This is a genomic window from Flavobacterium sp. 2755 (assembly GCF_031455715.1).
Taxonomy (GTDB): Bacteria; Bacteroidota; Bacteroidia; order Flavobacteriales; family Flavobacteriaceae; genus Flavobacterium.
This window is the reverse complement of sequence record NZ_JAVDTG010000012.1, coordinates 1-57,671: the sequence shown is the minus strand read 5'-3', so window position 1 is coordinate 57,671 and position 57,671 is coordinate 1. Positions and strand designations below refer to the sequence as shown.

Genomic DNA, 57,671 nt, shown 5'->3' with positions numbered 1-57,671 from the left:
GCCATGAACGAGGTTACAGTCAGCAGAAAAGACACCACTTCGATGATTACTGTTGAGACTTATTTAAACAATGAATATTTAAATTCTTACTGGGCAGATGGTTTGATCATTTCTACTCCAACAGGCTCTACAGGTTACTCCTTAAGCTGTGGTGGACCAATTTTAACTCCAGATGTAAAAAGTTTAGTAATCACGCCAATTGCACCCCATAATTTAACTGCCAGACCGCTTGTTATTCCAGACGATACTGAAATTACTTTACGCGTAACAGGAAGAGAAGATCAATATTTGGTTTCCTTAGATTCCAGAATTTCTTCGGTAAAAAACGAATCGATTCTTAAGATTAAAAAAACAGATTATAAAATAAAAATGGTTGAGATTCCAGGCGAAACGTTCTTAAAAACCTTAAGAAACAAACTGCTCTGGGGAGAAGACAAGAGAAATTAAACTCTTTTCTCCTTCATCACTATACGATAATACCACATTTTCTCGTTCTGCATATAGCGAATCATCATTAAATTGCTCAAAATCATAATGTAAATTGAAAAAAAAGCACATTTATCTAAAGGAACTTTGATTCGTATTGATAATTATTATATTTGCACGCAATTCTGAATTAAATGAAGAAAATTTTTAATTTATTGTTATGTTTTTTCCCTTTTATTACACTTAATGCTCAAATCAATGAGCTTGGTGTGTTTATTGGCGGAAGTAACTTTGTTGGTGATGTGGGAAGTACAACTTACATTAACCCAAATAAACCGGCTTTTGGTATTTTGTACAAATGGAACAAAAGTCCAAGACACTCTTATCGTTTCTCTTATACACAGTCTAATATTCTTGGAAATGATGCAGATTCAGACGAAACAAGCCGCAGCAACAGAGGATATCGTTTTGAAAACGAGGTAAAAGAATTTTCTGCTGGTTTAGAATTTAATTTTTTCGATTTTAATCTTCATGATTATCACACAAAAATTACTCCTTATATATATTCAGGTTTAAGCTTCTTTCTTTATGATGGCTTATATCGTAATATAAACAGCCTTAATACAACGCAAAAGATAAATTCAAATTCATTTGCTATACCTATAACACTCGGAATCAAATCAAATGTAACTCCTCATTTTGTTATAGGTGCCGAAGTTGGAGCACGATATACTTTTACCGACAATATTGACGGAAGTAATCCTGATACCAGCAATGAAAACATTTTAAAATTCGGAAATTTAAATAATAATGACTGGTATGTCTTTTCAGGTATTACTTTAACTTATACCTTTGGACAAAAACCTTGCTACTGCGCAGAATAATAAAAATGAATTTACTAGACTCTATAGATCAATCAAACTTACCAAAACATCTGGCCATTATTATGGACGGAAACGGGCGCTGGGCTAAACAGCAAGGCTTCTTAAGAGCTTTTGGACATGAAAACGGCACCAAATCTGTAAAAAAAACAATTACAACTTGTGCCAAACTTGGTATTGAGTACCTAACCTTGTATGCTTTTTCTACAGAAAACTGGAATCGCCCTAAACTTGAAGTTGAGGCATTAATGAAAATATTGATCAATTCCTTAAAAAAAGAGCTAGTTACACTTCAAGAAAACAATATCAGACTTAATGCAATTGGAAATCTTGATAAATTACCAAAATCGGCACAAAAGGAACTTTTAGACGTAATTGAGAAGACCAAAAACAATACCAGACTAACGTTAACCCTTGCTTTAAGCTATGGTTCCAGAGAGGAATTGGTAAATGCTGTTAGAGTGATTAGTGATAAAGTTAAAAATAATATAATTTCAATAGACACTATTGACGATTCAATTATAAATGAGCATCTTTACACGCAAAATTTACCTGACGTAGATTTATTAATACGAACAAGTGGAGAACATAGAATAAGTAATTTTCTGTTGTGGCAGATTGCCTATGCTGAATTATATTTTACTAATGTCTTGTGGCCAGACTTTAAAGATCAAGATTTATATGAGGCTATTATTAGTTATCAAAAAAGAGAACGTAGATTTGGAAAAACCAGTGAACAAATTAAATAATTTTTTAGTGTTACAAAAAAGAATACCACAAATAATCTGTACCCTTTTACTATTGGGTAGTTTTTCACAAGTTAAAGCTCAAGATAGAGTTCCTTTTGACCAAGGAAAAAAATATATTCTGGCTAAAGTTTCTGTTGTTGGTAAAATAAGCTTCAATGAGCAGACTGTTGTTACTTTCTCAGGCCTTCAAGTGGGGCATGAAATAACAGTTCCAGGTGAAGAAATCACTGGCGCTATCAAAAAATTAGGTAAACTAGGCCTTTTTGACGAAATCTCTTTTTATATCAATAAAGTCCAAAACGACAGTATTTATTTAGATTTAAATATTGTTGAACTTCCAAAATTAAATGAAGTTAAAATCACCGGCGTTAAGAAAAGTAAAGTCGAAGGATTAATTAAGGATAACAATTTAACCAAAAATAAAATTGTAAACGAAAACTTAATTACGACTACTAAAAATTACATCGAAAACAAGTATAAAAAGGACGGCTTTTACAATACAAAAGTTACCATTACTACTACTCCAGACAGTACCGCCGGAAATCAGGTAAATATGCTTGTTAGGGTAGACAAAGGAGATAAAGTTAAAATTAAAAGTATTGATTTCATAGGAAATCAACAGCTTAGCGATACAAAACTAAGAGCTGCTATGAAGGATACGAAACAGAAAAACCTGCTTCGTGTTTTTAAAGCCTCTAAATTCATTCCTGAAAAATACAAAACCGACTTAGAAAAAGTTATCGCTGCTTACAAAGAAAAAGGGTATCGTGATGCACGTATTATTTATGACTCTCTTAATTATATCAAAGACAAAAATATGCTTGCTATAAAAATTAATGTAGAAGAAGGAAATAAATACTACTTCGGAAACATTAAGTTTTTAGGTAATACCGTATATTCAGATCAGCAGTTAAACCGTTATTTAGGTATCAAAAAAGGAGAAACTTATAATGGTGTTTTACTAGAAAAAAGAATCGCTGATAACACAAAACCTGACGGAGAAGATATCACGAACTTATACCAAAATAATGGTTATTTATTCTCTAAAATTAATGCTGTAGAGGTAAAAACTGTAAATGACACAATTGATTTTGAGATTAGAATTACTGAAGGTCCTATCGCCTATTTCAATAAAATTTATGTTACTGGAAATGACAAAACAAATGACCACGTTATTTACCGTGAGTTAAGAACTAAGCCAGGAAACAAATACAGCAAAGAAGAATTAGTTAGAACAATTCGTGAAATTGGTCAATTAGGTTTCTTTGATCCTGAGGCTATTAAACCAGAATTTAGAAACGTTGATCCTGCTGCAGGAACAGTTGATATCGAATACCAATTAGTAGAAAAAGGATCCAGCCAGGTTGAACTTCAGGGAGGTTATGGCGGAGGAGGTTTCATTGGAACTTTAGGTTTGTCATTCAACAACTTCTCGGCTAGAAAATTATTTGATAAAGATGCTTACAAACCGCTTCCTATGGGAGACGGACAAAAAGTAGCACTTCGTTTGCAAGGAAGTACTTATTTCCAAACGTACAGTTTGTCATTCTCTGAGCCATGGTTTGGAGGTAAAAAACCAGTACAATTCAGTTCTTCTATTTCATACAGTAAACAGTTCAATAACAATTATGTAACCAGAACTGTAGATAAAAGCCAAAGTTTTAATATTTTTACTGTTCAAGTTGGTTTAGCGAAACGTTTAACGGTGCCGGATGATTATTTCGTTCTTTCACAATCTGTGAGTTATCAGCATTATGACTTAAACAATTACTATACAGGATTATTTACATTTGGTAACGGGGCATCAAGAAACCTTGCTTATACAATAGGACTTTCAAGAAGTAACAAAGGGGTTAACCCAATATTCCCAACTTATGGTTCTGAATTTAGCATCTCTGCAAAAGTTACACCTCCTTACTCATTATTTAATGGAATTAACTATGGAGATTTAGCAAATCAAAAAGAATATAAAGTACAATATACAGGAGAAGCAAAACAAGGACCAGACGGCCAGCCTATAAATCCAGGTGATTACATGAAGGCTCAAGTTATAAACGGATCATCTCAATATGTGAGTGTAGGATCTGATTATCAGAGCGCTGACACTGATGCTGCTAAAGTTGATCAAAAGAAATATAACTGGTTAGAATACTATAAAGTAAAATTTAAAGCAGACTGGTATACTAAAGTGTATGGAAAATTAGTTTTAAGAACATTAACAGAATTTGGTTTCTTAGGAGCTTATGATCAATCAAGAGGTGTTGTTCCGTTTGAGCGTTTCTATTTAGGAGGAGATGGAATGGCAAACTATTCTATGGATGGTAGAGAAACAATACAATTAAGAGGTTATCCGAACAACTCGCTGACACCTGTTAATGCATTAGGACAACAGATTGGAGCGACTGTGTATAACAAATTCTCAATGGAATTGCGTTATCCTATTACATTAAAATCGTCTGCATCGATTTATGCTTTGACGTTTTTAGAAGCAGGTTCGTCATATCCATCATTTAAAGATTATAACCCGTTTGATTTGAGTCGTTCTGCTGGTGCTGGTTTACGTGTATTCATGCCTGCATTTGGATTATTAGGAATTGATTTCGGTTACGGTTTTGATGCTCTTCCAGGGTCAGTTACAAACAAGGCAAATGGCTGGGAGACACATTTTATTATTGGTCAACAGTTTTAGTGCGGGTTTTAGTACAAATTTTAATACCTTTGGCTAAAAATTCAAAATAAAGTAATGTTATGAAACAACGGTTTTTATTTATATTTTTAGTTTTGATTGCGGTAAATACAAGTCAGGCTCAAGGTAAGACGACTAGAATCGGTTACATTGATATGGAATATATTTTGGAAAATGTTTCTGATTACAAAGAAGCAAAAGCACAATTAGAGCTAAAAGCTCAAAAGTGGAAACAAGAAATAGAAGCCAAAAAATTAAACATCAATACTCTTAAAGAAAATCTTAAGGCAGAAAAAGCTTTATTGACTAAAGAGTTAATTGATGAAAGAGAAACTGAAATTAAATTTCAGGAAAATGAAATGCTGGATTATCAGCAAAAACAATTTGGTGCTGATGGAAATTTAATGAGACAGAAATCAGCTTTAGCAAAGCCAATTCAGGATCAGGTTTTTACAGCTGTTCAAGATATTGCTGAAGCTAAAAATTATGATTTCATTTTTGATAAGTCATCAGATTTGACAATGCTTTTCAGCAATAAAAGATTCGATATCAGTGATCAGGTACTGCGTGTTTTAAACAGAACTGAGAAAAGAGAGCAATTGACTAAAAAACAATTGAAAGATCAGGAAGCCAAAGAGAGCAAGGAAAATGCAATTGATGAAAATCCGGCAATGGCAGATCGTCAAAAAGCATTAGATGAAAAGAGAACTGCGAGAGAAAAACTGATTGAAGACAGAAGACTGGAGCAGGAAGCTAAGAAAAAAGAATACGACGACAGAAGAAAAGCAATTCAGGCAGAGAGAGAAGCTAAAAAAAATGGCACGGTTTCTGAACCAGCAAAAACAACCGAGGCAGCAAAAACAACTGAAACGGCTAAACCTGGAGAAACGGCTAAACCTGCTACAACAACTACTGAGCCTGCGACAACAGAACCTGCAGTAGATAAAGCAGCAGAGAGACAAAAGCTTTACGAACAGCGTAAAAAAGAATTAGAAGAGAGAAGAAAAAAAATACTCGAGGAACGAGAAGCGGCTAAAAAAGCAAAAGAGGCCGAAACACAAAAAACAAATACGACCAATAATTAATTAATTTTTTAAAATGATGAAACAAATCAAAACTTTACTAATTGCTGCAATACTTATTTTAGGAGCAAGTAATACAACGAACGCACAGGCGAAGGTTGCCCATGTTGATGTTAGCGAGATTATGTCGAAAATGCCTGCTATGTTAGATGCTCAAAATCAACTGCAAAAATTAAGTGGGACATATGATGCTGAATACAAAAAAATGGTTGATGAATACCAAACTAAAATTAAAAAGTATGAAGCTGAAGCTGCAACTGTAACTGAAGCTGTAAACGGTGACCGTTCTAAAGAAGTTCAGGATATGCAAAAAAGAATTGTTGATTACAGAGACAATGCTCAAAAAGAACTTCAACAAAAAGAAACTGATATCGTAAAACCTTTAATGGAAAAAGTAAGAGCTTCTATCCAAAAAGTTGGTAAAGCTAAAGGTTTCCAATATGTTTTAGATGGTTCTACTCTTTTATTAGCTGATGGTCCAAACATTACTGCTGACGTTAAAAAAGACTTAGGATTCTAATAAACGAATTCCTTTAAATTAAACTGCTTAAATTTTTAAAATTTAAGCAGTTTTTTTTTACATTTATTTAAAATTAAAAACCATTAATATTTCCAGATTTCTACTAAATTGGAATATATTTTTATTTCAAAAAATACTAATTTTGTATTATGACAAACAATAATCCTATAGGCGTTTTCGACTCTGGTATTGGAGGAACTTCAATCTGGAAAGAAATTCACGATTTACTTCCAAACGAAAAAACAATTTATTTAGCCGATAGCAAAAATGCTCCCTACGGTCAAAAAACAAAGGAAGAGATTGTGGCCTTAAGTAAAAAAAATGTAGAGTTTTTACTGGAAAATAATTGCAAATTAATTGTAGTGGCATGCAACACCGCAACAACAAATGCAATTTGGGAACTTCGTAATGATTATGATGTACCGTTTATAGGTATTGAACCTGCAATTAAACCTGCTGCCAATAATTCTAAAACACAGGTTATAGGAATCCTGGCTACAAAAGGAACTTTAAACAGCGAACTGTTTAATAAAACAGCAGAGATGTTTCAGCATACTACAATTATTGAACAGGTTGGTTACAACCTGGTTAAATTAATTGAAGACGGCAATTTACATTCTCCGGAAATGACCCAATTATTAGAAGAGTATTTACAGCCTATGATCGATGCCAATATTGATTATCTTGTTTTAGGCTGCAGTCATTATCCTTATTTAATTCCGCAGATTAAAAAGATACTTCCTGATCACATTCAAATTATAGATTCTGGAGAGGCAGTAGCAAGACAAACACAAAATATATTGCGTGAAAAAGTCGGTTTTACTGACGCCCCAAAAAGCGAGCCTATATTTTATGTTAATTCAAATCCAGCGGTTTTAAAATCTATTTTAGAAGATAAATATCCGGTAATTGAAAAAGATTTTTAATTATTCAAACTTTCGTTTCACAAACCAAATTCCGTCTAAAGATAAATTAAGAGATATCTTATGATAATTTTCTTTTATAAGATTCTCTGATATCCTGCCTCTTTGTCCATAGGAGTATGAAATATTTAAGGCCGAATAAGTGTTTTCTATTGGCAGATTAACGCCCACAGAAATGGAGGCATTGTTAACTCTTTTGCCGTCAACTTCTAAATAGCCGGTATCAAAATTTGCTCCCGCCGAATACGTTATTCTATCCCAATATTTTCGCATATTCCTATTGACATTAAAATAAGAAAATCCAAGGGCAAATCTGTCCTGGTTTACAAAATCGCCATAAAGATCAGACTGTCTGGTATCATTCCACAAACTTTTTTCGTAATCTAAAGTCATGTTCAAAACATTCTTGAATCGTTTGCTAATTCCTATTCCTATTTCTAAAGGCATATAATAATTGTCAACTTTCGAACTTACTCCAGTCTCAATATCATTGGTAACCTCATCTGCAATGGTTTGAACCGATTGAACTTTTGATCCTTTAATTTGAGCCGGAAGCTTAAACGTTGTTCCAATTGTTAATGTCGAATCAATTTTATACTGCGTTCCTAAAGTAGCACGAAGTCCGTTATAATCCGTTTTTTTATGGACAGTAGTAAGAGAATTCAAAATAAGAAAACTTCGGTCATCAGTAATACTTCCAAATAATAAAGCTGCAGAAGCTCCAACAGTAAGTTTTTTACCAAAACGATATCCGTATGAAAAATCAAAGTTATTTAGTCCTCCAGAACCTGTAGCCGTCAAATTATACGATTCCTTACTATCTGCAATAGGCAGTAAAAGATTTGAAATTTTATACGTAGAACTTGAATATGGCTTAAGCGCTACACTAAAGCCTGAATTTTTCGTTACGGGAAAAGCAAAAGCCAAATGCGAGAACTGAAAATTATTTCGCTTCTCTGTTTTCGATTTACTTTGATATGTTGTTCCAATGGCTTTTCCTCCAATATCAAGCATAAAATGATTTAAAGGCATAAAACCCAAAGATGCCGGATTTAGATTATTGATAAAGCTATCTGACGGCAAAGCAATTCCGGAAGATCCAATGGATGAAATACCGCCAAAATCTGCATCATACACACTTCCTAAACCGTACAATGAATAGGGAGAACTCGAAATACTTTGAGAAAATGAAGTCAGCGCCATTAAAATGAAGCAACTTACAAAAATTATTTTCTTTTTCATTTAATAGGAGAGGTAATAAATTTTTATTAGAATTTTATTTTCGGGATGTTTTTGATCTCCTAAAACCAGCCTGTTAACTGATTTAGAAATTCCGGGTAATGTTAATATTAGGGATGATCTTGAGTCTGATGTTTTTAGCATTTCTTTCTGCAAAAAACTGCCAAGTGGAATGGTATAACCTATATTTTCATTAAACTCATCGCTTTTCTTACTCAAATTTCCATAAACTGCCGCTCCTGCAGAGTTAAGCAAACTGCCGCTGATTCTGTTTAAATTATCGGCCACATACACTTTTAAAGAATCTGCCAGAGGATATTTATTAGAATATGAATTGTTTACCGGCTTTATAAACATTTGGGCATCGACAATGGCTCCGTTATTTGAAATATATTTAAGCTGCTTTATATTGGGGAAATCAATGCGGCAGGCAACTCCGGTACCAGACTGAATAAATCCTTGTTTGTTTGTTAAGGAACTTGAAAGTTTACTACTGGAAACGGGTAAATTTTGAATTATGGTTCCTGTTTTATCGAGCGATATAGAGTTAAATTGTGTCGATGTGCCTGACATCGAAAAATCAATAAAAAAAGAATCGGCTTCTGTATCAGCCTGGTATTTTGAATAATACAATCGAACCTTACTGGTAGAAGCATGAAAACCTATTACACTTGATGAATTAGAAGTCGAAGGAACAATCACTAATCCTTTTAAGTATTCTGTAAAATTATCCAAATCTGTAATTTCTCTCTTTTTTATTTTTTGGAAAAGCGCTTCTCCAAAAACATCACTCATTCTGATATTTATAGAATCTTTTTCAATTGGGCGGGGTTTATACGAAATAGTGCCCAGACTTTCGTCGCTGTAACTTAACGTGGAGTTATTATAAAAACTATCGTCGTCTGTATTTGGTTTTACTTTTTGGGTCAATCTATGAATGTCAAATTTTTGAACCTGAGTAGTATCTCCGTAATAGTAATTATCATATTTTAAAATCATTGAGATAGAATCAAAAACGAATTTTACGGTCTCCGTATCTGAACCTGAATTATTCAAGGCGTAAGAATCTCCGGAAAGCTGGAAATAACTGTTTGATTTTACTTTTCCCAAAACAGGATCATCATAATTACCTACCAGAATACGGCTTTGGCCCGAAGTCACAAGCGAATCAAAATTTATGGTTGACATTTCGACTGTTAACGTGTCGATCATAACCACTTTATTATTTATAGCCAAATAATCAGAGCCAACAACAAATTCTCCTCCATCAGTATCTGTACCGCATGAAAATATAGTAAAAGCAAAAACTAACATTAATAAAAACTTGCTCATAATCAATTTTTTGAGCAAATATAAAATGCTGTCTTCTGCACCACACTATAACATATACAGTCTCGTGTTTTTAGACTATAAACGGCGAAAAAACATCTACAATGGAATATCGCAAATAAATATTTCATTCGGCCTTAAAAAAGGCTGTTTTGTCTATCAAAAAGAGCCATACATATATCTTCTTTTTTTTAAAACCTTCTCCAACCTACTTTTGAACCAATAAATAAGTAATGAAAATAAGGTTTATAATTTGTTCGGTTTTTTTAGTGTCGTTTCTAAATATGAAAGCGCAGGAAAATTTTTCAGTGCAACTGAATTTAAAAACAGAACCCACTGACAAAATTGATTTTACTGAAACAGGTATTGGTATCTCGTTCAGCAAAAAAATAAGTTCAAAAAGCCTGATAACAAATACGCTGGAATATTCGAATTTGAATGTAAACTATGATTTAGGCAGTTATGAATCATTTGAGAATTTAGACAAGCTGCAGCTGATTAAGAACAAATTTGAATTTTCGCAGGAAATATCAAATTCGACAAAACTGAATTTTGCGGTTACGCCAATGTTCAGTTTTCAGGAAAATTTAGGTTTTTCTGATTTTACACTTTTAGGAGGTTTTGAAATAAAACAGGAATTAAATTCAAAAACAACTTTAAGTATTGGAGCGGCCCGAACTAGTGTTTTTGGAAACCCAAAATTTCTGCCTTCAGCATCTTTAAATTATAAAGTGAATGACAACGCTAATGTGCTGATTGGTTTTCCGGATTCAAGGATTTCGTATTCGAATAACATTCGCAACAAGTTTAGCTTAAATAACAGCTTTAACGGAAGTTTTTACAATTTAAATATTCAAAATGAAATTGATAAAAATGCTGCAAAAGCAACTTTATCACAAATGACAGCCTCTTTTGAATATGAAAGAAATGTCGATAAAAACTGGTTTTTAAATTTTAAAGCCGGATATGATTTTGACAAAAAATACAAATTAACCAACAGTGAAAATCATACCGTTTATGATTTCAACATAAGTAACGGATACATTTTAGGAATTGGCATCAAATACAAACAATAAATAAATTTTAAACACTATGAATAATCTAAAAAAAGGAATATTATTCGCAACCCTGCTTTCAAGCCTCTTTTTTATAAGCTGCAGCAATGACGACGACGACGATGATTTAGTAGGTAACTGGATTAAAAAATCAGCGTTTGACGGTCCTGCAAGATCTAGTGCAACAAGTTTTGTAATTGGAGATTATGCTTATGTAGCAACGGGCTACACTGGTGATGAATATTTAAAAGATTTATGGGCTTACAACTCAACTGGAGATTACTGGGAACAAAAAGCTAATTTCACAGGTGTTGCAAGAAGTTCGGCATCTAGCTTTACGCTAAATGATAAAGGTTATGTTGGACTTGGTTATGATGGAACTAATAAATTAAAAGATTTCTATCAATATGATCCATCAAGCAACAGCTGGACTCAAAAAGCTGATTTTGCCGGAACTGGCCGTTATGGAGCCGTTGGGTTTCAGGCTGGTGGAAAAGCTTATTTTGGAACTGGTTATGATGGAAATTATTTAAAAGATTTTTATCAATATGATGACCAAGGAAATACATGGACGCTTGTAAACGGATTTAGCGGTAATAAAAGACGTAATGCAACTGTATTTGTAATTTCAGATAAAGCTTATTTGGTAACCGGAATTAATAACGGTGTTTATCAGGAAGATTTTTGGGAATTTAACCCTGCAACTGATGTCTGGACCAGAAAAAGAGACATTGATAAAGATACAGATGATGATTACACCTGGAATGATGATTATGCTATAACAAGATCTAATGCTTCTAGTTTTACAATGAGCGGACTAGGATATGTTGTGGGCGGTGAAAACATCAAAACGGTTTGGGAGTACAATCCTTCAACAGATCTTTGGGTAGAAAGAACATCAATGGAAGGCGCAACCAGAATTGATGCTGTTGCTTTTGCAATTAACAATCGTGGTTTTTATATGTTAGGAAGAATTGGTTCTTCTTACTTTGATGATGCATGGGAATTTAGACCTCAAGATGAACAAAGCGACGATGACAATTAATATTAAACAATTCTTCTGGGGTAAAATCCAGAAGAATTTATTGCTTTTGATCCTGGTTTTACAAATCGTTTCCTGTACAAAAAAGGAGTTTTTTAAAACCGAATCATTTAAAACAAATTCAGGCTGGGGATATTCGATTTCTTATAAAGATAAAATCATAATCAAACAATCGATTATTCCTGTAATAAATGATAATAAAAGTTTTTCGACAGAAAAAGATGCTTTAAAAACAGCTCATTTTGTGGTTGAAAAACTCAAACAAAACTTATCTCCAACGGTAACCAAAAATGAATTAATTTTATTAAAAATAAAATTATAAATGACACTAGATACCATTAAAAATACAAATTCAAATAAAATACTATTCCATTTTATGATTTGGATTTTCTTTATTCTAACATCGCTGATTCAATTTTATGAAAGTCCGTTTAGAATCAATAATGATTTCTATGTACAATGGGCAACAGGAATTTTGTTATTTTATCTGAATTATTTTTACTTGGTACCTGCCCTTCTTTTACAAAAAAAGTATTGGAAATATTGTCTGTTCATTTTTATTATTATCGCCGTTTTCATGATTATCAGGATACATTATTTTATTCCTGAGTTTAGACACATGAGAACAAGAATGATTCCGCCCGAAGCAATTAACCTGTATAAACAAAGAGGCAGAGTAATGATGGCGCCGGCGAGACAGCCGTTGTTTTTTAAAATTGGCCCATCTTTTTTCTATATTCTAATTATTACCATAAGCGCCGTTATTAGAACACTGACAGAGTTTTACAATAATCAGCAAAACAAATTAATCGCCGAAACACACAGAACGAATACCGAATTGATATATCTGCGTAAGCAAACCAATCCGCATTTTTTATTCAATTCATTAAACAGTATTTATTCTCTGGCACATAAGAAATCTGATTTGGTCCCTGATGCCATCGTAACCTTATCTGAATTAATGCGCTATATGCTCTACGAAACAGATAACAAAACGGTGGCTTTAGAAAAAGAAATCAATTACATCCAGAATTATATTGAACTGCAAAAACTCAGGTTAAATAATATTGAAGACATTGTAATAAATGTTCACGGCAATACTAAAAACAAGTTTATTGAACCTTTGCTTTTAATTTCTTTTGTCGAAAATGCTTTTAAGTACGGAACCGATTACAAAGGTGCTACGCATGTAAAAATTAAAATATTCATTTCTGAAAATGATCTGGATTTTTGGATCGAAAATACTATCGAAAATTATGAAAAAGATCCTGACAATTCTGGTATCGGGCTTATAAATATTCAAAGCCGATTAGATTTACTTTATCCAAACGCACACGAACTAACTATTAATCAGGATAATCATTTTTATCGCGTTCATTTAAGTTTAAAATTAGACGAAATTAAAATGATATAAACGTTAAAATGATACATGGATTAATTGCGTACTTTTATGATAATTTTAAAACTTAATTCATTGGTTTAAAACTACTTTTGACTGCCAAAACAAATTTAAAAACTTAATTTTCAACAGATGAAATGTGTAATTATAGATGATGAACCTTTAGCAGTTGAACTATTAGAAGATTTTGTCAAGAAGGTAGATTCGCTTGAACTGGTCAGCACTTTTAATAATGCGATCGACGCTGTTTCGTTTATCAATCAAAATAATATTGATTTGATTTTTCTTGATATTCAAATGCCGCATTTTTCAGGAATTGACTTTTTAAATACCATCGAAAAAAAACCTTTGGTTATTTTTACAACTGCTTATTCTGATTATGCCGTTGAAGGATTTAATCTTGGCGCAGTTGATTATTTAGTAAAACCTATTCCATTTCATCGTTTTTTAAAATCTGTAGTTCGTGCACAGCAAATCAATAATCCTTCAGCGGCTATTCAGCCCATTTCTGAAAGCATTGCCACTCCGGAAGTGGAACAGGATTTTATGTTTGTGAGAGCCGAATATGAAAATGTAAAAATGAATTTCTCGGATATTCTTTTTATCGAAGGTTTGAAAGATTATGTAAAAATTTACACGACAGACAATAAATTCACGCTGACTTTAATCAGTTTAATAAAATTAGAAAACCTGCTTTCCAGTAAAGGATTTTCGCGAATTCACCGCTCTTATATTATCAATATAAAACACGTAAAGTCAATACAAAAAAACAAAGTTTTGATTAGCGATAAACGAATTCCAATAAGCGAAAGTTATAAAAATGCTTTCTTTGAAAAAATTAATTTGTAAAGCATTAAATTCCAAAAATGAAAATTCCAAATTCCAATGAAGCGTCAATAGCTATTGGAATTTGGAATTTTTTATTATTGGAATTTTATTGAATTTATTCTTTAAACCAACCGGAATACATTACGTAGTTGTTTGAAATACGCTCAATTTCGCCTGCAAAGTCAGATTGATCTATATCTTTTACTTTTTTAGCAGGAACACCCGCAAAAATAGTTCCTGAAGGAACAACCGTATTTTGGGTTAAAACTGCTCCGGCCGCTACGATCGAATTACTTTCGACAACGCAGTTATCCATTACAATAGCGCCCATTCCTATTAAAACATTGTCGTGAATTGTACAACCGTGAACAATGGCATTATGTCCTATAGAAACATTGTTTCCTATAATTGTTGGGTGTTTTTGATACGTGCAGTGAATTATTGCTCCATCCTGAATATTTACTTTATTTCCTATTTTAATAAAGTGAACATCCCCGCGAACAACTGCATTAAACCAAACGCTGCAAGATTCACCAAAAGAAACATCGCCAACTATAGTTGCATTTTCGGCAACGTAACAATCTTCTGGAATTGCAGGTGATTTTCCGTTTACAGATTTAATAAGCATAATAAAATTTTAATTAATTGCCGGACAGTTACAATCGTAACGTTCCTTTCTACAAAATATATTAACTCCTAAAGTAATCTGGTGGTATCCGCCAGTATCAAATTTAACATCGCCCGTAACCTGAGAATAGGTATAAGCAAACATAAAGTTTTTAAAATTCACGCCCACAATTGGGGTAAAATATTGTAGTTTTTGATTTGAAACTCCGCTTCCAGTGCTAAATTGAGCTCCGTCAAAACTTCTTCTATACGATAAAGCCGCCCATAAACTTCCAAAATCTAAATTCTTATAAGCTTTTAAGTTCAGGTCGATAGATTTTTCTTTTGTCTGATCAAACAATTGGAATAAAATAGAAGGTTCCCAGGTAATTTTATCTCTTTTTCCAAATACATAACCTGCGCTGAAAAGGAACTTTCTTAAATTATCACTTTCATAATCTGTATACAATTCTCTTCTGGTTTCAAGAACGCCCTGAACTGTTGCGTGTGCATAAAAATCTAAATAGTTATAAGAAGCTCCAAAATCTACATTAAAATAAGAGTCTTTTTGAATTGAACCAAAAACAATTGGGTCAAATGTACCGCCAAATTTTGTTTCATCTAATTGATTCTGAATCAATCCGCCGCTAATACCAAAAGAAAGCTGATTTAAATCGACTTCATCTCTTGAAAACATAATATGATGCGCATAGGTAAGCTTTACTCCTTTTTCAGAATGATATCCGTTTTTATCATTAAAAACAATAATTCCGGCTCCGGAACGCTCTCCTAATCTTCCATTAATACTTAAAGTTTGAAGTGTTGGCGCATCTTCCTGACCAAACCATTGCTTTCTGGCTGTTAATCTAACTTTTGCACAATTAGCAGCTCCGGCCATCGAAGGGTGAATTAAGTAGTAGTTATCTGATAAATAATCAGAATAAACAGGAATTCCTTCTTGAGAATAAGTATAAAAAGTCGTTATTAAAAAAACAATTAATAACTTGATTTTTAATTTCATAATGGCTGGCTAGTTAGTCTAATTTTTACACTCTTAATAATTTCGTACGAATTATTTGAATAGAGTCTTAATTATTTTATTAAAAAATCAAATATAGGTAATAGTAGAAAATAACTTTAGTAAATTTGCAAAAAATTACTACCATGACAAAAATCACTATAAAACAGACTCAAAATCCTACTATCCTAAAGTTCGAGTTTGAAGATTTTATTACTCAAAATCAAAACTTTGAATTCAAAAATATAGATGAAGCCCAAGCTTCGCCTTTAGCACAGCAATTGTTCTATCTGCCGTTTGTAAAAACCGTTTATATTTCAGGAAATTTTATTGCAATTGAAAGATACAGCATTGTAGAATGGAGCGATGTTCAGGACGATGTTGCCGAGCAAATTGCAGCATTTGTAGACAAAGGCGGCGTTATCATTAAAGTTGATGAAAACAAAGCAAAAAAACAGCCTATTACGGTTTATGGAGAAACAACTCCAAATCCTTCTGCCCTTAAATTTGTGGTAAGCAGAATGCTGACAAGAAATGCGGTTGAATACAAAAATATTGATCAGACTGCTTCTTCTCCGCTTGCACAGGAATTATTCAAATTTCCTTATGTAAAAGAGGTTTTTATTGATGAGAATTATATTTCTGTTACTAAATACGAAATCAACGACTGGTCTGAAATTACTTTAGAAGTAAGAACATTCATTAAACAATTTATTGAAAACGGAGGAACTGTTTTAGATGAAAGTTTAATTCAGACTACTACTAAAAATGATGTTACAAAAGATGAAGCATTTGACAAATTAGATGTTACATCTCAGCAAATTATCAATATTTTAGAAGAATACGTAAAACCAGCGGTTGCGGCCGATGGTGGAAATATTGCTTTTGATTCATACAATGAAGAAGACAAGACTGTAAAAGTGATTTTACAAGGTGCATGCAGCGGTTGTCCATCGTCTACTTTTACTTTAAAAAGCGGTATCGAAAATATGCTGAAAAGTATGTTGAATGATGAAGCTATTAAAGTTGAAGCTTTAAATGCATAAAAAATTTCAATTATCTATAATTGTAAGCGTCTCATTTGAGGCGCTTTTTTTATTTCATAATTAATTAAACGAAAATTAAATTGTTTTTCTCCAAAAATAATTAATATTGTAACCTTAACTAATCATTTTAAAACCATGGGATTATCATCATTTTTCAGCAATTTGTTTGGCTCGGCAAAAGAAACAGCGGTAGATTTTGCAGATCAGGCCGAAAATACTTTTGAAGAAGTCAAAGAAGCCTCAGAACCAATAATCGATTCTGCAGCAGAATATTTGGAACATACTAAAGATGCCGTGAGTGAATATGTAGAAAAAGCATCTGACTCAATACATGACGTGATTGATTCTATCAAAGAAGTAATTACTGAAACTGCCAATGAGGATTATAAATTGGTTACAGAAACTGTAGTTGATGTGAGCGAAGATGCAGTAACAGATTCAGACTCTGAAGAAGAGAAGTAATGGAACTATTTTCATATAAAAACAAAATATAGCTATATTTGCAAAATCAATTTACCTTCTCTTTGAGAAGGTTTTTTTTATTCAAAATAATATGTACATCAATCCTGAACAGTTTAGCAATTACGCTACAAAATTCATCAATATTTTAATCGATTATTCTCCAAAACTAATCTCGGCATTGCTGATTTTATTCATTGGTTTATATGCCATTCGATTAATCAACAGAGTAATTAGAAAAGTAATGGTTAAGAGAAATCTTGACCCAACATTAACCAAATTCCTTGCTGACATTTTATTGTGGGCGCTTCGAGTTTTATTGTTTGTTACTTTTATTTCAAAACTCGGAATCGAAACTTCTTCATTTGTTGCTATTCTGGGCGCAATGGGTCTTGCAATTGGTTTATCACTACAGGGTTCGCTTTCGAATTTTGCGGGCGGAATGCTGATTATCGTTTTCAAACCTTTTAAAGTTGGAGATACAATCGAAGCTCAGGGAGTTATTGCAACGGTTTTAGAGATCCAGATTTTTGTTACCAAAATGCTTACCGGAAATAATCAAACGGTTTTTGTTCCGAATGGTGCTTTGTCAAACGGAACTATTATTAATTATTCGATGCAGGGAGAAAGAAGAGCCGATTTGACTTTCTCGGTTTCTTATGATTCTGATATTAAAAAGGCGAAAGAAGTTTTATTGGATGTTTTAAATAAAAACCCAAAGGTGCTTAAAAAGCCGGCACCTGAGGTTTTCGTAAAAAATTTATCAGCAAGTTCTGTTGATTTTGCAGTTCGTCCGTGGGCAAAAAATATTAATTATGGAGCCGTTTTTTCTGATACTTTAGAAAATTGCAAAACAGCTTTAGACGAAGCAGGAATTTCTGTTCAGCCGTTTACTCTTCAAAAATAAAATAGATTTATTGTTTTTTTGATGGCAGTGTCATCATAAAATCTTTTAAATAATAAGGTTCAAAATAAGCGACATCTACAGTGTCGCTTTTTTGATACTTATCAAAACTGATTTTACTCATTTCTCTTGCCGAAGGGTATTTGATTTCCTCTAAAAAGATAAAGTTTTCTTTATTTAAAACCGGTTTGCATTTCTCAGCACAATCTCCAACGAAATAAATTTTTTCTGTATAGGCTGCAAAAGATTCTTCTGTAATAATCTCTGCTTGGATTCCTCTTTCAACTTCTAAATCAGGAGTAAAAATCTCGCTGTACACTTCCATTCTTCTGGCGTCCAGCATCGGGATAATTTTTCCATCTAAAACATTCGCTTTTGATGCTAAAGTCTGCAAAGTATCAATAGCAATTAATGGAATATTTAATGCAAAACACAATCCTTTTGCCGCCGAAACCCCAATTCGTAAACCCGTATAAGAACCTGGTCCCTGACTTACTGCAATAGCTTTTAAATCCTGAACTGAAATACCGGATTCTGCAATAACTTCTTCAATAAAAACATGAAGTTTTTCAGCATGCGAGTATCCTTCTTCAGCAATTTCTTTACAGAGAACAGTTTCTCCATTTTTTGCAATTGAGACTGAACAGTTTTTGGTAGCGGTTTCGATATTGAGAATGAAAGACAATGTAGTAAGTGTTTTTTATTAAAAAATCATCTGAAAATTGTAGCTGCAAAAATAAGGGTTAATAACCAAAATAACAGAAATGCCACACCTAAATTTGCTAATAAAAAGCCTAAATATAGGATCGTCTTTTTTGTATTGCAAAATATTTAAATTCATCATTATAATATTTTGTTTTATAGACACTGTAATGCACCCATATCAAATATATAACGACAGAAATAAAAGCGCCCAATAAACTGAAAATCATTTCTGCCGGAACTCCATGCAATGCAATGATCATACTATTGATTTACTTTTTTGGAGCATCCTCTTTTTTAAGTTTTACTTTATCTCCAGAATTTAATTCTTTTGAAACTGTCGTGTAAGGCCCTGTAATTACTACATCACCTGGTTTCAAACCAGACATTACTTCAATGTTTGTATCGTCCTGAATTCCTGTTTTAATGATTCTGATTTTAGCTTTGTCCCCTACTTTAACAAAAACACATTCGAATTTTTTATCGCTTTTGGGAGCCGCTTTTTTCTCGTTTGGATCTTCTACTTTAAAGTCAGTAACGGCTGTTGTATCCGATTTCACTACAACAGAACTAATTGGCACGGCCAAAACATTATTTTTAGTTGTTGTAATAATATCAACAGTAGCTGTCATTCCGGGTCTAAAAGGCGAATACGCTGCTGGTTTTCCTTCTAATAAATCCTGATAGGATTCTTTTAAAATACGAACTTTAACTTTGAAATTGGTAACCTGATCAGAAGTTAATGTTGTACTTGCAGAATTTGAAATACTGGTTACAACACCTTTAAATTTCTTTTTTAAATAAGCATCGACTTCAACATTGGCTTCGTCCCCTATTTTAATTTTTACAATGTCATTTTCATTTACGTCAACTTCAACTTCCATGTTATTAAGGTTCGCAACTCTTAAAAGTTCCGTTCCCGCCATTTGCTGCGTTCCTAATACACGTTCTCCCAATTCCACATTTAGTACCGAAATTGTACCATCTGCAGGAGCATAAATCGTTGTACGTCCTAAGTTGTCCCTGGCTTCTGTAACAGAAGCCGAAGCACTTTGAACATTATAGTAAGAAGATTGTTTTGTTGCCTTTGCGACTTCATATGTCGATATGGCTTTATCCCAATCTGATTTTGAAATTACTCCTTTATCATAAAGCGTTTTATTACGCTCATAATTTGCTTTTGCCTCTTTAAAACTGGCTTCAGACTGCACTAAACCGGCTTTAGTTCCAGATAAATTTGCTACTGATCTTTCTAAACCTGAAGTATACAAATCAGGGTTTATTTTTACCAGTAAATCTCCTTTTTTTACAACTTGGCCTTCTTTTACATTTAATGCAATAATTTCACCGGAAACCATTGATGAAAGTTTTACTTCAATTTCCGGCTGGATTTTTCCTGTAGCCGAAACTGTTTCTACAATTGTTGAAGCAACTACTTTTGATGTTTCAACTTCTTTTCCTTCATCTTTCTTTCCTATTACTCCTTTGTATACTATTAAGCCTATAATAATAACTACGATTATACCAACGAAGAAGTAAACTGTTTTTTTTGACATAATAATTATTTTGTAATAATTGGAACAATTGGAATTCCGAAATAGAACTCAAGTATTTTTATTTTGAACATGTAATCGTATTTCGTTCTGATAACATCAGATTGTGCATTTGTAAGCAAAGTTTGGGCTTGTGTAAAATCAAATGAATTCATTAAACCAACATCGTACTTTTCTTTAGCATAATTATATGCCTGCTGTCTTGCTTCTAAAGTAATTGTTGAAGATTCATAAGTATTTAAAGCGCCTTTTGCATCTGTAAATGCTGTATAAACGTTACGTTGCAAATCTAAACTTTTTTGCTCTAAATCTATTTTAGATTTCTCTAAACTTACTTTGTTTCTTTCAACATTGTTTTTAGCAGAAAATCCATTAAATATTGGAACACTTAATTGAAAACCAAAATTGTGTCCTTTGTTATCACTAAACTGAGTAAAAACAGGATCTGGTCCTGCATAAATTGGTTGTTTAGTAACGGGATCAGTTCCAATTAATCGATCACTGTAACTGGCACTTGTACTAAATTGATAAAAACCTCTCAAAGTTGGCTGATAAGCACCTTTTGCAATCGAAACATTCTTTTCGGCAATTTCAAGATTCGTCTGAGCTAATTTTAATTCTGTTCTTGTTTCTTTTGCTTTATTGTAAATATCGATTGGGCTTTGCGCCATGATATTGTTTTCGTCTTTAGCATTTGTATCATCGATTACATCAAAATCTGCAAATTCTTTTAATTGTAAAAGCTGCGCCAAACTTAATTTTGAAATCAACAAATTGTTTTCAGAAACAGTAATATTTTGTTTATCTGTAGCTACAGTTGCTTTTAAATCAAATAAATCTCCACGCGGAATTGTTCCTGCGTTTACCATTTCTTCAGAACGGGAATAACGTTTTTCGTCGATCGCTAATTGTTCTTTCTTTATTTTTAAATCTTCTTTGTTAGATAAAATTTGAAGAAAAGCATTGGCAACATTCAACGAAATATCCTCCTGCATTTTCAGCAGTTGATATTTTGATGCTATTATAGAAAGAGAAGCTCTTCTATATGCATTTTGATTTTGCAGACCTTTGTAAATATCAACATTCGCATTTACACCTAATGAAGAATACTGCGTTGTTTGTGTAGTCGCAATATTGGTAACAGGGTTAACGTTCAAACCGATATTCCATGAATGTGAAGCGTTCCCGTTTACTGTTGGAAGATAACTTCCTAATGCTCCTCTTTTGTCAATAGTTGCCGTTTTGACATCCAGTTCAGATAATTTAATTGTAATGTTATTATCTAATGCGTATCTCACACATTCTTCCAGTGTCCATTGTTTTGTTTGTGCATGTCCGGCTAATCCAAACCCAAACAACATGGCAAAAACAAGACTATTATATTTATTTATTTTCATATATTTTGAATGAAAGCGCAGTAAACCAAACTACGCAAATTTAACATTTTTTAAAACCAAAAAACTCTTTACAGCTTCAAATTACTTTTTCTCTTCTTTCTCGTCAATTAAACCCTGATTCCAGATTTTAATTTTATCCGTGTTTTTGATTCCGCTTTTAACCTGAACATAGATTCCGTCGCTTACACCTAAAACTAAGTCTCTTCTTTCAAATTTTTGAGGTGCTGTTTCAACTTCTACATATGGTTTTTGAGTTTTTTTGTCAAATTGAACTAATGATTCTTTTATAGCCAGAACTTTATCTGCTTTTTCAAGAATAATAGATGCATTTGCGCTTAAACCAGCTCTAATAAATGTATCATCTCTATTTTCTAATCTTGCTTTTATTTCAAACTGAATTGCTCCGTTTTCTACAACTCCTTTTGGTGCAATATCAGTTAAAACTGCTTCGAATTTTTTATTTTCAATTGCTCCAACTGTAATTTCAATTGGCATTTTCTCTTTAATTTTTCCAACCTCAGATTCGTCAATTTTTCCAATAAAAATCATTCTTCCAACATCGGCAACACTTGCAATTGTAGTTCCTTCGTTGAAATTATTACTTTCAATAACCTGGTTTCCTACTTTTACCGGAACCTGTAAAACCATTCCGTTTACTGTTGAACGAATTAAGGTATTAGCATAATTTCCTAATGAAGTCGTTGTACCAGTTTTTACGATATCTAAGTTTTGTCTTGCAGCCAAATATGTTTGTTTTGCTTGTTTATAAGCTACTTGCGCTGCATCAAAATCATTGGCAGAAATTACATCTTTATCAAAAAGTGTTTTTTGTCTCTGAAAGATTTTCTCCTGATTGTCTAAAGCAATTTTAGCAGTCTGAACCTGATTTTGAGTACTGCTTACATTAGAAACGTTTGCAACTACTCGAATTTTAGCAATCATATCTCCCGCTTTGATTTTTTCTCCTGCTTTGATATAAACTTCTTCAATAATACCTGAAATATTTGGTTTGATTAATACCTCTTCATCAGGCTGAATATTACCAGTCGCAATTGTATTTTTTACGATCGTTTTAATCTCTGCTTTCTCCGTTTTAAAAACAATTGGCGATTCTTGATTCTTTGCATACAAATAGTAAAGCGCGCCAAAAAAGACTACTGCAATTAAAATTAAAATGGTTACGGTTACTCCTTTTTTCATTTTGTTTTTTAGTTTAATCGATTATTTTTTTGATTGATAATTTTATTCTGTTCGTAAAGCATCTACTGGCTTTACATTAATTGCGGTCTGCGCCGGAATAAATCCTGCCAGCAAACCAGATCCTACTAATATTATTAAGGCAACAAATACAACTCCTAAGTCAACACTCGGGTTTGCAAACATGGTATCATTGCCGGGCGGCATCGAATCTAAAGCCATATTTAAGAGGGCAATAATTCCCGTTGCGACGGCAATACCAAACATTCCTGAAATGATCGTTAAAAATATAGATTCAGATAAAATCTGACTGCGAATTGCTCCCGGAGTTGCGCCTAAAGCTCTTCTAATTCCTATTTCTTTTGTACGCTCTTTAACTACAATCAGCATAATGTTTGAGATTCCAATAACACCCGAAATCAAAACTAATGTTCCCACAAAATAGGCAATGATTTTTAGAATATTAAACAAACTCTGCACTTTGTTGAATTGTTCGTACAAATCAAAATTTCCTACTGCCCTGTCATCTGCAGGATTTATGGAATGAAGCCCTTTTATTATTTCTAAAATTTTAGGTTTCAAGTCGGTAATCGATGTTTCATCTTTTGCCGTAAGCGCCATCCATCCTACTTTATCTCCATAATTAAAAGCCTGCTGAAAAGTCGTAAACGGAATAAAAATATTTTTTTGTTCCTGTTCTGCATTTCCTCCTTGTTGCTTAGATTTATAAACGCCAACAACCATAAAGTTGATGCCGTTAACTTTGATATATGTTCCAACAGCTTCTTCTTCTTTTCCGTAAAGTTCGCTGATAACCCCTTTTCCAATTACGGCAATTTTTCTTTTATCCAGAATGTCCTGCTGGTTTATGAATCTGCCTTTTATGATATCCATCGGCTGTTGTTTAATCAACTCCGGATAATCTCCATAAATCGTAAAAGCAGAAGTTTTTGTACCTCTAACCACATTATTTGTCCCGTTAAAATCTCCTAATTGATTTCTTGGCGAAACATATAATAAATCCGGCAGCGCTGCTTTTAAAGCCGCAACATCGCTGTTTCTAAAATCATAACGACGTGTTTTTGGCAGTCCTTTATACGCTTTAGAGGTTGTCTGGCTCCACATAAACATCGTATTTGTGGCAATTCCGTCAAACCCTTTTTTAATTCCGTTTTCCAAACCATTACCGGCTGCAAGCAAAATCACCAAAATAAAAATTCCCCAAAATACACCAAAAGCAGTCAGAATAGTTCTGAAGGGATTTGCCGTTAAGGCCTGTAAAATTTCATCCCAATTATCTTTTTTAAACATGATTATTCGTCTCTAAGTGCTACAATAGGTCTAATTTTGGCTGCTCTGTATGCCGGAAAAAATCCTGCAACGGCTCCGGCAAATACAAGTAAAAATAGTGTTGTTAAAGCCACACTAAAATCTACTTCGGGATTTCTGAAATATTCACTCTGAACCATCGGCCCAACCAATTCTAACAACAGCAAACTTGCTAAAAGCCCAGTAAAACCTGCTATTGTTGTAATAAAAATGGATTCGTGAAGTATCATCGAAATAATAGAAAATGGTGATGCACCTAAGGCTTTTCTAATTCCAATTTCTTTGGTTCTTTCTTTTACAATAATAAGCATGATATTACTCACACCCACAACTCCGGCGATAATAGTACAAATACCAACCCACCAGAAAAACAACCTGATATATAAATTTAAATCATAAAACTGTTTGGCATCTTTAACCGAGTTATAGGCATTTATTCCGCCGTCATCATCCGGAGCTACAACATTTTTACTTTTCAATAATTCCTTTAATTCTTTAGTAAACTTTTCAGATTGTGCTAAAGCTTCATCATAATTATCAGTCTTTTTTAAAGTAAAAAATATGTTGCTGATTTTGTCTCCGGCACCAAAAGTTCTTTGTACTGTTGTCAAAGGCAAATAAGCTCTTGCTTCTTCTCTTTCTCCTCCCGGATCTGTAAATATTCCAATTACTTTAAAATTGATATTGTTGATTAGAATTTCTTTTCCAAGAGCGTCTTTGTCTTTAAACAAATCGGTTTTTATTTTCATCCCGATTGTAGCAACTTTTTCGTTATTTTCTAAATCCTTACTATTTATATATCGTCCCTGAACTATCGTAAGGTTTTCAATTCCGCCATAATCAGGATTAACACCTCTATATTGATAATTTCCATTTTCTTTACCGTAAGCAAATTGCGCTCCCCAATAATTTTGTGTTGAAGCTCTTAAATCCAGTTTATCCTCAAATTTTTGAACAGATTGATTGTAATCGCTATTTCTAAACTGAATTTGTCTTCCAGGATTCAGTCCTTTATACTCTTTCGTGGTCGTACCAGACCAAACCTCAATAATTCCAGCAGCATCGCGCTCGAATTGTTTTTCAATCCCGTTTTGAAGCCCTTTTCCGGCTCCAAGCAAAATCACCAAAATAAAAATCCCCGATGCCACCGATACTCCTGTCAAAAAAGTTCGGAGTCGGTTTTTGGAAATTGCATCAAATATTTCCTGCCAACGCTCAATATTAAACATAAGATGAAGCTCTAACTTGTTCTACTAATTTATCGTCGATAATTAATCCATCTTTCAGGACTACATTCCTTTTGCACATTGCGGCAATATCAGGTTCGTGTGTAACGATCAAAATTGTTTTTCCTTCATCGTTAATTCCTTGAATAAGCTCCATAACTTCATAAGAAGTTTTGGTATCTAAAGCTCCCGTTGGCTCATCGGCAAGTAAAACTTTTGGGTTCGAGGCCAATGCTCTTGCAATTGCAACACGTTGTTTTTGTCCTCCCGAAAGTTCGTTTGGTAAGTGATGAGAATGGGAACCCAAACCTACTTTTTCAAGATATTTCATTGCAATATCATAACGCTCTTTTCTTTTTACACCTTGATAATACAATGGCATAGCAACGTTATCTAATGCTGATTTATAATTGATCAAATTAAAAGATTGAAAAACAAAACCTAAAAACTTGTTTCTGTATTTTGAAGCCAGGGTTTCATTTAATTTTTTAATTGGCGTATTGTCTAAAGTATAACTACCAGAATCGGCTTCATCCAGAATTCCTAAAATATTAAGAAGCGTAGATTTTCCAGATCCTGATGATCCCATAATCGCTACTAATTCTCCTTCGGCAATATTAAAATTTATTCCTTTCAACACATGCAGTTCCGAACTTCCCATTTTATAGGATTTATGCAAATCTTTAATTTCGATCATGGTATTGTTAAATTTTTAAAACAATAATAATATATTTTATAAGTAAATTATGATAATAAAACGTTAATAATTGTGTTTCATTATCTAAATAAGACGGCAGTTGTTATCAAATGTTACACTTTATCAAGATAATTTAATAGTTTTCTTAATTTTGCTTCACTTAAAAAAATCATTAATTATGAAATTTTTTTCCATAATCTCAGTGTTTGCGGTAACTGCCACATTCTTTAGCTGTTCAACTTCTCAAAAATTAGAAACTTTAAAACCAGAACCAGATGACGCAAGTCCGTTAATTTATGATGCCAATCCTTCCTTCATAAATCTGCCTATTACGGTTAAACTGAATGATATAGAAAATCAAACCAATACACTCTTAAATGGATTAATTTATGAAGACAACAATATCGAAGATGACGATATTGAAATGAAAATCTGGAAACAGGCTCCAATAAAAATTCAAAATGATCCTGCAAATCCAGATAAAAAGATAAAAACGATTCTTCCGTTAAAAGCGACTATTAAATACCGAATTGGAACAAAAAAAATGGGTATTGAACTTTACGATACTAGAGAATTTAATTTAAATGGCGTTATTACATTATCCAGTGATGTTGCTTTAACGAATTGGAAACTGAACACTAAAACCGAATTCAGATCTTTAGACTGGAACGAAAGTCCAACGATGACGGTTTTTGGAAAAAATATGCCGATTACTTATTTGATTAATCCGGCAATCTCTATTTTTAAATCTAAACTTGAGCATAAGATTGATGAAGCAATCGAAAAATCTATGGATTTTAAACCGAATGTTTTATCGGCTTTAGAAAAAATCTGTACGCCTTTTCAAATGAGCGATACTTATGAAAGCTGGCTAAGAATTGTTCCTGTTGAAGTTTATTCTACCAATGCAAAACTGAAAAATGATTCTTTTTTACTCGAAATGGGAATGAAATGCAATATGGAAACTATTGTAGGCAAACAGCCGGAATCTAAGTTTAATGCAAGTAAAATTGTTTTGAAACCAGTTACTAAAATCCCAAATCAGATATCGGCAAATATTGCGGCAATTTCAAGTTATATGGATGCTTCAAAAATTATGACGAAGAATTTCGCTGGACAGGAATTTGGTTCCGGAAGCAAAAAAGTAACGGTTAAAAACGTTTCAATCTGGCATAAAAACGGAAAAATGATTATTGCTCTTGATGTTCTGGGTTCTATTGACGGAACACTTTATTTAAACGGAATTCCGCAATACAATGCGCAGACAAAAGAAATTTATTTCGACAAACTGGATTATGTTTTAGATACCAAAAGCAAATTAATGCGAACTGCAAACTGGCTTGCACAAGGTTTTGTATTAAGAAAAATGGAAGAAAGCTGCAGATATTCTATACAGCCTAATTTAGAAGAAGGTAAAAAGAGCATGGCGGCTTATCTTAAAAATTATTCGCCAATGCCAGGCGTTTTTGTAAACGGAAAAATGGACGATATTCAGTTTGACAAAATCCAATTAACAAATCAGGCGATTATCGCTTTTATCAAAATAAACGGAACTGTAAATGTTTCCGTTAATGGATTAAAATAAGCAGATTTAAAACGAATTGAAATAAAAAATGCAGTATATATTATACTGCATTTTTCTTTTTAGATCGGTACATCTTATAAATAAGAAAACCAATTATGACTACAAGTAAATACGGGATTATCATTAAAAAAACGATTCCGTCATTTACAGCTTCTGCTTTCTTTATGTTAGAATCTCCTGCAAGTGCGGCACGGCACATAGCACATTGGGCGTTCGCCGAAATTTCAATTAGGAAAATACAAATTCCAAAAATAAAGCTTTGGAATTTGGAATTTGAGTTTTGAGTTTTAGTTTGCATAGTAAGGAGAAATCATTAAATAAACTACAACACCAGTTACCGCAACATATAACCAAAGCGGGAATGTTATTTTAGCTATTTTTTTGTGTTTATCAAAACGCTTCGCAAGTGCTCGTACATAGGTTACCAATACAAACGGAATAATGATAATGGATAAAAGAATATGCGTGATTAAAATAAAAGCATATATATATCTAACAGCACCAATTTTAGCTTTTTCTACTGCATCTAAAATTCCGTCATGATTTACATCACCAAATTTAGTAGAATCAGCAGTCATATGGTATGCAACATACATGGCCAAAAAAGCCAATGATAAAGCAATTGCAAAAGTCATTAAACGTTCGTGCAGTTTAAGTTTTCCGTTTTTAACGGCAATTACTGCTGCAACTAAAACAATCGCCGTAAGACCATTTGTAGAAGCATAAATTGGAGGTAAAAAGGAAAGCGGTTCTACATTTATTCCGAAATCTTTTAATTTGATTGCAAAAAGAATTCCTACGAGTACCGGTATAACAATTGAAACCGCAATGATGTATTTATTGTATTTTTTTTCTAATGAATGATCTTCCATTTTTATTCTTCTAATAGTATTTTAATATCTTCCTGAATTTCTCTAACGCCTTTTTTATCTAAACCGTCGTAATAGATATTTGGGTTTCCAAATTCATCTTTTCGGCAGCGAATGTTTCCGTCTTTGTCAATTAAAGCAAACAATCCAGAATGTTCAAATCCACCGCTAACTTTTGAATTTTCTCCAGCATAAAGATTAAAACCTTTGTTCGACAAATCCATAATTGTAGCTCTGTCTCCGGTTAAAAAATTCCACGTTGAAGATCTTACTCCTAATAATTTTGCATGATCTTTTAAAACCTGCGGTGTATCATGAGTTGGATCAATGGTAATAGAAACGATTCCGAAATTAGGATTGCCAAAAAATGTTTTTTCAATTTCCAACATGCTCATATTCATCTTTGGACAGATTGACGGACAAGTTGTGAAGAAAAATTCTAAAACATATACTTTTCCTTTATAAGTCGCATTAGATATTTTAACGTTATTCTGATTGGTCAATTCAAATTTTGGAGCTGCACCAATCGTTATTAATTTTGCGTCTTTAGAACTTTTAGAACCAACATTATCTAAACGATTTCCTTTTACAACATCACCATTTTTAATTCTGTCAACAATTTTTGGCACTGCATAGATTCCGAAAATCAGAATAATAAACGAAATCCCTATGTAAGATTTATTTTTGAACATTATATGTGTATTTAAAGTTGTTTTGTGGCGTTATGGTTCTTTTTAAGAGCGGCACGATATTCATACAAAATGATTTTAAAGTCATCGAGCATTTCATTGCTTAATTCTGACGGATGAAAAGTATCGTATCCTTCTTTGTATTCGTCATCTTTTTCATTTTTATTTCCACCTTTGCGGCCTCTTAAATTTCTTTCTTTATCTACAATGAAAACATTTGATGTACCCAATTTATCATCCAGTTTTCCTTTTAAATGTAATTGATTATAAAATGCCTGAATATCATCTGGTGAAGCAAAAATAAACTCCCATCCAGAAACATCTGTAAAAGGTTTAAGGGCATCAACAAGCTTTTGAGCTTCAGTTTCTGTTCCAAGCGGACAGATTACTACAAACTGAAGATCTTCGAAACCGTGGTAGCGTTTGTAGATTTTTTCGTTAAGGTTAAAGTAGTTTCCTCTATTGCCTAAAATATCAGTACCGGAAAAACCTAAAACAGTAATTTTTTTATCTAAGGAAACTTTTTTGCCGTCGAGAGATTTCCAGTTTCCAAAGTCGGCAATTTTTGGGGTAATTATGGGAAGTTTTGTAAAACTATTTACACCTGAAGCGAAAAACAAATAGGCTACAATGGGTAAAACAAAAAGCACAAAAAGAACTATATTTTTTTTCATTGTTTTAACGGAAGTTATTGAGGTACAAAAATAAAAAAAGCTCCGTTAAACGGAGCTTCTTTTCGAATTAATATCATGTTAAAAATTCCATTTAATAGTAGAATCTTTAAAAACCCCATAAATATAGTGTCCTTCTGTCAACAAGATGAACAATAAATATAATACTAGGAAAATAACTGGTGATACAACAGACCATCTAAGGCTGCTTTTTTCACCTTCCATGTGCATGAATGCCCATACAATATAATAAGCTTTGAAAATTGTTAGGATGTAAAATATCCAGTTTAACAAATTCAAACCAACAAAATGATTAAACTCTAAAACTCCCGGTTTGTAAATACCAAGAATAACTTCTACTGTAGTTACTACTGATAATAATGCAAAAACAAACCAGATTCTTTTTGTATTTGATACGTGCTCGTGTGACATAATAATTAAAATCTAAAATTAAACTAAGTAGAAAACTGTAAATACAAATACCCAAACTAAATCTACAAAGTGCCAGTACAAACCAACTTTCTCTACCATTTCGTAGCTTCTTCTTTTCTCGTAAGTTCCTAATAACACATTAAAGAAAATAATGATATTAATGATAACTCCAGAAAATACGTGGAATCCGTGGAATCCTGTGATGAAGAAGAAGAAATCAGCGAATAGTTTACTACCGTATTCATTTCTTGTTAGGTTTGCTCCTTCTACTACATATCTTGCATCAGCTAGACGAGCTTCAGATTCTGCTCTAGTTAAAACCGTTTTTTTCTTTTCAGCAGTAAGTTTTTCAGTTCTGATTAATACATCAGGATGTGCTTTAAAACCTGCCTGAATTTCAGCAACAGTATAAGTTGGCTGTGTCTCTGCATCTTGAACAAACCAAGTTGCATGGCTTCTTGTTAATTCTTCTCTTTGTTCTGGCAATTTTACTGCAAAATCAGCAAGAGCAACTCTTGTTCCATCTGCTTTAACAAACTGCAATAAACTTCCACCTTTAGTTTCAACTGCACCGTACTCTCCTTTAATGAAGTTTTTCCACTCCCAAGCTTGAGAACCAACGAAAATTAAACCTCCAATAATAGTTAAGAACATGTACACCGCAACTTTTGTTTTCTTTAATTGGTGACCTGCATCAACAGCTAATACCATTGTTACAGATGAGAAAATCAAGATAAAAGTCATTAAGGCTACATAATACATAGGAGCCGAAACACCATGCATAAAAGGAAAGTGAGTAAACACTTCGTCAGCCAATGGCCATGTTTCAATAAATTTAAATCTAGAAAAACCGTAAGCACCTAAAAATCCAGAGAATGTCAAGGCATCCGATACGATAAAAAACCACATCATCATTTTACCATAACTTGCTCCTAGTGGCTGGCTATGCTCTCCGCCTCCCCAAGTTTTTTCGTCGTTATTTGCAGTAGTAACTGTCGCTTCCATAAAAGATATTCGTTAAAAAGTTCCCAAATTTACGTTTTTTTCTTATTTAAAGAAATATAAAAATAAAAATAATAATACCCATAATAAATCCAAAAAGTGCCAATACATCGCACCTAGTTCTATACCAAGAGTTTGAGTCGGATTGTATTTTTGTTTAAAATGATTATAAATTATAATTAAAAGCGAAATTAATCCGCCCGCCAAGTGCAATAGGTGTGTAAACGCAATTACATAAAGGAAAGTTGTAGTAATTGAGCTACCTTGTCCCGTCATATAATACCCGCTTTCTACAATTTGCCCAAAACCTCTGAATTGTAAAATTACAAACAGAATTCCTAAAGCAAATGTTCCTAAAAGAAACGCAGAAGTTGCACTTCTGTTTCCTTTTTCGATTGCTTTTTTTGCTAAATAAAAAGTAACACTGCAGGCAATAATAACTGCTGTACTAAAATAAAACGCAGTTGGTATTTGAAAATTCGTCAACCAGTCTGCTCTTGATTTACTTACCACAAACGCACTTGCAAGTCCTGCAAACATCATGGTCATACTTACCATTGCGAACAACAAAATCAGTTTGGCTGATTTTGATTTCTGCACCTGCTCTTCACTTACTTTAATTGTCATTTCCATAACTATCTTAAAAATTTATCTACTATAAATACAATCTGCAGTAACGAAATATACGATACGCTTACCAGCATTAATGTTCTTGCCGCTTTTGGTGTTCTTAATTGGTACAAACGCACCGCATAAAACAACATCCATAAACCTAATAAAAACACTAAAACTGCTGCAACTGGCGAAATAAACAACTGCCCTGTATATCCTAAAACCGGTAATAGAGAAGCTATAATTAACCAAATCGTATATAAAATAACCTGCAAAGCTGTTTTTCTATCTTTATTTCCGGTTGGAAGCATGTAAATGCCTGCTTTTGCATAATCATCATACAAAAACCATCCAATAGCCCAAAAATGAGGGAACTGCCAGAAAAACTGAATTAAAAATAATGTTCCGGCTTCGATACCAAATTCTCCGGTTGCCGCAACCCAGCCTAACATAAATGGAATTGCTCCGGGAAATGCACCAACAAAAACCGACAATGAAGTTACGGTTTTTAATGGTGTATATATGCTTGTATATAAAAATATTGATACTGCGGCAAACATTGCCGACTTTGCATTGATCGTGTACAACAATGCAATACCTATTATAGTAAGCAGACTTGCAACAATTAACGCTGTTACGGGAGACATTCTTCCAGAAGGAACCGGACGATTTTTTGTTCGATCCATCAAAGAATCGATATCTTTTTCAATTACCTGATTGAAAGCGTTTGAAGCTCCAACCATGCAATAGCCGCCAATTGACAAAATAATCAAAACACTCCATTTAAAAGGGTGTTCGTCATTAACTCCTAATAAATATCCGGCGATTGAAGAAAACAAAACACTAATAGCCAAGCCGGCCTTAGTTATCTCTTTGAAATCCAGAAATATTGATTTGATTGAAATTGTATTTTTAGCAGCGTTCAATACCGTAGTCTTTGTATATTTTTTTTGAGTGCTGCAAATGTACAAATTAGATTATAGAATTTGGAACTTTAAATTTAGATTTTTTCCAATAAAACCTCTACAAAATAAGAACTTTCCAATCTTTAACACTATTATTTCGAAAAATCTTATTAAAAATTCTAGTAATCAAAATACCAATTAAAAATATCTGAACGTAAACCGATAGTAAACCAGGTCGTACTTTGCTTAAATGTTGTCGCTGTTTCCTGTGTTGGATCAAAATTTCTATAAATAAAACTTCCAAACAGTTTTAAATTTGTGATTGGATTTATTAAATATCCTCCTTGGATATCAGCAATAAAAATACTCGTTTTATTTCCCTGCCCCACTTTTACACCTGTATCATACGGACGATTTTCGTCATAATCTTTATAGATATTTCCTCCATAATTAAAACTGTTTTCTGCGGTATCAAAATCCAAACCTCTTTTACCAACTGTAAATTTAGCATCGGCAAAAAGACGGCCTTTATGGTAACGGCCAATTGCGATAAATTCTTCAAAGTTTCCTCCCCATTGATGCCCGATACTTTGATTATTATGTCCGTAATTCGTAATTGGATCACTATGAGAATACACATAAGGACGAACGTGATTGTATTCTAATTGCAAAAGCAAATCTTTTACATGAAAAGCATTGTAGTATTTAGCTCCTAACTGGTAACCAAATTTATTTTTCCAGCTTTGATCTCCAGATTTCATGTCACCAATAGAGAATTCATCTAATAAAAACTGAGCGTATAAATTAACATTGTTATTCCATTTGTATTTAGATGTCATTCCTAAAAGTGCATTTCCGCTTCGTGATGATGAAGCAAACTCAACAGAACGGTAAAAAATAATAGGATTTACAAAGTTAACATCAAATCCTCTGTTGTTGGTATCTGTCCAAACTACAGATTCAAAGAAACCTAAATTCAGTTTATTCGAAACATTCCAGCTCAAATAATGATTCGCCATATATTTGCTTGCATACGTTCTGTCTACTGTTACGTCTGGACGAACATCTTTAAGCCACATATAAGTATTGGTATATTTAATTTTCCAGAAAGTCGTATTGATTTTAAAATAAGGATAAGGACTTGCTCCATCAGTTTCAAGCAAAGAACGGTATCCATCTCCAATAAAATTTCTTCCGTAACCTAATTGTAAGTCAAATATTTTACTTGGTGCAAAAGTAATATTGGCTTCCGCCAAAGGAAAATCATAAGCATCTGTTTTAAATCTCTTAGCAATTCCCATTCCCGGAATAATCGCCGGATTTCCTCCAGAAGGCTTTAATGTTTCTGCATAATCGTTGTAATAACCAGCAAATCTTCCCTGACTTTCAAAAATAGTTGTCGTAAAATTGATCTGTTTTCCTAAACCTCCTCTAAAATTAAGTGCGCGCGTATTTACATAAGAATAAGAAGCATCAAGATCTGACGCTTTTCCCATTTGTAAATCAAGAATTGGGTTTAATGCCAGCCAGTAATCTTCACCTTGAATCTGAACCAGGTTTTCATTCCAAAGCTTTCTGCCCCACCAGCCAGAAACTTTTTTCTGAAGCGATTCATTTACTGCTTTTAAATTATAATATTTTGAAACCTCAGCATAAGTATACGGTTTTGAAGCCGTATGATTATTGCTTCCTACCTGGTTCATTGCGCCATCAAACTGTGCATAATAACTATGCGAAAATGGAATATTTAAATGACTTTCAAATTCAGGCATATTGTATTTTTTGTATACAATACTGTCTAATTCCGTCATTGGTTTTTCAATTGGCTTTTCAATTTCAGATGCTGCCAAAGCTTCTGCCGCAATCTGGTCTGCGCTTTTTAAAGGAATATCAATTGAAATAGTGTATTTTGAATAAGTCGGTTTTCCGTTATAAGTCGAAGGTTTTATTTTTGGAAATTTCCCAAAAACACGTTTTGCTTCTTCAACTAATAAATCATCTGCTGCATTTACGTAAATTACTTTAAACTCACCGTTTGCATCCACTTCAAAAAGTACTTTTACTTCTCCTTTATAATTGTTTTGTTTTAAGTTTTCAGGAATTTGAAAATTATCATACACAAAGTTCTGCACTTCTCTGTAAAAACAATTTTCTAAATTTTTAGACTGAAGATTTTCGCAATGCGGAAAAACAGGAAACTGCTCTGAAGTAAAAGCAGGTGTAACATTAGTCTGCTGTGCAAAACTAAGCAAGGTAAAGAGGCTGATAATAAAAGATAAAAAAAACTTATTCACTAGATTGGGGCTTAATGATTTAATATTGATTTGTAGTATTTTTTCCGTCTGTGATCGCTTTTGCTGCCGAAGTCCCAATGCGCTTAACTCCTAAACGAATCATTTCTACTGCATCTTCATAAGAGCGAACACCGCCGGCAGCTTTTACCGGCAAAGGCGATGCGTTTTCGAGCATCATTATAATAGTTGGAATTGTGGCTCCGTTTGGCAGATTATTTTCGGTTTTATAAAAACCTGTTGATGATTTTACAAAAACAGAAGCATAATCTTCTTCTTTAAAATTCGATATAACAACATTTTTTATTAAAGCCGAAAGCTGAATAATTTCTTTATCCGTTAACGCTGCAACTTCAATAATCCATTTTACTATTTTATTGCTGGCTAATCCGATTTGGCTTCCTATTAGAATTTCTTCTTTTATTAATGAAACGTCTCCGTTTTTAAAAGCTTCATAATTGCAGACAAAATCTAAATCATCGGCACCATTTTCAATCGCTTCATTTGCTTCTTTGATCTTAGATTCCAAACTTGAATCCCCCTTCGGAAAATCTATTACGGTACCAACCAGTAAATTCGAGTTTTCTTTTAAGATCATTTCTTTCGCCAGACTCACATATTCAGGCCGAATCATGATGAGTTTAAACTTTTCCTGAATCGCTTCTGTAATTGCGTTTTTAACTACAATACTATTCCCCTCTTCCGAAATTCCGGCTTGAGCAGCAGTTTTTAAATAAGTAGAATCTAAGTATTGCTTAACATTCATAATATTGAAGTTAGATCGAATGGGGCAAAAATACATTTAAATTCAGAAAAAATACTGTTTTAAAAGCTTGATTTTATGCCAATAAAAAACCCACCGAAGTGGGTAATTATATTCTTATATTTTATCGATTTGTTTTTTAAAAGCTATCGCCGAAAAAACGCCTACGAATGCACCTAATGCATTTGCTAAAACATCTGTTACATCTGATGCTCTAGTTATTGTCATTACACCTTGTAGAATTTCGATTGTTATTCCGAAAAAAACAGAAAAGATAAACGAAATCAAATACGCTTTGTAATCGTTAGCATCTTTTCCTTTAAGCTCTTTCTTAAAGAATAGGATCCAGGAAATCGTAAAACCAAAATGAAAACAAAAATGCACAATCTTGTCAATACTCGGAAAATTAACCTGCGGAATATTGCTTGAATCTATTAAACAAAAATACGCAATGATTCCGGAGCAGATAATTGCCCAGATTAACAATAATTGTTTAGGCACCGATAAGTTCTTTATAAGCTTCGTCAGATAATAAACTATCTATTTCTGATGCATCAGCAATTTTAATTTTAATCATCCATCCAGCTCCGTAAGGATCAGAATTTACAGTTTCAGGAGCGCTTTCTAAATCTTCATTAAAAGCAATAATTTCTCCAGTTAAAGGCAAGAACAAATCAGAAACTGTTTTTACAGCTTCAACTGTTCCAAAAACCTCATCTTTATCAAGTGTCTGATCTAAAGTTTCTACTTCAACATACACGATATCCCCTAACTCTTTTTGTGCAAAATGAGTAATTCCTACAGTCGCAACATCTCCTTCGATGCTAACCCATTCGTGATCTTTTGTGTACTTTAAATTTGCTGGTATGCTCATAATAGTATGTTTGAAAATTGATATTTTAATAATTCAGCAACAAATGTAATAATCTTCTAATAAATTCTCGATTATAAACCTAAATTTAATTTCCGAAATTATATCGAAGCGTAAAACCAGATCGAATGTTCGTTAACGGGAATGATGTTGAAATCACTGCCTTAGAGAACGAATGATCATAATAGAATATTGCCGTAAGGTTTTTACTGAATGAATAATCTGCTGTTAATTTTAATGACCAGATATTTTGTCCGGCCGCTAATTGATTGTTATCATAATCTAAGTAACGAACTAAAGTTTGATTGTTTCTAAATGAAAAATCAGCTTTTATGTTGATGTCACTTTTAATAATTCCTGTTGGATTATCAGCAAGTCTTGATGAAAATATAACGTCTTTAAATCGATATCCTAAACCAACTACATATTCAATCCCTTTAACTTCTGTCAATAAATTATTGTCAAAACTCATTGATAATGCTCTGTCTTTTTTAATTTCAGAAAGAACTCTCAGCGAGCTTTTCAACTCAAAATCCATTCTGATTAACGGGCTGAACTGTTCTACCAAGTTGATATTCGACATAATAATTTTATTGAAGAAATTGGTATTAACGTCCTGCACTGTTGGCGTATCATTATAATCAAAATTTGATCTAAACTGATTGATTGTATACGATGCTCTATAATTATGCTGTAATGAAAAACGCTTGAATTTATCTTTGAAATATTTATAGCGCATTAGCCCATTGTACTTAATACTCCAGTTTGGAATTGGGAAACTTCTAAATATGTCTGTTGACGAATTAGAAGCATCATTTCCTGCGTACGCTGCAAGGAATGACGGCAATAATACAGCCTGGTTACTCTTCGTATATCCTATTGGATATCCTTCATTGGCAGTATAAATTGCATAATTTGGAGCGGTCGGTGCCGGAATTGGATTGTTCACATCTCCATATCTTGGAATCTCAACTCCTGAACCGTAATGCTGCTCTGCCAAACGGTTTGCAATTATTAAACGGTTATTTCTAAAATCATCAAATGCCGCAGACTCGTTTTCGTTGCTAGTTTGAAAAGCTGTTTTTATCAATACTGTCGAAATAGAAAACATTCCATAAGTATAAGGAGACAATGGCATATATTCACGAGTTGTTGGATCAACACTATATTGTTCTGAAGTATTTTCAGAATAAGAACGGTCCATCGATAAATCAACTTTTAAATCTGGCAGTAAATCAATATTAGCCGTAACCTTCAATAGTTTATTAGTAACCTGCGAATAGCTTTGGTTGAAATCCTGATAAGTTGTTAACCATCCGTTTTTAGCGGCTTCGTAACGTACATCATCCTGACTTCCGAAAATAAATCCTAAAGATGGTTTAGACGTTCCTAAGAAACCAATACTTGGCGTATAACCAGGTAAAACAGTTCCGCTGTTTTTGGTATAATTAATCTGTACATTTTTAAGACTTGTTAATACTCCTATTAAGCCATCGTAAAACGGACTGCTGCTTACTACTGGTTTAGCTGTATTTACAATTTTTTCTCCCGGTTTTGGCGGTGCCGTTGGTTTAGGTTTCGCTTGTTTTTTTGCACCAGGAACTAAACCTAAATACTTATACAACGTAGCCATGGTTAAGGTTGTTGTAAGCGTATTTGAGTTCGCATTTTGAATTGTATTTCCTAAATTATAAATAGTACCTGTATTAGGATCTTCGTATTCAGAAAACGCTGTTGATGAACGCTGCCAGTTATAATCTGCCGTATAAGAATAACTCGCTTTTACAAAACTAAAAATTGGAATTTTGTTAATTGGAATCTCATAATTCAAGACCAATTGTTGTGCGTGCTGGTTTGGCGTTCCAATATCGAAGTAATCATCCCAGATATTAAAATCTTCTTTTGGAGTATTATCATCATTTAAGAAGTTTCGAACAATGTTATTTGATGTTGCACTATAATTAAGCTTTAAAGATTTAGTTAAATTAAAACCAAAACCATATTGATAATTAAAGGCAAAATTTCTTCTGTAAAGCGGATCAAGTCCTATACTACCATCTGTTAATTCAACTTCTCTAAACTGCTGACGATTGCTTTGTCTTAAAATATTAGAGTTAAAAGATATATTTGAAGGAAGATAATTAAAGTTGAAATCACTTAGTAATTTCCAGTAATCACTTTTCTTCATGAATTTAGTACTCTTAAACGGAACAACTTCTTTTGGCTGGAAAGTATAAGCATAGTTTACAGCCGAATTTGATTGTTCGTCTTCATAGCTTTCAACTTCATAATCGTGACGTTCTACCTGATTGTACGATTGTGAGAATGTAAAGTTTTCGACATCATAAACATGAGGTTTTTGCTCGGCTGCCCTGTCTTTTCTTACTCCGATAAAGTTGATACTTTTACGTTTTGTATAATCTACAGCACGAGTTCTAATATTGTCTTTTTCTGCCTGATCTGTCGTTTCTCTAATTAATTGATCTAACTTAATATCTTGGTTAAACGGATCATATTCCGGAGTAATTACTTCTTCGCCAATGGCATAATTAAATGGCAGGTTAATTCCCCATTTTTTAGGCAGTAACTTTCCTATGTTTAAATTAGTAACAATGTTATACTGCTGAATATCTTCACGACTGCGTTCGTTTGCTCCCTGCTCTAAAGATCCGAAACCAATTGTACTTTTTCTACCCGTTGCAGAAAGTGTAGCAAGATCGGCCATATTGGTGTCGACATTTAATATCGCTGCCATACCGCCTTTGTTTTCTAAATCAGACATACGAAGTTCGTTAAACCAAACCTCTCCTTTAATATCTTTATGATCTGCCCTACTTTTTACTCCGACCATTAAATTTCGAACTAAACCGAAGTTAGGATTTCCTTTAATACCTAAAGTTAATCTGTCGCTTCCGTCACCACCTTCAGCATCAGGGTCATTATCCGGATAATAAATACCATTGACATCTCTTTTAGTAGAATTGATGTCAATGCTCATCCCTTTGATTTTCATTTTGGTCAGCAATTCGAGCGCCAAATCAATATCATTTTCTTCCATCCAAACCTGATCTGGACTTATGTTACAAGATGCTCCTGTTGGAGTTACTTTTAACGGAATTTCTACTTGATAAAAGTTTTGTGTAAAGTCATTTCCAAAACGAATGAAACCTACCATTTCATCATTTTCAAGTGTGTTTTCACGTGGTAAAGATTCTGCGTGTAAAAACATTTTCAGTTTTTTATACTGACGCATATCGACACTTACGTTTTTGAAAACTGCTCTCGAATCCTGATATTGTAAACCAGAACCCGCAACTCTAACTGCTAATGCCTGTTCGTTTTGATTAATAACCGTGTTGTTATTGTACAACTGTTCTCTTTGTACTCCCGGCGGAATTACATAGTTAACTGGACATTTATTGCTGTTCTCCTGAATGTTTACCGCTGCAACATCAAATTCTACAGTAGAATCTTCTGGTTTTGGGTGATTAACATCTAGTGTTCCTGTGTATCTTCTCCATTCCCCTCTTACTAAATCTAAAGCACCAAAACGTACTGTTGCCTGGCTGCTAAATCCAGTCATGAACATACGCATGAAACGAATAGATCTAAAGTCTGTAATGTTTCCAATAGTGTTTTGCGGCTGAGAAACCGGAATTTTAAACTGAATCCATCTCGCAGTCGTAGTTCCTCCATTTGGTAATTCTATAGGTCCTAAATCACCTGGCTCACGAATGTCTGTAATGTAATTTTGACCAATCTGCATTCCTGGTTTAATATCAATACTATATTCATAATAGGCATTGATTGTACTCATCGTGTTGTCACGGTTAATATCTTCAACATCCGGCAAAGTTGTAGAACCACGATTAGGATCATCGATGCTTACCGCAGAGTTTCCTTCTGTACCGTTATAATTTTTATAGCGCTCTAAAACACCTCCGTCTGTATTTAAATAATAAGTATAATCATCTGCAGCGGGATCTGCCTCGCCTGCATAATTGGTATAAATTTGCCCTTCTTGAGAACTTGGTAAACCATCTAAACCAATATCCTGATTCTTTCTATTATCAGGATTGGTATCAAAAGCATATATTAAAGATTGCGAAGCCGGAACATCACCCCAAAGAGGCCTCGGATTAACCTTAATCTGGTCTGGTCCTAGTCCGTTTTCGTATTGTTTTCTTCCGTCTTTTAAAACATCTTCAGAGATTTCTCCTAAGTTGAAATAAATTTTACCTGTATTATTTGCCGGAGCTTCTGAGTTTCCAACATATGGATCAAGAACCCAAAACTGAATATATTCGACATTTCCCTGCTCAAAATTGGTTGAATTTAAAGCACGCATAATTCCACCAAAATTTGTTGTTGGACTGGTTGTCGCAAAATCAGGATTATTATTATACGGACCTCTTTCAGATGGATAATACGTTAAATCGAGTGTGTTAACAACCTGTATCTGTCCTTGCGCAATATCGGTATTTGGATACAACTCTCGGCTGTAAATTCTTCTTGTTGTATTTAATGATAAATCATCATTTGAGATTCCGGATGGTTTTGAGGTATAAAATACAGGGTCAATTGTATACCAAGATAATTTTGCTCTTTTATAACCGTAACTTAAAGTATTTGAAATTGCATTAAAAGTATTATCTCCATCATTATTAATAAATGGAACAGAAGATAAACTCCATGCATAAGCAGAACGCATATCTATGGTTGACTGCGAACCTTCAAAATCGTCAACATAAATTGTTGCTTCTCCTTCAAAATCACTGGCTTTTGGCGCATCTGGTTTTAAAAATGCAATTTCACCACGAATAGATAAATTCGAAGGAACATCTGTATCAACATTTGGAAGCTTGTTTGCTAATCTGGTTAAGAATGGAACTTCTGTTGAATAGTTTCCGTTGAATCCAAAAATAGTATTGTTTACAGATTCCTGACCATAACTTGATTTTTGAGTAAATGGTCTTTCTGTCATTTTTAAGAAAGTTCCACCTACTACAAATTTATCCGAAATTTTATGCTCTACGTTTAATCCCATAAATCTTCGAGTCTGCTGTCCGAAGATGGAGTTATTTTCTAACGAAACTTCAATTGGTGTATTTGATGCTTGTAATGAAGGATCAAGAATTTGAACCCTTCCTAATTGATAATCGACACTATAGTCGATTCCTTCAACCAGAACTCTTCCGGCTGCTGTAACGACAACAGAACCTTGCGGTACATTGAATGCTCCAATAGGAATTCCGTTACTTCCAGATGATTTGTATTTTCCTCTTAATAAGAATTTGTTTTTATCACTATCCTGCAATGCACCCGCTTGTGTATTTCGGTACATATTTCTAAACACGTACTTCTGCTGGTTTGCATTATAAGTTGATGGATCGTTATAATTCTGACCTCCATCTTTTAATTTGTCAAATATAAGTTCCCCAAAAGGCTCTTTTGTGGTAAATATGATTCGTCCGTTTTGAACATCGACCGTAACACCCGGAATATAATCGAAGAAACCATCTCCTCCAGCTTGCGGATCGTTATTATAATTTAAACGATCTAAGTTGAAAACATTTAATAATGGGGTATTTTCTACCTTCATATCCGATGTTGGGTTTGAAGGAAAACTTGATCCCTGAACCGGCGTAATATAATTTATTGGCGAAGGGTCTGTGTAAAGAATATTTAACCTGAAATCGTCTTGTTTAATTTGATATGCTTGTGGAATTTGATAAACGTTTTTCATCATCAGGTTCCAAACCGGATTTTGAACGTTTGTCAAATTACTTTTCAGCATTTTTAAAACTAAACTCTGCGTAATAATTGCCTGATTTGCGTTGTTATTTCCTGTTACAACTGTTCCATCAACACCATCACTACCAAATTCTCCAACCTGATACACTTTTCCTCCAATTGTATATTCGAAGGCAACGGCAAGAATTTCATCATTTGCCAAACGCTGCTGCAAAGAAAGATATCCTAACTGTGGATTAAATGTATATTCTGCCGTGGTTAATTTTCTGGCATTTTCTAAAACAGAATAATCTGTTGCTTCACTTACGTTTGTATTGTTGAACCCTGCTTTTGCGGTTACAATTTCTCTAATTTTAGAATTCAGGAAAGAACTTGCCTGACCTATTGTTGCCGGATCGTACTTATTGTTATTGTTATCCGTTGGCGAATCTATAGGATTATTGAAAAATCCTGTAGTTGAACCAATAACTACAACTTGATTATCTGGAATTCCTGTAATTTGAGCTTCACCTAAATCCTGAAGCGCAATAATGTTCCTCAGGTTATTATTATTTGTGCTTACACGATTTTGTTTATTGGTTACCCAAACTTCTAATCTTGTAATCTGCACACGGCTGTCAATAAATGGATATTTTTTTAATGATGCATCGTACTTATTTCTAAAGTACTGAGATAAGAAAAAGTGACGATCGCTATCGTAGTCTAAAGCATATAAATCAAAGTTTTGAACCGTTCCTCCGTTTTCTGCAACTACACTTTTTGTTTGTGATTTTTGTTCGGAGAAAACCCCTGTAATGGTTGTTTTTCCAAATTGCAATTGTGCTTTTACCCCAAATAAACTTTGTGCTCCACGTATTAGCGTACTATTCAGCGGCATGCTCACGTTACCTACTTCTACTTTTTGAATAATATCATCTTCTGAAGGAGTATACGCTAACTTAAATAAGTTTTGAAATGCAAATGTTGATTGGGTATCATAATTGGCATTTACTTCTAATCTGGTTCCTACTTTCCCCATTAAACTCATACTGATACGCTGATCAAAATCGAATGTAAGACTTGATCTGTTTCGAGGTGAGAATGAAGGGTTGTCTTGTTTGGTGTAACGAACACCTAAATCCATTTCGACAGAACCTGTAGGTTTTACATCAATAGTATTACTTCCAAAAACGCTTTCGAAAAGACTTGAATTGATATAGTATCTTGGCAATAAGTCTTTTTTAGCAGCTTCGGCCCCGGTTTTTTTACCGTCGATTGCATCCGCCTTTTTTCTAAAATAATCTCTTCGTGATTCTTTTAGAACTAAATCTTCATATTCTTTAGGAGTTAAAACAATAGGATAATCGATTGAAAAACCATCAACCGAACTGGTGTAAATATATCGATCTGTAATGGGATCGTATTTATAAGCCGAAAGTATGCTTGGAGGATTATCGATCTCGAGCTTCCCTACAGAAAACTGAGTTTTAGTTGTATCTTGAACCGCCGGATTTACTTGTGATCGTATAACATTACCACAAAATAAAACCAGTAAAAAAATACAAATTTTACGCATACAATTGGTTATAAAAAATTGGTTTTATAAGCTTTTTAAAGCCTTTTTGATGATCGTTTCTACAGTAGCTTCCGGATCTTCTTTGACGATCTTTTCTACTACTTTTTCTGAAGTTTTTCGAACGAAACCTAAAACTTCCAAAGCAGATAACGCTTCATCTCGATTTGTATTGTTTTGAACTACTGAAACTTCATCCAAATCGTACAACTTTAACACTTTTTCCTTCAAATCCAGTATTACTCGCTGTGCAGTTTTATTTCCTATTCCTTTTATGGATTGAATTAAACCAACATCTCCTGAGGCAATTGCATTAATAATTTGTCTTGGTTCTATTGAAGAAAGCATTGTTCGTGCAATGTTTGCCCCAATTCCCGATACAGACAAAAGCATTCTAAATATTTCTCGCTCAGATTTTTCTACAAATCCGAATAAAGTATGCGCATCTTCTTTGATTTGAAGATGCGTATACAATTTTATAAAATCAGCATTAGGGATTAATGAAAAAGTATGTAACGAAATATTTACGTGGTATCCTACTCCACCGCAATCAATTACAACTTCTGTGGGATTTTTTTCAACTAATTTCCCCTGCAAATGTGCTATCATAGTATTATTAATAAGTATCAAATATAATAAAAATGCAATAAAAATAAGACAATATTATTTGATCCTTATTTAATGCTGCTATTGAGCCAATTTATTTTTTTTATTTTCTTTTTCCTGAGCGTCGATAACAGCGATTGCTGCCATGTTTACCATTTCTTCAACGCTTGCTCCTAATTGAAAAATGTGAACTGGTTTATTCAATCCCATCATAATTGGTCCAATAGAAGCTGATTTATTCAACTCTTTCATCAACTTATAAGTGATATTTGCTGACTCTAAGTTAGGGAATATCAGTGTATTTACTTTCTTTCCTGCTAATTTAGAAAAAGGGAATTTCTCCTGAAGCATTTCTGAATTTAAAGCAAAGTCTGCCTGAATTTCACCATCTACGACCATCTCAGGGTGATTTTTATGCAAATACGCCACAGCATCTCTTACTTTTGAAGCATTTTGATGTGATGATGAACCAAAGTTTGAATACGAAACCATTGCAATAACAGGTTCAATTCCGAACATTTTTGCTGTTTTAGCAGTCATCAAGGCAATGTTCACTAAATCTTCAGAAGATGGGTTAATGTTTATTGCCGTATCTGATAAAAACATTGGCCCGCGAGACGTTAACATCATGTTTGCTGTTGCCACAAGTGAAGCTCCGTGTGCTTTTTCAATTAATTGAAGCATTGGTTTTACTACGCTTGGGTAACTTCTTGAGTACCCAGTAACAAGAGCATCTGCTTCGCCTTCGTTTACCATCATGGCTGCGAAATAGTTTCTTTCGCGCATGAATTTTTGAGCATCAAGCAATGAAACCCCTCTGCGTTCTCTTGTTTCCCAGTATGAAGCTGCAAATCTGTTACGTCTTTCTTCTTCTTCGTTTGTTTTAGGATCAATGATTTCTAATTCAGCATCAAAACCTAATTCTTCTTTTAATTCTAAAATAGTCTCTCTACTTCCTAATAAAACTGGGATACCAATTCCGTCTTCGTGTACAATTTGTGCTGCTTTTAATACATTTAACTGATCTGCCTCAGCAAAAACAATACGTTTAGGATCTAATTTAGCACGGTTTGTAATTAAACGTACCATTTTATTATCATTACCCATACGTTCGCGAAGCTTATCTTCATAAGCAGCCCAGTCTGTAATAGGATTTTTTGCTACTCCAGATTCCATTGCTGCTTTTGCAACAGCAGGTGCTACAACGGTAATTAATCTTGGGTCGAATGGTTTTGGGATGATATATTCTTGTCCGAAACCTAATTTTGTTGCTCCGTAAGCTACGTTAACCTGTTCTGGAACTGGTTCTTTTGCTAAAATAGCTAATGCTTTTACAGCGGCCATTTTCATAGCTTCGTTAATTTTTGTAGCACGTACATCTAACGCTCCTCTAAAAATGTAAGGAAATCCTAAAACGTTATTTACCTGATTAGGAAAATCAGAACGGCCTGTAGCCATAATAACATCTTTACGAGTTTCTACAGCTAAATTATAATCGATTTCCGGATTTGGATTTGCCATTGCAAAAACAATCGGGTTATCTTTCATTGTCAATAACATTTCTGGCGAAAGAATATCTCCAGATGATAATCCGATGAAAACGTCAGCTCCTTTTACAGCTTCTGCTAATTCAATTTTTGGACCGTCGATTGCATATTTTAATTGTAAGTCTGATAATGAAGGATTGTCTTTTGTTAAAAGTCCTTTACTATTATACATTAAAACATTCTCCACTTTCACACCTAATAATACGTATAAATCTGTACAAGCAATTGCTGCAGATCCTGCTCCGGAAACTACTACTTTTACATCTTCGGCTTTTTTTCCTGCTAATTCAAGCGCGTTGATTAAAGCTGCAGAAGAAATAATTGCAGTTCCGTGCTGGTCATCGTGCATTACCGGAATATCTAATTCTTCTATTAATCTTCTTTCGATTTCAAAGGATTCCGGTGCTTTGATATCTTCAAGATTAATACCTCCAAAAGTTGGAGCAATATTTTTTACAGTCTGAATAAATTCTTCAACGTCTTTTGTACCAACTTCGATATCAAAAACGTCAATATCAGAGAATATTTTAAACAACAAACCTTTTCCTTCCATTACAGGTTTTCCTGCTTCCGGGCCTATGTCTCCAAGACCTAAAACAGCTGTACCGTTTGAGATTACGGCTACTAAATTTCCTTTTGCTGTGTATTTGTAAACATCATCAATGTTTTCTGCAATTGCTAAACAAGGCTCAGCAACTCCTGGCGAATAAGCCAGCGATAAATCTCTTTGGGTTGCATATTTTTTTGTTGGAACTACCTGAATTTTTCCTGGAGTTGGCTCTGAGTGATACAGTAACGCCTCTCTTTTTTTACTCTCTTTGTTCATTATTTTAGCTTTTATTCTAGCTTACAAAGATATAAGTCTTAGTTTTAAAATGGGGCGTTTTGGTTCTTTCTTTTGTTAAAATATCAAAATCGAGAAGTCAAAAAAAATAGTCCGAGCTGTATCGGACTATTGAAAAAAGTATTTTAATAAGCGTATTTACTGTGATATGTAAGAGTTTAAGTGATTAATAGTGTCTTTTTGAATTTCGATAATTGCCTTAACAACATCGCTAATTGAAATAATTCCCACTACTGTTCCATCTTCTAAAACAGGAAGATGTCTGATTCTTTTTGAACTCATGAGTTCCATGCAGTCTTCGATATTATTTGAAAGCAGTACCGAGAAAACATTGCTTTCCATAATTTCATGTACAAAAGTTTCTTTTGAAGATTTGTCTTTTAAAACAATTTTTCGAGCATAATCCCTCTCAGACAAAATTCCTTTTAAATCGTTTCCGTCAATAACAAGAATGGCGCCTATATTTTTATCGCCCATTACTTTTAAGGCTTCAAAAACGGTTGTTGTTGAACGTACGGAATATACATTCCTTCCTTTTGCATTAAGTATTTGATGTACAGTCATATCTGAAAAATTTTAGATTTATAAAGTTAAAATAAAAACAAATACGATGCGCAACGAAATCGATTTTTTAAAATCCCAACTTGTTCATTTTAAACAAAATACACAAAAATTGGAATTTTCAAAATTATACGCTAAAGAAAGAAAAGATTTACAAAGTTTTTTTGTAGAAAAATAGTTTTTTTAACGTTTTTAAGTATTGGTTATAAAATATGAATTTCATTATATATTCCTGTTTTTGTCGACGAACAAATGTCCCCATGGGACAAAATGCATGTTGGATATTTTTTTTTGCTACCGACCAGTCACTCCTAACGGAGTGTTTCGTAGAAATTAAATATTAGATGAAATTCATTAGAAGTTAAATATCTGTAAAATCAGATGTTACAATTTGTATGGAATACTCCGTTAGGAGTAACTGGTTGGTAGAAAAAATGAAATCATTCATCCAATAATTTCCCGTAGGGAGATATGAAACAATATTATAAGTATAGTCTCTACGAGACAAAATGTACGACGATATTTTACAATAGCTACCGATATATAATTTCTACGAAATATTAAATGATGACAAAACCGAATATAAATCTTTAGGAAATACTCCATTAGGAGTTAAATATCGGTAGAAAAAGAAAATACACCCATCCAAATATATCCCGTAGGGATTATATAAAAAACAATATGAAATGTTATAGTCTCTACGAGACAAAATACATGGCGATATTTTACAATAGCTACCGATATGTAATTTCTACGAAATATTAAATGATAGCAAAACCGAATATAAAATTTTTAGGGATACTCCGTTAGGAGTTATATATCGGTAGAAAAAAAGAAATCCCAATCCAAAAATATCCCGTAGGGATTACATAAAATCTCAAAAACTTATGAACCCGACATATATGTCGTCGTTTCTTTTTTTACATTTTAATAAATTTGGTTTTGAAAAAAAATAGGAAAAATTTTACATTACATATTATCGTATGTTAAAAATAATAATTAGAAAACGCACCTTGCAGAAAATAAAACAACGTCATCAGAAGAATTAAAAAAGTTTAAATATGTAACTATTTACAATTAAAAATATCCTATCATGGAAACGAATGAAATTAAAAATTTAGAACGATTAGAAAAATTAACTGCCTTATATTTTCGTACCCTAAAACCAGCTAATGATAAAACAGAAAATAATGTCGCTCAAATTAAATTTTCAAATTATTTTGAACTTGGCTGTGTTATAACCAATATGTTAAAAATGTGCATTTTGACATTAGACCAACAAGCAGATAAAATTTCGGAAATAAATAAAAATCCAGTTAATGTATCTCTAATTTTAGAAACCGTTTTAGAAATGTTTCCTTTAGATGAATTTGAGTTTTTAAGTGAAATTAGCGACATGTTTATTCCGAAAAATAACAATATCAATTCATAAATAAAAAGCCCTTTTCTGGATTTGAAAAGGGCTTTTTTTATATTATAAAATTACATACTTGTAATTATAAATTCGCTTCGTCTGTTTTGCTGATGTTCTTTCTCAGTACATTTTACACCATCGGCACAATTATTTACCAGCTGAGTTTCTCCGTATCCTTTTGCTGTTAAACGGCTTGGATCAATTCCTCTTTGTTCCAGCCAGTTTTTTGAAGATTGTGCTCTTTTATCTGATAAAATTTGATTGCTTTCTGATGATGAACGGCTGTCTGTATGCGAACGAATATCAATTTTTATGTTTGGATATTGTTTTAGTATATCAACGATTTTTTGCAGTTTAGGTTCAGATTCTTTTTTAATTGTTGCTTTACCTAAATCGAAAAAGTTCATTGGTATGTTTAAAAGTTTTACCAAATCGGTTCCTATTGTAATGTTAACTTTAACTGGTTTGATAGAGTTTCCTTTTATTACAACCGGCATTGCTTTTACAATTGGTTTTGGTTTTTGTTCTAAAGCTATTGGCAGCGTAGTTGAACCTGTTGCTTTTTTTAGTGCAATAGAAACTTCTTTAAACAAATAATCTTCTTTTGATGTTTTGATGAAATATTTTTTCCCGCATCTTACATCGGCGAAAGCATAATTTCCGTTTGCATCTGATTTTGTTTCAACAGCAGTTTTACCAGCTTCATCAAATAAAATCAAATTAACATTTGAAAGCGGTTCGTTTGTTTCCTGATCTGTAACGATTCCTGATAATTGCTGCTCACAGATTAGTCTGCGGTTTTCTGTGAAACGATAAATATCATCAAGTCCGTGGCCGTTTACTCTGTTTGAAGAGAAAAAACCGTTTCTGTTTTTACTATTAATTATAAAAGCAAAATCGTCTTGTTTACTATTTACTGGTTCTCCAACATTTAGTACTTCATCAAATACACCTTCTTTCGTTATTCTTGAAACATAAATATCAAGTCCGCCTAAACCTGGTCTTCCGTCGCTGGCAAAATAAAGTTCGTTTTCATCTGAAATAAAAGGAAACGTTTCTCTTCCTTCTGTATTAATTTCAGGTCCTAAATTTTCTGGTGTTCCAAAAGTTCCATCAGCAGCTATACTTACTTTGAATATATCCGAAAGGCCGAATGTTCCCGGCATATCTGATGCAAAATATAATGTTTTTTCATCAGGACTTAAGGCTGGATGCGCCACGCTGTATTCGTCACTATTAAAAGGAAGTTCCTGAACTTCTTTCCATTCGTTATCAATTAAAACTGCTTTATAAAGTTTTAAAAGTGTAATGTTCTTTTCGTTTTGTCTTCTTTTACCGTTTACAGAATTGTTTCTGGTAAAATACATGGTTCGTCCGTCTTTTGTAAAAACCGGAGTCGATTGATTGAAGTTTACTTTTAAATTCTTTTTGTGAAATAATACTGGTTTTTCGATACTTCCGTCAGCATTTAACTCTACTGTATATAATGTAGAAATGGCTTTGTTTGTCCATTTAAAATTCTTTTTGATGATCGCACCCGTATCTCTTGCAGATGTAAATACTAATTTATTGTCTAAAATTGTACTTCCGTAATCTGAATCTTTTGAGTTAACTCCGGCATCAGCAATATCAAATCGGCCTGAATTTGCTTTGATATCTTCCAGGTAACTTTTGTTCTTTAAAAACAAAATGGCTCTTTTATCTGAAGGTGCTTTTTGGCTGAATTTTTCTAAAACTTCATCGGCTTTACGATAACTCCCAATTGATTTTAAGCATTGAGAATATTTGTACATATACTCCGCTTCCTGATTTTCATTTAAATTGAATAGTTCCTGATAGTAGTTTAGGGCTTCTTCTAATTCTCCTATGAAATAGTAGGAATTACCAAGTCTTTGAAATATTCTTTCTTCTTTAACTCCTTTTTTTACTAAACTTTCGTACGCTTTTATAGCATCCGCGTAAGCGTAATTATCATATTTTTGATCTGCATTTTTTATACTGGCAGTTTGTGCATTTGCATTGATGAAAAGGCAAAAGAACAAAAAGGAATAAATTAAATTTTTCATCTTCATATTTAAATATTAAAAGAATCTTGGTGAAGTTAGTTTGCTGTAGTTATTGAAGAAATCAAAACGAAGGAAAATTTCATGTGATCCTGAATTGTATTTTTGTAAACGTGTGGTTTCATGATCGTAACCGTATCCTATATACATTCCTCTTGTAACCTGAAAACCTGCCATTGCACTTACAGATGCACTCCAACGGTAAGCAAGACCTACAACAAATTTATTTTTAAACATAAAATTTCCTGAAACGTCTACCTGCAAAGGTGCGCCTTCTACCATTTTTGTTAACAATGCCGGTTTGAATTTTATGTATTCTAAACGATCTAAATTGAAAACATAACCTGCCATGAAATAGTAGTTAATTTTTTCTTTGAATATGGCAACATCGTTATCATCGTATCTGTTTGTTTCGATAAAATTTGGAACTGATAATCCTAAATAAGCACGATCTGAATGCCAGTAAATTCCGGCTCCAATATTTGGTGTAAACTTGTTTCTTAAATCCTGAAACATTTCATCATTTTGATCTTCGTAGCTTAATTTACTTGCATCAAGATTAAAAAGATTGGCTGTTGCTTTAATACCAAATGAAAGTTGAAATGATTCTGAAGTTGGAACGCTATAAGACAAATCTGCCGATAAAGTGTTTTCAGTCGTTGGTCCAATTTTATCATTTACCAGCGAAACCCCTAATCCTAATTTACTATTGTCCAGAGGTGTATTTACAGAAAAAGTACTTGTTACCGGTGCTCCCTCAAGACCAACCCATTGTGTACGGTATAAACCGAAAGCACTTAATACGCCGCGCGAACCTGCATATGCCGGATTGATTTCGATTGTATTATACATATATTGTGTGAATTGAGAATCTTGCTGAGCAGAACACACAATTGTAAAAAACATGAAAATTAAGCCTAATTTTTTCATTTATAAGAGTTTTAAAAACGGCTTAGCTTGTACTAAGCCGTTTGTAATTTTTATTTATTGATATATAAATAACCTGATTTTTCGTGAGGGTTTGAACCGCTGTCTTTATATTTTAGAATATAGAAATAGGTTCCTACTGGCAATCCTTCTGATTGTTTCATAGTTGTACGCCCTTCTGAATATCCTTTAAATACTCTGTCTTCATTGTTGTATCCAGATTTTTCGAAAACCAATACTCCCCAACGGTTGTAGATTTCTACTGTATTATCTGGGTAGCATTCTATTCCCTGAATGTAGAATCGCTCATTTTTACCATCTCCATTTGGAGAGAAACCTTTCTTAACATCAATTTCACAACCATTTAATGTTATCACTGTAGGTTTGTCTCCATTTATTCCATCATTATCTGAAAGATCTTCAACTACTACTCCTTTTCCACTGCTTCCTTTAACACTTGCCTGATTTGTAACTTTTCCGTTATTAATATCGGTTTGTGTTATTTTATAAACTGCTGTAAAGTTTGTATCGTTTGATTCGCCAACTGCTAAGCTGATAGCTTGTCCTGAAACGATTACTCCCGGCAGTGGATCTGAAATTGTAATTCCTGTTAACGGTACATTTCCTGTGTTTGTTACTTCAAATTTGTATGTAATTGTTTCGCCTGCATTTGCAATGTCGTTATGATTATCATCATTGAAGACTGCTGTTTTAACAATTGCAATTCCCGGAACTTCTACAAAAACTGTCAATGTTGCTGTAGCACAATTTGTAGTCGTTGCTGCTTTTTCACAAATTTGATATGTAATTTGATACGTTCTGCCTGGTGTATTTGGTTTTACATTTACGGTTCCGTCTGCATTAAATTCAAAATTGTTATCACCAGATGTGTTTGTAATAGTAACATCTGCAGGATTAATTGCTAATCCGTCTAATAAATCATTATCCAGAACATTTATGAATTCAAGAGAACCATTAATTCCATCAACCGATATTACTCCGTCATTGTTTGCAACAATTGGTTTTGTTGGTGTAACTGGAATAACTGTATTCAAGACTTCAATAGTTACAACTGCCTGACTGCAATTAGATGAACTTAAAGCATCGCATATTTGATACGTCAAATGATACGTTCCTGTTGGTGTTCCAGCTTTAATACCAATTGTACCATCTGCATTTAAAGTTAAATTAGCATCTGGAGTAACTGTACTTAAAATTACGTTTGCTGGAATAACTGCTGCTCCGTTATGTGTATCATTGTTAAATACATTTATACTAGGAGTTTCTCCTTTGCTTACATCGATTGGTCCTGCTGTATCATTATTTGCCTGGATAGCAAAAGTTGGTCTTGCATTACAATCTCCTGTAGCTGCCGGGTAATTTACCGGCACGCTAACTGTTGGATTTAATGAGAATACCATTGTAACACCTGGTCTTGTTTTCTCAAATCCATCAGCACCTTCTGTCCATTGACCGTTTGTATTTATCCATCCCGGCCAGTCTACTCCGTTTCCGCTGCCATCGATTACTGCACCCGGCCATAAAATATTTCCGCTTAATGGTAAGTTAGTTTGAGTCGCCACTACATTATTTGCACTATCAACCCATTGAATTGTTAACAAATTAGTAGGTGTGAAATTATCTGCTACAACATTATATGTCACATAAGGAACGTTATTCAAGCAATAACTGCTTGCTGTTACTGTCATTGTTGGTTCATCAACTGTTACTTTAATCGAAGCCGAACTACAATTTGTTGGATTCAGTTTTTCACAAATTTGATAAGTCAATTCATATGTTCCTCTTGGTGCATTTGCTACCAATGTTACTGTTCCGTCAGGGTTCAATGTTAAGAATCCTGTTGGATCTGGAGTTACAATTGAAAGGTTCATATCATTTGCAACAACTGGTAATCCGTTGTTAGTATCATTATCAAAAACATTAATAATGGTTTGCGGATGATTTACTCCAACTACTGATCCTACTACATCATCAATCGCTTGTAATAGTGCTCCACTAATTACCACAACTTTTGAGATTACAGTATCACAGTTTGTTGGGTTGCTCACCTCACAGATGCTGTATGTAACATCGTAAGTTCCTGCTGGTGTATTTGGTGCAACCGTTACTGTTCCGTCTGCGTTTAATGTTAATCCTGTCGGAAGCGTTCCTACTGCTGTCAATGTTACCTGACCTGCTGAAGTGCCGATCACAGCCGGGTTTCCGTTTAACGTATCGTTATTTATTAATGATACTGTTGTGCCTCCAAGGTTTCCGTTAATCGCTGCTGTAGTTTCAGTTACGGCATCAATTACCGGTGTTGGTGCCGGTGCCCCTACTGTTACACTTACGGTGTTTGAACTGCAGTTTGATGGGTTTAGCTTCTCACAGATGGTGTAAGTCAACTGATAAGTACCTGCCGGAGCATTTGCACCTAATGTTAAACTTCCGTCTGGATTTAGAACTAAATATCCTGTCGGGTCTGCAGTAGTTGTTGTCAGATTTACATCTGATGGAACTAATGCTGTTCCATTTTTAGTATCATTATCAAATACATTTAATGGTAATGTCTGAGGTGCGTTTGTTGATGTAACTGATCCGATAACATCGGTATTAGCTACTAATACTCCACCCGTTACCACAACTTTTGAGATTACGGTATCACAATTTGTTGGATTTGTAATTTCACAAATGCTGTATGTTACATCGTAAGTTCCTGCCGGTGTATTTGGCGCAACTGTTACGGTTCCGTCTGCGTTTAATGTTAATCCTGTCGGAAGCGTTCCTACTGCAGTCAATGTTACCTGACCTGCTGAAGTACCAATTACAGCCGGGTTTCCGTTTAACGTATCGTTATTTATTAATGATACTGTTGTGCCTCCAATGTTTCCGTTAATAGCCGCTGTAGTTTCTGTTACTGCATCAATTACCGGTGTTGGTGTTGGTGCCCCTACTGTTACACTTACTGTGTTTGAACTGCAGTTTGATGGGTTTAGTTTCTCACAGATTGTATAAGTCAACTGATAAGTACCTGCCGGAGCATTTGCACCTAATGTTAAACTTCCGTCCGGATTTAGAACTAAATATCCTGTCGGGTCTGCAGTAGTTGTTGTCAGATTTACATCTGATGGAACTAATGCTGTTCCATTTTTAGTATCATTATCAAATACATTTAATGGTAATGTCTGAGGTGCGTTTGTTGATGTAACTGATCCGATAACATCGGTATTAGCTACTAATACTCCACCCGTTACCACAACTTTTGAGATTACGGTATCACAATTTGTTGGATTTGTAATTTCACAAATGCTGTATGTTACATCGTAAGTTCCTGCCGGTGTATTTGGTGCAACGGTTACTGTTCCGTCTGCATTTAGTGTTAATCCTGTTGGAAGCGTTCCTACTGCAGTCAATGTTACCTGACCTGCTGAAGTGCCGATCACAGCCGGGTTTCCGTTTAACGTATCGTTATTTATTAATGATACTGTTGTGCCTCCAAGGTTTCCGTTAATGGCTGCCGTAGTTTCTGTAACTGCATCAATTACCGGTGTTGGTGTTGGTGATCCTACAGTTACACTTACTGTGTTTGAACTGCAGTTTGATGGGTTTAGCTTCTCACAGATGGTGTAAGTCAACTGATAAGTACCTGCCGGAGCATTTGCACCTAATGTTAAACTTCCGTCTGGATTTAGAACTAAATATCCTGTCGGGTCTGCAGTAGTCGTAGTCAGATTTACATCTGATGGAACTAATGCTGTTCCATTTTTAGTATCGTTATCAAATACATTTAATGGTAATGTCTGAGGTGCGTTTGTTGATGTAACTGATCCGATAACATCGGTATTAGCTACTAATACTCCACCCGTTACCACAACTTTTGAGATTACGGTATCACAATTTGTTGGATTTGTAATTTCACAAATGCTGTATGTTACATCGTAAGTTCCTGCCGGTGTATTTGGTGCAACGGTTACTGTTCCGTCTGCATTTAGTGTTAATCCTGTTGGAAGCGTTCCTACTGCAGTCAATGTTACCTGACCTGCTGAAGTGCCGATCACAGCCGGGTTTCCGTTTAACGTATCGTTAGTTATTAATGATACTGTTGTGCCTCCAAGGTTTCCGTTAATGGCTGCCGTAGTTTCTGTAACTGCATCAATTACCGGTGTTGGTGTTGGTGATCCTACAGTTACACTTACTGTGTTTGAACTGCAGTTTGATGGGTTTAGCTTCTCACAGATGGTGTAAGTCAACTGATAAGTACCTGCCGGAGCATTTGCACCTAATGTTAAACTTCCGTCTGGATTTAGAACTAAATATCCTGTCGGGTCTGCAGTAGTCGTAGTCAGATTTACATCTGATGGAACTAATGCTGTTCCATTTTTAGTATCGTTATCAAATACATTTAATGGTAATGTCTGAGGTGTGTTTGAAGCTGTAACTGATCCGATAACATCGGTATTAGCTACTAATACTCCGCCTGTCACCACAACTTTTGAGATTACGGTATCACAGTTTGTCGGGTTAGTAACCTCACAGATGCTGTATGTAACATCGTAAGTTCCTGCCGGTGTATTTGGTGCAACGGTTACTGTTCCGTCTGCATTTAGTGTTAATCCTGTTGGAAGAGCACCTACTGCGGTCAATGTTACCTGACCTGCTGAACTGCCGATTACAACCGGGTTTCCGTTTAACGTATCATTTGCTGTTAAGGCTGCTGTTATACCGCCTGTGTTTCCGTTGATAGATGCCGTGGTTTCTGTTACCGCATCGATTACCGCTGCCCCAACCACAACTTTTGAAGTTACAGTATCACAATTTGTCGGGTTGCTGATCTCACAGATAGTGTATGTAACATCATAAATATCTGCTTTTGTATTTGGTGCAACAGTTACTGTTCCGTCTGCATTTAAGGTTAATCCTGCTGGAAGTGTTCCTACTGCAGTAAGGGTTACCTGACCTGCTGAACTGCCGATTACAACCGGGTTTCCGTTTAACGTATCATTTGCTGTTAAGGCTGCTGTTATACCGCCTGTGTTTCCGTTGATAGATGCCGTGGTTTCTGTTACCGCATCGATTACCGCTGCCCCAACCACAACTTTTGAAGTTACAGTATCACAATTTGTCGGGTTGCTGATCTCACAGATAGTGTATGTAACATCATAAATATCTGCTTTTGTATTTGGTGCAACAGTTACTGTTCCGTCTGCGTTTAATGTTAATCCTGCCGGAAGTGTTCCTACTGCAGTCAATGTTACCTGACCTGCTGAACTGCCGATTACAACCGGGTTTCCGTTTAAAGTATCATTTGCTGTTAAGGCTGCTGTTATACCGCCTGTGTTTCCGTTGATAGATGCCGTGGTTTCTGTTACCGCATCGATTACCGCTGCCCCAACCACAACTTTTGAAGTTACAGTATCACA

Annotated in this window: 47 protein-coding genes (1 of these 47 running past the window's edge); 17 read left to right on the top strand and 30 right to left on the bottom strand. The window is 33.9% G+C overall.

Annotation, left to right across the window (positions count from 1 at the left end; genetic code table 11):
* The 7 genes from J2Y38_RS21930 to murI form a co-directional block, all read left to right on the top strand.
* Positions 1-447, top strand: partial view of an NAD kinase gene (locus J2Y38_RS21930; protein WP_309846861.1) — the 3' portion only. The gene continues 438 nt to the left of window position 1, outside the view; 447 of the gene's 885 nt are visible here — the last part of the coding sequence; its start codon lies off the left edge, out of view; it ends in the stop codon at positions 445-447.
* 173 nt (positions 448-620) lie between these two features.
* Positions 621-1,310: a DUF6089 family protein gene (locus tag J2Y38_RS21925; RefSeq protein ID WP_309846860.1), complete on the top strand. Its 690-nt coding sequence runs from the start codon at positions 621-623 to the stop codon at positions 1,308-1,310.
* A 5-nt stretch (positions 1,311-1,315) separates the two neighbouring features.
* On the top strand, positions 1,316-2,056 hold the full coding sequence (locus J2Y38_RS21920) for an isoprenyl transferase (protein ID WP_053471628.1): 741 nt from the start codon (positions 1,316-1,318) through the stop codon (positions 2,054-2,056).
* Positions 1,989-4,745 (top strand): POTRA domain-containing protein, encoded by a 2,757-nt coding sequence (locus tag J2Y38_RS21915; RefSeq protein WP_309846858.1) that lies wholly within the window; start codon positions 1,989-1,991, stop codon positions 4,743-4,745. The genes J2Y38_RS21920 and J2Y38_RS21915 overlap by 68 nt, the downstream gene beginning before the upstream one ends.
* 59 nt (positions 4,746-4,804) lie before the next feature.
* Positions 4,805-5,827, top strand: a complete 1,023-nt coding sequence (locus J2Y38_RS21910; RefSeq protein WP_309846855.1) for an OmpH family outer membrane protein — start codon at positions 4,805-4,807, stop codon at positions 5,825-5,827.
* A gap of 13 nt (positions 5,828-5,840) precedes the next feature.
* A complete protein-coding gene (locus J2Y38_RS21905; RefSeq protein ID WP_309846853.1) occupies positions 5,841-6,344 on the top strand; it encodes an OmpH family outer membrane protein in 504 nt (167 codons plus the stop codon).
* Positions 6,345-6,493: 149 nt separating this feature from the next.
* Positions 6,494-7,270, top strand: a complete 777-nt coding sequence (murI, locus tag J2Y38_RS21900) for a glutamate racemase (RefSeq protein WP_309846851.1) — start codon at positions 6,494-6,496, stop codon at positions 7,268-7,270.
* On the opposite strand, the gene J2Y38_RS21895 is transcribed toward murI, so the two are convergent.
* Positions 7,271-8,509, bottom strand: coding sequence for an aromatic hydrocarbon degradation protein (locus J2Y38_RS21895; protein ID WP_309846848.1), 1,239 nt, complete (start codon positions 8,507-8,509; stop codon positions 7,271-7,273).
* Positions 8,510-9,838, bottom strand: a complete 1,329-nt coding sequence (locus tag J2Y38_RS21890) for a DUF4270 family protein (RefSeq protein ID WP_309846847.1) — start codon at positions 9,836-9,838, stop codon at positions 8,510-8,512. It lies immediately after the preceding gene.
* Positions 9,839-10,119: 281 nt separating this feature from the next.
* On the opposite strand from J2Y38_RS21890, the gene J2Y38_RS21885 reads away from it, so the two are divergent.
* The 5 genes from J2Y38_RS21885 (at position 10,120) to J2Y38_RS21865 (ending at position 14,180) form a co-directional block, all read left to right on the top strand.
* On the top strand, positions 10,120-10,911 hold the full coding sequence (locus tag J2Y38_RS21885) for a DUF6268 family outer membrane beta-barrel protein (RefSeq protein WP_309846844.1): 792 nt from the start codon (positions 10,120-10,122) through the stop codon (positions 10,909-10,911).
* 16 nt (positions 10,912-10,927) lie between these two features.
* The gene (locus tag J2Y38_RS21880) at positions 10,928-11,935 is read left to right on the top strand and encodes a kelch repeat-containing protein (protein WP_309846841.1); all 1,008 of its coding nucleotides are present in this window, start codon (positions 10,928-10,930) and stop codon (positions 11,933-11,935) included.
* A complete protein-coding gene (locus tag J2Y38_RS21875) occupies positions 11,925-12,254 on the top strand; it encodes a DUF4907 domain-containing protein (protein ID WP_309846840.1) in 330 nt (109 codons plus the stop codon). Before J2Y38_RS21880 ends, J2Y38_RS21875 begins: the two co-directional genes overlap by 11 nt.
* On the top strand, positions 12,255-13,346 hold the full coding sequence (locus J2Y38_RS21870) for a sensor histidine kinase (RefSeq protein WP_309846838.1): 1,092 nt from the start codon (positions 12,255-12,257) through the stop codon (positions 13,344-13,346).
* Between the two features lie 117 nt (positions 13,347-13,463).
* Entirely contained in the window at positions 13,464-14,180 is a 717-nt protein-coding gene (locus tag J2Y38_RS21865; RefSeq protein WP_309846836.1) for a LytTR family DNA-binding domain-containing protein, read from the top strand.
* Between the two features lie 94 nt (positions 14,181-14,274).
* Here J2Y38_RS21865 and J2Y38_RS21860 read toward each other — a convergent pair whose 3' ends face one another.
* Both J2Y38_RS21860 and J2Y38_RS21855 read right to left on the bottom strand, forming a co-directional pair.
* A complete protein-coding gene (locus J2Y38_RS21860; RefSeq protein WP_056204513.1) occupies positions 14,275-14,787 on the bottom strand; it encodes a gamma carbonic anhydrase family protein in 513 nt (170 codons plus the stop codon).
* 9 nt (positions 14,788-14,796) lie between these two features.
* Positions 14,797-15,786 carry a type IX secretion system membrane protein PorP/SprF gene (locus tag J2Y38_RS21855; RefSeq protein WP_309846834.1) on the bottom strand — a complete coding sequence of 330 codons (990 nt, stop codon included), beginning with the start codon at positions 15,784-15,786 and terminating at the stop codon, positions 14,797-14,799.
* Positions 15,787-15,929: 143 nt separating this feature from the next.
* Between J2Y38_RS21855 and J2Y38_RS21850 the strand changes: the two genes are divergently transcribed.
* The 3 genes from J2Y38_RS21850 to J2Y38_RS21840 all read left to right on the top strand — a co-directional run bounded on the left by J2Y38_RS21850 (position 15,930) and on the right by J2Y38_RS21840 (position 18,195).
* On the top strand, positions 15,930-16,829 hold the full coding sequence (locus J2Y38_RS21850) for a NifU family protein (RefSeq protein ID WP_309846832.1): 900 nt from the start codon (positions 15,930-15,932) through the stop codon (positions 16,827-16,829).
* Positions 16,830-16,964: 135 nt separating this feature from the next.
* On the top strand, positions 16,965-17,291 hold the full coding sequence (locus tag J2Y38_RS21845; RefSeq protein ID WP_053471642.1) for a hypothetical protein: 327 nt from the start codon (positions 16,965-16,967) through the stop codon (positions 17,289-17,291).
* 91 nt (positions 17,292-17,382) lie between these two features.
* Positions 17,383-18,195, top strand: a complete 813-nt coding sequence (locus J2Y38_RS21840) for a mechanosensitive ion channel domain-containing protein (protein WP_309846829.1) — start codon at positions 17,383-17,385, stop codon at positions 18,193-18,195.
* A 7-nt stretch (positions 18,196-18,202) separates the two neighbouring features.
* Here J2Y38_RS21840 and tsaB read toward each other — a convergent pair whose 3' ends face one another.
* The 7 genes from tsaB to J2Y38_RS21805 all read right to left on the bottom strand — a co-directional run bounded on the left by tsaB (position 18,203) and on the right by J2Y38_RS21805 (position 26,293).
* Complete coding sequence (tsaB, locus tag J2Y38_RS21835; protein ID WP_309846828.1) at positions 18,203-18,877, bottom strand: tRNA (adenosine(37)-N6)-threonylcarbamoyltransferase complex dimerization subunit type 1 TsaB; 675 nt, start codon at positions 18,875-18,877, stop codon at positions 18,203-18,205.
* Between the two features lie 289 nt (positions 18,878-19,166).
* A complete protein-coding gene (locus tag J2Y38_RS21830; protein WP_309846825.1) occupies positions 19,167-20,450 on the bottom strand; it encodes an efflux RND transporter periplasmic adaptor subunit in 1,284 nt (427 codons plus the stop codon).
* A gap of 5 nt (positions 20,451-20,455) precedes the next feature.
* Positions 20,456-21,844: a TolC family protein gene (locus J2Y38_RS21825; protein ID WP_309846823.1), complete on the bottom strand. Its 1,389-nt coding sequence runs from the start codon at positions 21,842-21,844 to the stop codon at positions 20,456-20,458.
* 81 nt (positions 21,845-21,925) lie between these two features.
* Complete coding sequence (locus J2Y38_RS21820; protein WP_309846820.1) at positions 21,926-23,044, bottom strand: efflux RND transporter periplasmic adaptor subunit; 1,119 nt, start codon at positions 23,042-23,044, stop codon at positions 21,926-21,928.
* A gap of 42 nt (positions 23,045-23,086) precedes the next feature.
* On the bottom strand, positions 23,087-24,352 hold the full coding sequence (locus J2Y38_RS21815) for an ABC transporter permease (RefSeq protein ID WP_309846818.1): 1,266 nt from the start codon (positions 24,350-24,352) through the stop codon (positions 23,087-23,089).
* Between the two features lie 2 nt (positions 24,353-24,354).
* Positions 24,355-25,599, bottom strand: a complete 1,245-nt coding sequence (locus J2Y38_RS21810) for an ABC transporter permease (RefSeq protein WP_309846815.1) — start codon at positions 25,597-25,599, stop codon at positions 24,355-24,357.
* On the bottom strand, positions 25,592-26,293 hold the full coding sequence (locus J2Y38_RS21805) for an ABC transporter ATP-binding protein (protein WP_309846812.1): 702 nt from the start codon (positions 26,291-26,293) through the stop codon (positions 25,592-25,594). Before J2Y38_RS21805 ends, J2Y38_RS21810 begins: the two co-directional genes overlap by 8 nt.
* A gap of 178 nt (positions 26,294-26,471) precedes the next feature.
* Here J2Y38_RS21805 and J2Y38_RS21800 point away from each other — a divergent pair, with 178 nt between their 5' ends.
* Positions 26,472-27,878 (top strand): DUF4403 family protein, encoded by a 1,407-nt coding sequence (locus J2Y38_RS21800; RefSeq protein WP_291146166.1) that lies wholly within the window; start codon positions 26,472-26,474, stop codon positions 27,876-27,878.
* 40 nt (positions 27,879-27,918) lie between these two features.
* On the opposite strand, the gene J2Y38_RS21795 is transcribed toward J2Y38_RS21800, so the two are convergent.
* The 16 genes from J2Y38_RS21795 to J2Y38_RS21720 form a co-directional block, all read right to left on the bottom strand.
* Positions 27,919-28,176, bottom strand: coding sequence for a hypothetical protein (locus J2Y38_RS21795; protein ID WP_309846809.1), 258 nt, complete (start codon positions 28,174-28,176; stop codon positions 27,919-27,921).
* Positions 28,166-28,750, bottom strand: coding sequence for a DUF420 domain-containing protein (locus J2Y38_RS21790; protein ID WP_053471654.1), 585 nt, complete (start codon positions 28,748-28,750; stop codon positions 28,166-28,168). The genes J2Y38_RS21795 and J2Y38_RS21790 overlap by 11 nt, the downstream gene beginning before the upstream one ends.
* A gap of 2 nt (positions 28,751-28,752) precedes the next feature.
* Positions 28,753-29,439: an SCO family protein gene (locus J2Y38_RS21785; protein ID WP_309846807.1), complete on the bottom strand. Its 687-nt coding sequence runs from the start codon at positions 29,437-29,439 to the stop codon at positions 28,753-28,755.
* An 11-nt stretch (positions 29,440-29,450) separates the two neighbouring features.
* Complete coding sequence (locus J2Y38_RS21780; protein ID WP_309846804.1) at positions 29,451-30,110, bottom strand: hypothetical protein; 660 nt, start codon at positions 30,108-30,110, stop codon at positions 29,451-29,453.
* A 78-nt stretch (positions 30,111-30,188) separates the two neighbouring features.
* On the bottom strand, positions 30,189-30,539 hold the full coding sequence (locus J2Y38_RS21775; protein ID WP_053471657.1) for a cytochrome C oxidase subunit IV family protein: 351 nt from the start codon (positions 30,537-30,539) through the stop codon (positions 30,189-30,191).
* Positions 30,540-30,557: 18 nt separating this feature from the next.
* Positions 30,558-31,544: a cytochrome c oxidase subunit 3 gene (locus J2Y38_RS21770; protein ID WP_309846799.1), complete on the bottom strand. Its 987-nt coding sequence runs from the start codon at positions 31,542-31,544 to the stop codon at positions 30,558-30,560.
* Between the two features lie 42 nt (positions 31,545-31,586).
* Positions 31,587-32,174: a cytochrome c oxidase subunit 3 gene (locus J2Y38_RS21765; RefSeq protein ID WP_291146153.1), complete on the bottom strand. Its 588-nt coding sequence runs from the start codon at positions 32,172-32,174 to the stop codon at positions 31,587-31,589.
* A gap of 2 nt (positions 32,175-32,176) precedes the next feature.
* Positions 32,177-33,079, bottom strand: coding sequence for a heme o synthase (gene cyoE / locus J2Y38_RS21760; RefSeq protein WP_056204449.1), 903 nt, complete (start codon positions 33,077-33,079; stop codon positions 32,177-32,179).
* Positions 33,080-33,237: 158 nt separating this feature from the next.
* Positions 33,238-35,352: an energy transducer TonB gene (locus tag J2Y38_RS21755; protein ID WP_309846795.1), complete on the bottom strand. Its 2,115-nt coding sequence runs from the start codon at positions 35,350-35,352 to the stop codon at positions 33,238-33,240.
* A gap of 19 nt (positions 35,353-35,371) precedes the next feature.
* Positions 35,372-36,115 carry a deoxyribose-phosphate aldolase gene (gene deoC, locus J2Y38_RS21750; protein WP_309846793.1) on the bottom strand — a complete coding sequence of 248 codons (744 nt, stop codon included), beginning with the start codon at positions 36,113-36,115 and terminating at the stop codon, positions 35,372-35,374.
* A 114-nt stretch (positions 36,116-36,229) separates the two neighbouring features.
* Positions 36,230-36,613, bottom strand: coding sequence for a VanZ family protein (locus J2Y38_RS21745; RefSeq protein ID WP_291146140.1), 384 nt, complete (start codon positions 36,611-36,613; stop codon positions 36,230-36,232).
* Entirely contained in the window at positions 36,606-36,986 is a 381-nt protein-coding gene (gcvH, locus tag J2Y38_RS21740; protein ID WP_056204435.1) for a glycine cleavage system protein GcvH, read from the bottom strand. The genes J2Y38_RS21745 and gcvH overlap by 8 nt, the downstream gene beginning before the upstream one ends.
* An 85-nt stretch (positions 36,987-37,071) precedes the next feature.
* The gene (gene sprA / locus J2Y38_RS21735) at positions 37,072-44,292 is read right to left on the bottom strand and encodes a cell surface protein SprA (protein WP_309846791.1); all 7,221 of its coding nucleotides are present in this window, start codon (positions 44,290-44,292) and stop codon (positions 37,072-37,074) included.
* A 24-nt stretch (positions 44,293-44,316) separates the two neighbouring features.
* On the bottom strand, positions 44,317-44,898 hold the full coding sequence (gene ruvA, locus J2Y38_RS21730) for a Holliday junction branch migration protein RuvA (protein WP_053471666.1): 582 nt from the start codon (positions 44,896-44,898) through the stop codon (positions 44,317-44,319).
* Between the two features lie 78 nt (positions 44,899-44,976).
* Positions 44,977-47,268 carry an NADP-dependent malic enzyme gene (locus J2Y38_RS21725; RefSeq protein ID WP_309846788.1) on the bottom strand — a complete coding sequence of 764 codons (2,292 nt, stop codon included), beginning with the start codon at positions 47,266-47,268 and terminating at the stop codon, positions 44,977-44,979.
* 156 nt (positions 47,269-47,424) lie between these two features.
* Positions 47,425-47,850 carry a CBS domain-containing protein gene (locus J2Y38_RS21720; protein ID WP_053471668.1) on the bottom strand — a complete coding sequence of 142 codons (426 nt, stop codon included), beginning with the start codon at positions 47,848-47,850 and terminating at the stop codon, positions 47,425-47,427.
* 1,090 nt (positions 47,851-48,940) lie between these two features.
* On the opposite strand from J2Y38_RS21720, the gene J2Y38_RS21715 reads away from it, so the two are divergent.
* A complete protein-coding gene (locus J2Y38_RS21715; RefSeq protein WP_309846785.1) occupies positions 48,941-49,279 on the top strand; it encodes a hypothetical protein in 339 nt (112 codons plus the stop codon).
* Positions 49,280-49,329: 50 nt separating this feature from the next.
* Here J2Y38_RS21715 and J2Y38_RS21710 read toward each other — a convergent pair whose 3' ends face one another.
* From J2Y38_RS21710 to J2Y38_RS21700, 3 genes are all read right to left on the bottom strand, one after another.
* The gene (locus J2Y38_RS21710) at positions 49,330-51,333 is read right to left on the bottom strand and encodes an OmpA family protein (protein WP_309846783.1); all 2,004 of its coding nucleotides are present in this window, start codon (positions 51,331-51,333) and stop codon (positions 49,330-49,332) included.
* A 9-nt stretch (positions 51,334-51,342) separates the two neighbouring features.
* Positions 51,343-52,254 carry a type IX secretion system membrane protein PorP/SprF gene (locus tag J2Y38_RS21705; RefSeq protein ID WP_309846782.1) on the bottom strand — a complete coding sequence of 304 codons (912 nt, stop codon included), beginning with the start codon at positions 52,252-52,254 and terminating at the stop codon, positions 51,343-51,345.
* A gap of 50 nt (positions 52,255-52,304) precedes the next feature.
* Positions 52,305-57,671 (bottom strand): gliding motility-associated C-terminal domain-containing protein (locus J2Y38_RS21700; protein WP_309846780.1); only part of this gene is annotated, 5,367 nt, incomplete at its 5' end.

Excerpts from the sequence above, each read along its gene's own strand:
- J2Y38_RS21925 (WP_309846860.1), top strand. The coding sequence starts at position 621 with ATGAAGAAAATTTTTAATTTATTGTTATGTTTTTTCCCTTTTATTACA.
- J2Y38_RS21920 (WP_053471628.1), top strand. The coding sequence starts at position 1,316 with ATGAATTTACTAGACTCTATAGATCAATCAAACTTACCAAAACATCTG.
- J2Y38_RS21915 (WP_309846858.1), top strand. The coding sequence starts at position 1,989 with ATGAGGCTATTATTAGTTATCAAAAAAGAGAACGTAGATTTGGAAAAA.
- J2Y38_RS21910 (WP_309846855.1), top strand. The coding sequence starts at position 4,805 with ATGAAACAACGGTTTTTATTTATATTTTTAGTTTTGATTGCGGTAAAT.
- J2Y38_RS21905 (WP_309846853.1), top strand. The coding sequence starts at position 5,841 with ATGATGAAACAAATCAAAACTTTACTAATTGCTGCAATACTTATTTTA.
- murI (WP_309846851.1), top strand. The coding sequence starts at position 6,494 with ATGACAAACAATAATCCTATAGGCGTTTTCGACTCTGGTATTGGAGGA.
- J2Y38_RS21895 (WP_309846848.1), bottom strand. The coding sequence starts at position 8,509 with ATGAAAAAGAAAATAATTTTTGTAAGTTGCTTCATTTTAATGGCGCTG.
- J2Y38_RS21890 (WP_309846847.1), bottom strand. The coding sequence starts at position 9,838 with ATGAGCAAGTTTTTATTAATGTTAGTTTTTGCTTTTACTATATTTTCA.
- J2Y38_RS21885 (WP_309846844.1), top strand. The coding sequence starts at position 10,120 with ATGAAAGCGCAGGAAAATTTTTCAGTGCAACTGAATTTAAAAACAGAA.
- J2Y38_RS21880 (WP_309846841.1), top strand. The coding sequence starts at position 10,928 with ATGAATAATCTAAAAAAAGGAATATTATTCGCAACCCTGCTTTCAAGC.
- J2Y38_RS21875 (WP_309846840.1), top strand. The coding sequence starts at position 11,925 with ATGACAATTAATATTAAACAATTCTTCTGGGGTAAAATCCAGAAGAAT.
- J2Y38_RS21870 (WP_309846838.1), top strand. The coding sequence starts at position 12,255 with ATGACACTAGATACCATTAAAAATACAAATTCAAATAAAATACTATTC.
- J2Y38_RS21865 (WP_309846836.1), top strand. The coding sequence starts at position 13,464 with ATGAAATGTGTAATTATAGATGATGAACCTTTAGCAGTTGAACTATTA.
- J2Y38_RS21860 (WP_056204513.1), bottom strand. The coding sequence starts at position 14,787 with ATGCTTATTAAATCTGTAAACGGAAAATCACCTGCAATTCCAGAAGAT.
- J2Y38_RS21855 (WP_309846834.1), bottom strand. The coding sequence starts at position 15,786 with ATGAAATTAAAAATCAAGTTATTAATTGTTTTTTTAATAACGACTTTT.
- J2Y38_RS21850 (WP_309846832.1), top strand. The coding sequence starts at position 15,930 with ATGACAAAAATCACTATAAAACAGACTCAAAATCCTACTATCCTAAAG.
- J2Y38_RS21845 (WP_053471642.1), top strand. The coding sequence starts at position 16,965 with ATGGGATTATCATCATTTTTCAGCAATTTGTTTGGCTCGGCAAAAGAA.
- J2Y38_RS21840 (WP_309846829.1), top strand. The coding sequence starts at position 17,383 with ATGTACATCAATCCTGAACAGTTTAGCAATTACGCTACAAAATTCATC.
- J2Y38_RS21830 (WP_309846825.1), bottom strand. The coding sequence starts at position 20,450 with ATGTCAAAAAAAACAGTTTACTTCTTCGTTGGTATAATCGTAGTTATT.
- J2Y38_RS21825 (WP_309846823.1), bottom strand. The coding sequence starts at position 21,844 with ATGAAAATAAATAAATATAATAGTCTTGTTTTTGCCATGTTGTTTGGG.
- J2Y38_RS21820 (WP_309846820.1), bottom strand. The coding sequence starts at position 23,044 with ATGAAAAAAGGAGTAACCGTAACCATTTTAATTTTAATTGCAGTAGTC.
- J2Y38_RS21815 (WP_309846818.1), bottom strand. The coding sequence starts at position 24,352 with ATGTTTAAAAAAGATAATTGGGATGAAATTTTACAGGCCTTAACGGCA.
- J2Y38_RS21810 (WP_309846815.1), bottom strand. The coding sequence starts at position 25,599 with ATGTTTAATATTGAGCGTTGGCAGGAAATATTTGATGCAATTTCCAAA.
- J2Y38_RS21805 (WP_309846812.1), bottom strand. The coding sequence starts at position 26,293 with ATGATCGAAATTAAAGATTTGCATAAATCCTATAAAATGGGAAGTTCG.
- J2Y38_RS21800 (WP_291146166.1), top strand. The coding sequence starts at position 26,472 with ATGAAATTTTTTTCCATAATCTCAGTGTTTGCGGTAACTGCCACATTC.
- J2Y38_RS21795 (WP_309846809.1), bottom strand. The coding sequence starts at position 28,176 with ATGCAAACTAAAACTCAAAACTCAAATTCCAAATTCCAAAGCTTTATT.
- J2Y38_RS21790 (WP_053471654.1), bottom strand. The coding sequence starts at position 28,750 with ATGGAAGATCATTCATTAGAAAAAAAATACAATAAATACATCATTGCG.
- J2Y38_RS21785 (WP_309846807.1), bottom strand. The coding sequence starts at position 29,439 with ATGTTCAAAAATAAATCTTACATAGGGATTTCGTTTATTATTCTGATT.
- J2Y38_RS21780 (WP_309846804.1), bottom strand. The coding sequence starts at position 30,110 with ATGAAAAAAAATATAGTTCTTTTTGTGCTTTTTGTTTTACCCATTGTA.
- J2Y38_RS21775 (WP_053471657.1), bottom strand. The coding sequence starts at position 30,539 with ATGTCACACGAGCACGTATCAAATACAAAAAGAATCTGGTTTGTTTTT.
- J2Y38_RS21770 (WP_309846799.1), bottom strand. The coding sequence starts at position 31,544 with ATGGAAGCGACAGTTACTACTGCAAATAACGACGAAAAAACTTGGGGA.
- J2Y38_RS21765 (WP_291146153.1), bottom strand. The coding sequence starts at position 32,174 with ATGGAAATGACAATTAAAGTAAGTGAAGAGCAGGTGCAGAAATCAAAA.
- deoC (WP_309846793.1), bottom strand. The coding sequence starts at position 36,115 with ATGAATGTTAAGCAATACTTAGATTCTACTTATTTAAAAACTGCTGCT.
- gcvH (WP_056204435.1), bottom strand. The coding sequence starts at position 36,986 with ATGAGCATACCAGCAAATTTAAAGTACACAAAAGATCACGAATGGGTT.
- sprA (WP_309846791.1), bottom strand. The coding sequence starts at position 44,292 with ATGCGTAAAATTTGTATTTTTTTACTGGTTTTATTTTGTGGTAATGTT.
- ruvA (WP_053471666.1), bottom strand. The coding sequence starts at position 44,898 with ATGATAGCACATTTGCAGGGGAAATTAGTTGAAAAAAATCCCACAGAA.
- J2Y38_RS21725 (WP_309846788.1), bottom strand. The coding sequence starts at position 47,268 with ATGAACAAAGAGAGTAAAAAAAGAGAGGCGTTACTGTATCACTCAGAG.
- J2Y38_RS21720 (WP_053471668.1), bottom strand. The coding sequence starts at position 47,850 with ATGACTGTACATCAAATACTTAATGCAAAAGGAAGGAATGTATATTCC.
- J2Y38_RS21715 (WP_309846785.1), top strand. The coding sequence starts at position 48,941 with ATGGAAACGAATGAAATTAAAAATTTAGAACGATTAGAAAAATTAACT.
- J2Y38_RS21710 (WP_309846783.1), bottom strand. The coding sequence starts at position 51,333 with ATGAAGATGAAAAATTTAATTTATTCCTTTTTGTTCTTTTGCCTTTTC.
- J2Y38_RS21705 (WP_309846782.1), bottom strand. The coding sequence starts at position 52,254 with ATGAAAAAATTAGGCTTAATTTTCATGTTTTTTACAATTGTGTGTTCT.